The sequence below is a fragment of the Sphingomonas sp. Ant20 genome, from assembly GCF_000783375.1.
Classification (GTDB): domain Bacteria; phylum Pseudomonadota; class Alphaproteobacteria; order Sphingomonadales; family Sphingomonadaceae; genus Sphingomonas; species Sphingomonas aerolata.
This window is the reverse complement of record NZ_JRVI01000042.1, coordinates 1-41319: the sequence shown is the minus strand read 5'-3', so window position 1 is coordinate 41319 and position 41319 is coordinate 1. Positions and strand designations below refer to the sequence as shown.

The 41319-nt window shown below is 67.5% G+C and carries 36 protein-coding genes and 4 pseudogenes; 20 read left to right on the top strand and 20 right to left on the bottom strand.

Features of this window, described 5'->3' with window-relative positions:
• From NI18_RS07540 to NI18_RS07510, 7 genes and pseudogenes are all read right to left on the bottom strand, one after another.
• A pseudogene (locus NI18_RS07540) lies at window positions 1–754 on the bottom strand (TolC family protein); the annotation flags it as partial.
• A 47-nt stretch (window positions 755–801) separates the two neighbouring features.
• Entirely contained in the window at window positions 802–1704 is a 903-nt protein-coding gene (locus tag NI18_RS07535; protein WP_031440419.1) for an efflux RND transporter periplasmic adaptor subunit, read from the bottom strand.
• A complete protein-coding gene (locus NI18_RS07530) occupies window positions 1701–1907 on the bottom strand; it encodes a DUF1656 domain-containing protein (protein ID WP_031440418.1) in 207 nt (68 codons plus the stop codon). The genes NI18_RS07535 and NI18_RS07530 overlap by 4 nt, the downstream gene beginning before the upstream one ends.
• On the bottom strand, window positions 1904–3958 hold the full coding sequence (locus tag NI18_RS07525) for an FUSC family protein (RefSeq protein ID WP_037529139.1): 2055 nt from the start codon (window positions 3956–3958) through the stop codon (window positions 1904–1906). The genes NI18_RS07530 and NI18_RS07525 overlap by 4 nt, the downstream gene beginning before the upstream one ends.
• Window positions 3955–4407 carry a MarR family transcriptional regulator gene (locus NI18_RS07520; protein WP_031440416.1) on the bottom strand — a complete coding sequence of 151 codons (453 nt, stop codon included), beginning with the start codon at window positions 4405–4407 and terminating at the stop codon, window positions 3955–3957. The genes NI18_RS07525 and NI18_RS07520 overlap by 4 nt, the downstream gene beginning before the upstream one ends.
• A gap of 113 nt (window positions 4408–4520) precedes the next feature.
• A complete protein-coding gene (locus NI18_RS07515) occupies window positions 4521–6311 on the bottom strand; it encodes an IlvD/Edd family dehydratase (RefSeq protein WP_037529138.1) in 1791 nt (596 codons plus the stop codon).
• A gap of 31 nt (window positions 6312–6342) precedes the next feature.
• Window positions 6343–7487: pseudogene (locus NI18_RS07510) on the bottom strand (aldose epimerase family protein).
• Between the two features lie 136 nt (window positions 7488–7623).
• Here NI18_RS07510 and NI18_RS07505 point away from each other — a divergent pair.
• A complete protein-coding gene (locus tag NI18_RS07505) occupies window positions 7624–8955 on the top strand; it encodes a sugar MFS transporter (protein ID WP_031440413.1) in 1332 nt (443 codons plus the stop codon).
• A 25-nt stretch (window positions 8956–8980) separates the two neighbouring features.
• On the opposite strand, the gene NI18_RS07500 is transcribed toward NI18_RS07505, so the two are convergent.
• Window positions 8981–9742, bottom strand: a complete 762-nt coding sequence (locus NI18_RS07500; protein WP_056407587.1) for an FCD domain-containing protein — start codon at window positions 9740–9742, stop codon at window positions 8981–8983.
• A 111-nt stretch (window positions 9743–9853) separates the two neighbouring features.
• Between NI18_RS07500 and NI18_RS07495 the strand changes: the two genes are divergently transcribed.
• The 3 genes from NI18_RS07495 to NI18_RS07485 all read left to right on the top strand — a co-directional run bounded on the left by NI18_RS07495 (window position 9854) and on the right by NI18_RS07485 (window position 13396).
• Window positions 9854–11407: an aldehyde dehydrogenase (NADP(+)) gene (locus NI18_RS07495; RefSeq protein WP_084215087.1), complete on the top strand. Its 1554-nt coding sequence runs from the start codon at window positions 9854–9856 to the stop codon at window positions 11405–11407.
• Window positions 11408–11474: 67 nt separating this feature from the next.
• On the top strand, window positions 11475–12467 hold the full coding sequence (araD1, locus tag NI18_RS07490) for an AraD1 family protein (protein WP_031440410.1): 993 nt from the start codon (window positions 11475–11477) through the stop codon (window positions 12465–12467).
• A gap of 2 nt (window positions 12468–12469) precedes the next feature.
• A complete protein-coding gene (locus NI18_RS07485; RefSeq protein ID WP_128082123.1) occupies window positions 12470–13396 on the top strand; it encodes a Gfo/Idh/MocA family oxidoreductase in 927 nt (308 codons plus the stop codon).
• 42 nt (window positions 13397–13438) lie between these two features.
• Here NI18_RS07485 and NI18_RS07480 read toward each other — a convergent pair whose 3' ends face one another.
• Window positions 13439–14128 (bottom strand): OmpW family outer membrane protein, encoded by a 690-nt coding sequence (locus NI18_RS07480; RefSeq protein WP_031440407.1) that lies wholly within the window; start codon window positions 14126–14128, stop codon window positions 13439–13441.
• 126 nt (window positions 14129–14254) lie between these two features.
• Here NI18_RS07480 and NI18_RS07475 point away from each other — a divergent pair, with 126 nt between their 5' ends.
• Together NI18_RS07475 and NI18_RS07470 are read left to right on the top strand one after the other, a co-directional pair.
• The gene (locus tag NI18_RS07475; protein ID WP_037529136.1) at window positions 14255–15574 is read left to right on the top strand and encodes a radical SAM protein; all 1320 of its coding nucleotides are present in this window, start codon (window positions 14255–14257) and stop codon (window positions 15572–15574) included.
• Window positions 15575–15593: 19 nt separating this feature from the next.
• Window positions 15594–16280: a Crp/Fnr family transcriptional regulator gene (locus NI18_RS07470; protein WP_037529153.1), complete on the top strand. Its 687-nt coding sequence runs from the start codon at window positions 15594–15596 to the stop codon at window positions 16278–16280.
• A 57-nt stretch (window positions 16281–16337) separates the two neighbouring features.
• Here NI18_RS07470 and NI18_RS26640 read toward each other — a convergent pair whose 3' ends face one another.
• The 4 genes from NI18_RS26640 to NI18_RS27895 are packed head-to-tail and all read right to left on the bottom strand — an operon-like array spanning window position 16338 to window position 19679.
• Complete coding sequence (locus NI18_RS26640) at window positions 16338–17105, bottom strand: ATP-binding cassette domain-containing protein (protein WP_306286275.1); 768 nt, start codon at window positions 17103–17105, stop codon at window positions 16338–16340.
• Window positions 17102–17959 (bottom strand): hypothetical protein, encoded by an 858-nt coding sequence (locus NI18_RS26635; RefSeq protein ID WP_306286274.1) that lies wholly within the window; start codon window positions 17957–17959, stop codon window positions 17102–17104. The genes NI18_RS26640 and NI18_RS26635 overlap by 4 nt, the downstream gene beginning before the upstream one ends.
• Window positions 17956–19122, bottom strand: a complete 1167-nt coding sequence (locus NI18_RS07460) for an ATP-binding cassette domain-containing protein (protein WP_347574819.1) — start codon at window positions 19120–19122, stop codon at window positions 17956–17958. Before NI18_RS07460 ends, NI18_RS26635 begins: the two co-directional genes overlap by 4 nt.
• Entirely contained in the window at window positions 19062–19679 is a 618-nt protein-coding gene (locus NI18_RS27895; protein ID WP_347574818.1) for a hypothetical protein, read from the bottom strand. Before NI18_RS27895 ends, NI18_RS07460 begins: the two co-directional genes overlap by 61 nt.
• Window positions 19680–19798: 119 nt before the next feature.
• Between NI18_RS27895 and NI18_RS07455 the strand changes: the two genes are divergently transcribed.
• From NI18_RS07455 to NI18_RS07440, 4 genes are all read left to right on the top strand, one after another.
• Window positions 19799–21400, top strand: a complete 1602-nt coding sequence (locus tag NI18_RS07455) for a cytochrome ubiquinol oxidase subunit I (RefSeq protein WP_037529134.1) — start codon at window positions 19799–19801, stop codon at window positions 21398–21400.
• A gap of 33 nt (window positions 21401–21433) precedes the next feature.
• The gene (gene cydB, locus NI18_RS07450; RefSeq protein WP_037529132.1) at window positions 21434–22573 is read left to right on the top strand and encodes a cytochrome d ubiquinol oxidase subunit II; all 1140 of its coding nucleotides are present in this window, start codon (window positions 21434–21436) and stop codon (window positions 22571–22573) included.
• A gap of 28 nt (window positions 22574–22601) precedes the next feature.
• On the top strand, window positions 22602–22724 hold the full coding sequence (gene cydX, locus NI18_RS23125) for a cytochrome bd-I oxidase subunit CydX (protein ID WP_031440400.1): 123 nt from the start codon (window positions 22602–22604) through the stop codon (window positions 22722–22724).
• A gap of 103 nt (window positions 22725–22827) precedes the next feature.
• Window positions 22828–23538: a Crp/Fnr family transcriptional regulator gene (locus NI18_RS07440; protein WP_037529129.1), complete on the top strand. Its 711-nt coding sequence runs from the start codon at window positions 22828–22830 to the stop codon at window positions 23536–23538.
• A gap of 28 nt (window positions 23539–23566) precedes the next feature.
• Here the strand turns inward: NI18_RS07440 and NI18_RS07435 are convergent, their stop codons facing one another.
• Both NI18_RS07435 and NI18_RS25535 read right to left on the bottom strand, forming a co-directional pair.
• The gene (locus NI18_RS07435; RefSeq protein ID WP_052149058.1) at window positions 23567–24163 is read right to left on the bottom strand and encodes a hypothetical protein; all 597 of its coding nucleotides are present in this window, start codon (window positions 24161–24163) and stop codon (window positions 23567–23569) included.
• 242 nt (window positions 24164–24405) lie between these two features.
• Complete coding sequence (locus NI18_RS25535; protein WP_159510654.1) at window positions 24406–24741, bottom strand: hypothetical protein; 336 nt, start codon at window positions 24739–24741, stop codon at window positions 24406–24408.
• On the opposite strand from NI18_RS25535, the gene NI18_RS23120 reads away from it, so the two are divergent.
• The 3 genes from NI18_RS23120 (at window position 24713) to NI18_RS07420 (ending at window position 29533) form a co-directional block, all read left to right on the top strand.
• Window positions 24713–27181: a PAS domain S-box protein gene (locus tag NI18_RS23120; RefSeq protein WP_198526954.1), complete on the top strand. Its 2469-nt coding sequence runs from the start codon at window positions 24713–24715 to the stop codon at window positions 27179–27181. The two genes, NI18_RS25535 and NI18_RS23120, sit on opposite strands and share 29 nt — an antisense overlap.
• Before the next feature lie 19 nt (window positions 27182–27200).
• The gene (locus NI18_RS07425) at window positions 27201–27815 is read left to right on the top strand and encodes a response regulator (RefSeq protein ID WP_037529128.1); all 615 of its coding nucleotides are present in this window, start codon (window positions 27201–27203) and stop codon (window positions 27813–27815) included.
• 77 nt (window positions 27816–27892) lie between these two features.
• Entirely contained in the window at window positions 27893–29533 is a 1641-nt protein-coding gene (locus tag NI18_RS07420; RefSeq protein WP_192008583.1) for a Na+/H+ antiporter, read from the top strand.
• Between the two features lie 15 nt (window positions 29534–29548).
• On the opposite strand, the gene NI18_RS07415 is transcribed toward NI18_RS07420, so the two are convergent.
• Window positions 29549–30535 carry an alpha/beta fold hydrolase gene (locus NI18_RS07415; protein WP_249403322.1) on the bottom strand — a complete coding sequence of 329 codons (987 nt, stop codon included), beginning with the start codon at window positions 30533–30535 and terminating at the stop codon, window positions 29549–29551.
• A 234-nt stretch (window positions 30536–30769) separates the two neighbouring features.
• On the opposite strand from NI18_RS07415, the gene NI18_RS07410 reads away from it, so the two are divergent.
• Complete coding sequence (locus NI18_RS07410; RefSeq protein ID WP_037529143.1) at window positions 30770–32185, top strand: coniferyl aldehyde dehydrogenase; 1416 nt, start codon at window positions 30770–30772, stop codon at window positions 32183–32185.
• 37 nt (window positions 32186–32222) lie between these two features.
• Here the strand turns inward: NI18_RS07410 and NI18_RS07405 are convergent, their stop codons facing one another.
• The 4 genes and pseudogenes from NI18_RS07405 to NI18_RS07390 all read right to left on the bottom strand — a co-directional run bounded on the left by NI18_RS07405 (window position 32223) and on the right by NI18_RS07390 (window position 37956).
• A complete protein-coding gene (locus NI18_RS07405) occupies window positions 32223–34589 on the bottom strand; it encodes a TonB-dependent receptor (RefSeq protein WP_052149057.1) in 2367 nt (788 codons plus the stop codon).
• A gap of 47 nt (window positions 34590–34636) precedes the next feature.
• Complete coding sequence (locus NI18_RS07400; protein WP_157840498.1) at window positions 34637–35881, bottom strand: MFS transporter; 1245 nt, start codon at window positions 35879–35881, stop codon at window positions 34637–34639.
• A gap of 106 nt (window positions 35882–35987) precedes the next feature.
• A pseudogene (locus NI18_RS07395) lies at window positions 35988–37066 on the bottom strand (LLM class flavin-dependent oxidoreductase).
• Complete coding sequence (locus NI18_RS07390) at window positions 37063–37956, bottom strand: aldo/keto reductase (protein ID WP_037529124.1); 894 nt, start codon at window positions 37954–37956, stop codon at window positions 37063–37065. The pseudogene NI18_RS07395 and the gene NI18_RS07390 overlap by 4 nt, the downstream one beginning before the upstream one ends.
• A gap of 43 nt (window positions 37957–37999) precedes the next feature.
• Here NI18_RS07390 and NI18_RS07385 point away from each other — a divergent pair, with 43 nt between their 5' ends.
• The 6 genes and pseudogenes from NI18_RS07385 to NI18_RS26630 form a co-directional block, all read left to right on the top strand.
• Window positions 38000–39076 (top strand): Gfo/Idh/MocA family oxidoreductase, encoded by a 1077-nt coding sequence (locus NI18_RS07385; RefSeq protein ID WP_037529140.1) that lies wholly within the window; start codon window positions 38000–38002, stop codon window positions 39074–39076.
• Between the two features lie 72 nt (window positions 39077–39148).
• Window positions 39149–39448, top strand: a complete 300-nt coding sequence (locus tag NI18_RS07380; protein ID WP_031394383.1) for a putative quinol monooxygenase — start codon at window positions 39149–39151, stop codon at window positions 39446–39448.
• 108 nt (window positions 39449–39556) lie between these two features.
• Window positions 39557–40072, top strand: a complete 516-nt coding sequence (locus tag NI18_RS07375) for an RNA polymerase sigma factor (RefSeq protein ID WP_031440388.1) — start codon at window positions 39557–39559, stop codon at window positions 40070–40072.
• A gap of 36 nt (window positions 40073–40108) precedes the next feature.
• Window positions 40109–40351, top strand: coding sequence for a hypothetical protein (locus tag NI18_RS22180; protein ID WP_128082122.1), 243 nt, complete (start codon window positions 40109–40111; stop codon window positions 40349–40351).
• Entirely contained in the window at window positions 40303–41043 is a 741-nt protein-coding gene (locus tag NI18_RS07370; protein ID WP_052149055.1) for a FecR domain-containing protein, read from the top strand. Before NI18_RS22180 ends, NI18_RS07370 begins: the two co-directional genes overlap by 49 nt.
• A pseudogene (locus NI18_RS26630) lies at window positions 41040–41319 on the top strand (hypothetical protein); the annotation flags it as partial. The gene NI18_RS07370 and the pseudogene NI18_RS26630, both read left to right, overlap by 4 nt.

Here is a 41319-nt window from a genome sequence, read left to right as displayed (position 1 = left end):
CCGGTAGAGCGCGGCGGTGCGCGTCGCGACCTGCGACGGGATCACGCCTCGCTCTGGTCGACCGCGGTCCTTGCCCGCGTGACGTCGAACGCCGTGCCGCGCCCACCACGTTGCAGGCGGCGCGTGCGTCGAGCGTCTGGCGCTGGAGGGCAAGTACCCGGCTGTTGGCGGCGAGCACCATGTTCGCCGTGCACACCGCGGCATAGCTGCGCGCGGTTCGGCAGCGACGGTCACGCGGACGTCGTCGCGCGCGGCGGCGACCGCCTGCGCATCGCCCTGCGCGGCTTCGATCGCGCGCCGGATGCGCCCCGACAGGTCGAGCGGATAGGCGAGGGTGATGCCGAGATTGGCGTCAAGCGTTCCGGGCAGGTTGCCGCGGCTCGCATAGGGCCGGTCGATCGACGTACCGCCGCCGATCGTGGTCGACAGCGTCCGCCCGGCGGCAACCTCCGCAACGACCGCGTCGGCACGGCGGAGATTGGCATCGGCAGCGCGCAGATCGGTGTTCGCCGCCAGCGCCTCGGCGACGAACGCGTCGAGGCGGGGATCGCCATAGAGTTGCCACCAGTGATCGGGGGAGGGGGGCATCGACGAACGCGGCCTCGTGACCGCTGTCGAACGCGCCCTGCGCGGCGGGCATCGCGGCGACGGCGCGATCGGGACGTACATAGTCCGGGCCGGCGGTGGTGCAGGCGGCGAGGCCGAGCGCGAGGATACTCGCGGCAAGACCCCGGCGGGTGGGGGAGGCGGCGATCCCGCCCCGTCCAGGAGAAGGGGCGATCTGCGAGAGACGCGTGCGCATCACGCCGGCGCTCCCGACTGAAGTTTGGGCTCCACCGTCACCGTCGCCGTCCGCCCGACGATAAGCGGGACACCCTTCGGCACCTGCACGAGCTTCACACGCACGGGGATGCGCTGTGCGAGGCGGACCCAGTTGAACGTCGGGTTCACATTGGGCAGCAGGTTGGTCGTGTTCGTCCGTTCGCTGTCGTTGATGCCCGCGGCGATGCTGTCGACTCGACCGTGCAACGCCTGCGCTTCGCCCATCAGATGCACGGTCACCGGGTCGCCGAGATGGATGCTGCCGAGCTTGGTTTCCTCGAAATACCCCTCGACCCGAAGCGAGTCCGTGTCGATCAGCGCCATCGCCTGCGCGCCCGCGGCAATATAATCGCCGGGGTGCAGGTCGAGATTTGTGACGATGCCGTGCACGGTCGCCCGCACCGTCGTCCGCGCGAGATTCAGCGCCGCGGTCGATCGCGCGCTCCGGGCCTGCGCGAGCGTCGCCGAGGCAGTGGCGACGCGCGCGACATTCTGTTCGTGCGTTTCCTTGGCGACCAGGTCGCCCAGTGCGAGGTCGCGCTGTGCCTCGCGCCGCGCCTGCAGCAGCGTCGCGCGCGCGCTCGCGATCGAGGCGTCAGATTGCGCAAGCGTCAGTTCGAAGCGCGGACGATCGACCACGAACAGCACGTCGCCGGGCTTGACCCTCTGGTTGTCCCGCACGGCGACGCGCGTGACGAGACCCGCGACATCGGGGGTGACGCGAACGATGTCGGCCCGGATATGCCCGTCGCGCGTCCACGGATCGCTCTCATAGCGCTTCCACAGCCACAGCGCGACGACCACCGCGAGGGCGACGATGACCAGAGTGGCGGCGGAACGGCCGAGCGGGGCCAGCAGGGACTTGAGACGGGGCGAGGTCATGCGGAGGGTCCGGTGAGCAGGGCAAGTAGCCCGAGGATGAGGATGAACAGCGCCAGGTCGACCAGCGGACGATAGGTCACCGCGCGGTACACCCCGGCAAAGGCGAGCAGGCGGGTGGCGACGCCGGTGAGCACGACCGCGGCGCCGGCAAGCAGGAGAAGGGTCGGCAGATAGACACCGCCGATCGAGATCTCGCCGGTCATGCGGGCATCTCCGGTAAGCCCGCATAGGCGGGGGCCGAGGGAAAGAGGTTGCGGCGCAACGAGGTGAGCGCGAGCACGCTCGTGCGGTGGCGGTCGGGCATGCTCGATGCGAAGCCGGCCAGCGCCCGGTCGATCCCCGCGAGCAGATCGGGTTCGGGGGGCGCGGGCTGGTTGGGGCGCAGCGCGCGGTAATGCGAGCCGACCCCACGCAGCACCGGCGTGATCATCGCCGCCTCGTCGACCGGACCGTCGATGCGGAGCTGGCGGAGTTCGCCGACCGCCACACCGACGCGCAGGTCGGTCAGCGCATCGAGCAGCGGCTTGCCGGGATCCTCGCCCTGCAGCGCCAGCCGCGGTGCGAGCAGGCCAATCCGGTCGAGCATCCGCGCGATCCAGCCCGCCGTATCGGGCCGGCCGGTCGAATCCGCGCGCGTCGCCAGTTCGCGCCAGCCGGCGCGGAGCAACCGCCGCGCGCTGGTCTGCGCGCCGATCGTCTGAAACAGGCCGACCGTGACGACCGCGAACAACGTCCCGATCAATTGCGCGATCGCGCCGTTCATAAACTGATCGAAGCCGCCGCCGAACCGGTCGTTCAGCCCGACCGTGTTAAGTCCGCCAAGCAACGCGCCGAGCGTGACGAGCAAGGTTGCCGGCCGCGCGAGGAACATTCCTCCGATCAGCATCGGCGGCGCGAGCACCGCGGCGAGCGTCACGAAGTCGGTCACGCGCGGCAGGATCGCAAACGCATAGACGGCCGACACGACCAGGCCGAGGATCGTGCCATAGAAGAACGCCTTGATCGCCGGTGCCGGGTTGTCGCTGTTGCCGAACAAGGCGCAGCACACCCCCGCAATCAGCACCGCGCCCGCACCGTCGGGCCATGCTGTCCCGATCCAGAAGGCGCAGCCCAGCAGGATCGTCATCACCGTGCCGGCGGCTGCACGCAACGCGATGCCGCGATCCCGGTGGAGCGGTCGCCGGGCGGAGCGTGCCAGCAGCCGCGCGACGGCGGGGGTGACGGGCGCGCGCGACGGCGATCGCATCTGATCGCGTAGGTCGCGTACGTTGCGATGCGCGTCGACCAGTTCCCCGAGCCGCGCCACCAGGCTCAGCCGCAACGCGTCACGCCAGATCAGCGCGCTGCCGGGCGCGGGTTCGAGCGCGCGGGCCCGGGCAATCAGCTCATCGGCGTGCGCGCCGCGCTCCGATGCCGAAGAGGGATCGCGCAGCCATTCGCGAACGTCCTCGATCAGCGCGAGCGCCTCGGGGCGCGGCCTGTCGGCGCCCCGCTTGAGTTCGACGATCCGGTCGTCGATCGCGCTCGCCAGCGGCAACAGCATCGACAGCTCCGCCTGGAGTGCGCGAAGCGTCCGGACGCGCGGGAGCAGCCGGGCGGTGTCGAATGGCAAGTGAATGGAAAGCTGGTGCAACTCGTTGATATCGAGCGCCAGCCGCCGCCGGTCGCGGTCGAGCGCGGCATCGCTTTCCCCCGCAAGCGAATCGCGCGACCAGCGTTCCGCGTCGGCGAGGATCGCGTCGATCCGACCGAGCAGCACGGCGGTGACGGTCTGCGGGAAGACGAGGCCGTGGATCAGACTGCCACACAGGATACCGATCGTGATCTCCTGCACCCGCAGCGCAGCGATGGTGAAGACCGCGCCCGGCGCCGCAACCGACGGAAACCCTATGATGCTGGCGGTATAGCCCGCGAGCAGGAACACATAGGCCCGCGGCGTCCGGTCGAGCAGCGAGATGTAGAGGCACAGCCCGAGCCACAGCGCGAGGCCGAGTGACAGGAGTTCGGGCGCGTTGACGAGGTTCGGCACGAGCACGACCGCGGCAATCGCGCCGAGCACGGTGCCCGCGACCCGGAACACCGCCTTGGACAACACCGCGCCGGCCAGCGGCTGCGCGACGATATAGGACGTCGTCACCGCCCAATAGGGCCGCGTCAGACCGATCCGCAGCGCGATGTAATAAGCGAGGATCGCGGCGACGAAGCATTTGACCGAGAAGAGCGCCTCCTTCCCCCCGAACCGGGACAGCGTCATCGTCCACGATCTGCCACAAACCGCGCGCCGAGCCGTTCCGCAACGCGTAGCGCGGTGGCCAGATCGTCGTCCGGCACACCCTCGAGCATCGCATGGCGTAGCGTCGCGAACTTCGCCTCGATCGTGGTGACGAGCGTTCGCCCGTGCGGCGTCAGGCGGATCCGGCTGACCCGCGCATCGGCGGGATCGCGGTGGCGCTCGACAAGCCCGGCGGCGGTCATCTGGTCGATCGAGCGCACCAGCGATGCCTGTGTCACGTCGAGTTCACAGGCGAGATCGATCTGCCGCACATCGTCGCCCAGCCGCCCGACCTGAACGAGTGCCCAGCCGGTCGATGCCGACACCCCCATGTCGCGGAGCGCGTGGTCGGCCGCCTGCCGCCAGCTGCGCGCGAGCGGCAGGAGGGTGCGGGCATAGGAGGATTCGAGCACGGCGCGGGGGGAAGTCATTAGCGTGCTAAGTAATCATGTCAGCCCATGCTGCAATGTAAAATAGTAAGTTATGCAAGGAATTTGTTCGCGCCCGCCGGGCCGCGCGGCGTGCGCGACCCGGCGGCTCAGACCTAGTGGTTGTCGCGCGGCAGGCCCATCGTCTGGGCGATGCGCTGGTATTTCTCGGCACCTTCTAGGATGGCACCGGTTTCCATCTGGCCGACCGTGGCGCGCTGAATTTCCTGCCACGGCGTCTGCGAGCGCGGGAAGGCGTATCCGCCCGCCGCAGTCAGCGTGCGGCGTCGCTCGGCGAGTTCCTCATCGGAGATCAGGACATCGGCGCTGCCCTTGCCGAGATCGATGCGAACCCGGTCGCCGGTGCGGATCAGCGCGAGGCCGCCCATTGCCGCCGCCTCGGGGCTGGCGTTGAGGATCGAGGGCGAGCCTGACGTGCCCGACTGGCGACCGTCGCCGATGCAGGGAAGCGCGTGAACGCCTTCGCGGATGAGATAAGCGGGCGGACGCATGTTGACGACCTCGGCGGCACCCGGATAGCCGATCGGCCCGGCGCCACGCATGAACAGCAGCGTATCGGTGGTGATGCCGAGCGACGGATCGTCAATCCGGTGATGATAGTCCTCGGGGCCGTCGAACACGACCGCGGGGCCTTCGAACGCCTCGGGATCGTCCGGATTGCTGAGATAGCGTTCGCGGAATTCCGGCGAGATGACGCTCGTCTTCATGATCGCGCTGTCGAACAGGTTACCGCGCAGGACGATGAAGCCGGCATCCTGCAGCAGCGGGGTCGCGAACGGACGGATGACGCGCTCGTCCTCGATCGTCGCGGTGCGGCAATTGTCGCCGATGCTCTTGCCGTTGGCGGTGATCGCGTCTTCGTGGATCAGGCCCTGCTTCATCAGCTCGGCGACGACGGCGGGCACGCCCCCGGCATGGTAATAATCCTCGCCGAGATACTCCCCGGCGGGCTGAAGGTTGACCATCAGCGGGACCTTGTGACCGTGCTTCTGCCAGTCGTCGATCGGCAGGTCGACGCCGATATGGCGCGCGATCGCGGCGAGGTGGATCGGCGCGTTGGTCGATCCGCCGATCGCCGAATTGACGACGATCGCGTTGTAGAACGCCTCCTTGGTCAGGATGTCGGAGGGCTTCAGATCCTCGGCGACCATGTCGACGATCCGCTTGCCGGTCTTGTACGCGACCTCCTGGCGGTCGCGGTAGGGCGCGGGGATCGCGGCCGAGCCGGGCAGTTGCATGCCGAGCGCCTCGGCCAGGCTGTTCATCGTCGTCGCGGTGCCCATCGTGTTGCAATAGCCGGTCGAGGGCGCGGACGAGGCGACAAGCTTGATGAAGCCCTCATCGTCGATCGCGCCGGTCGCGAGCAGCTCGCGCGCCTTCCACACGATCGTGCCCGAGCCGGTCCGCTCGCCCTTGTGCCAGCCGTTGAGCATCGGCCCGACCGACAGCGCGATGGCGGGAATGTTGACCGTCGCCGCCGCCATCAGGCAGGCGGGCGTCGTCTTGTCGCAGCCGATCGTCAGCACGACTCCGTCGAGCGGATAGCCGTAGAGCACCTCGACCAGCGCCAGATAAGCGAGGTTGCGGTCGAGCCCGGCGGTCGGGCGCTTGCCGGTCTCCTGGATCGGATGGACCGGGAATTCGAGCGCGATCCCGCCCGCCTCGCGAATGCCTTCGCGCAGCCGTTCGGCGAGCACGAGGTGGTGACGGTTGCAGGGGCTGAGGTCGCTGCCGGTTTGCGCGATGCCGATGATCGGCTTGCCCGAACGCAGTTCCTCAAGGCTCAATCCGAAGTTCAGATAGCGCTCCAGATAAAGCGCGGTCATGTCGATATTCTCGGGATTGTCGAACCACGCGCGGCTGCGGAGTTTGGGCAAGTCGGTCATGAGAGGCTTTCCGGGGTAAGCAGGTCGAATATCAGCGAGCGACGGAGACGCGGTAGATCATGGCGTGATGATAGGGCTTGCCCGGATCGACACGCGCAGAGACGAAATTCGGCTTGTTCGGTGCGTCCGGAAATTTCTGCGGTTCCAGCGCGATACCGTCACCCATCCGGTAGAGATGGCCGTGCTTGCCGATGAACGTCCCGTCAAGAAAATTGCCGGTGTAGAACTGACGCCGGGCTCGGTCGACAGGACTTCAAGCACGCGTCCCGAGGCAGGATCCTCAAGCCGCGCGGCCAGCTCGGGCTTGGCGGTGACGCCCTTGTCGAGCGCGAAGTTGTGGTCGTAGCCGTGGCCGTAGCGGATCTGCTGGTCGCGACCGTCGCGAAGCCCTTCGCCGACGATCCGGCCGTTGCGGAAGTCGAACACGGTCCCCTGGACGGGCTGCAACGCACCGGTCGGGATCAGCTTGTCGTCGACGGGCGTGATCGCCTTGGCGGGGATCGTCAGCCGGTGGCCGTTCGCGCCCATCGCCGATCCCTCGCCACCAAGGTCGAAGATCGCGTGATTGGTCATGTTCACGATCGTCGGCTTGTCGGTCCTGGCATCATAGGCGATGCCGAGATTGCCCGCTTCGTCGAGCGTGTAGGTAACGGTGACGTCGAGATTGCCCGGATAGCCGGATTCGCCATCCGCGCTGCGGTGGCCGAGCACGAGCGTCGCGGTCGGGCCGTCCTTGATCGACAGGACTTTCCACGCGACCTTGTCGAAACCCTTGCCGCCGCCGTGCAGCGAATTGACCTTGTCGTTGAGCGGAAGCTGATAGGCCTTGCCGTCGAGCGTGAAGCGGCCGCCGGCGATGCGGTTGGCGAAGCGCCCGACCGTCACGCCGAAGAAATTGGGATGGTCGACATAGGAGGCGAGGTCATCATAGCCGAGCACGACGTCGGCGACCTTGCCGGCCTGGTCGGGCGCCATCAGCGATTGCAGCGTCGCGCCGTAGGACAGGATGCGCGCCGAGACGCCGTGCGCGTTGCTGAGCGTGATCGCCTCGATCGCCGTGCCGTCGCGCAGCGTACCCGCGGGGGTGCGCCTGGCCTCGGCCGCGTTCGCCGCCGGCGCTGCCAGGGCGGCTAAGAGAGTTGCCAAGATGATCCCCGTTTTTCCGATTCCGCTCATTCCGGTTCCTATCCTGATCCTCTGACGCCGTTGACGCGCCTTATGGGGGTATATAGTCGGACAATATATTTCTGAGCAAGCCATGCGGGAAAAGACTGATGTTCAGTCGCCGACATGGCACGGAGGATGGACGATTATGGCGATGCCGATACAGACGCACGGGACGATCGCAGGCGCTGCACCGGGGACGGGGGGCAGTGCGGAGGGGCCGAGCTACCGATCCGCGCTGACCTTGCTGGCCAGCCTGTTCTTCATGTGGGGCTTCATCACGGTCATCAACAACACGCTGCTGCCGCATCTGCGCAGCGTGTTCGATCTCAGCTACACACAGACCACGCTGATCGAGAGCGTCTGGTTCATCGCCTATTTCTTCGCGTCGATCCCGTCCGCCAAGCTGATCGAGCGTGTCGGCTATCAGCGCGCGATGGTGTTCGGGCTCGCGATGATGGCCGCCGGCGCGCTGATGATGGTGCCCGCCGCGCGGCTGCCGTCTTATGGTGTGACGCTGTTCGCCCTGTTCGTGATCGCCAGCGGCATCACGCTGCTTCAGGTCGCGGCGAACCCCTATGTCGCGGTCGTCGGCCCGCCCGAGACCGCCTCGTCACGGCTCAACCTGGTCCAGGCATTCAATTCGGCGGGTGCGACGCTCGCGCCCTTGTTCGGCGGCTATCTGATCCTCGGCCGCTCGACCTCGGGTACGGCGGTCGCCGGATCCACCGCGGTATTGACCCCCGCCGAGCGGCTTGCCGACGCGCAGTCAGTCGTGCTGCCCTATCTCATCGTCGCGGGCGTGCTGGTCGTGCTCGCGGTCGTCATCGCACGCTTCCCGCTGCCGGCAATGGGGGCGGCGACGCAGCGTTCGGCAAAGGCCGATCGCAAGGGCCTGTCGCTCTGGTCGCATCGCAACCTCGTGCTCGGCATCCCGGCAATCTTCATCTATCTGATCGCCGAGATCGGCGTCGCCAACCTCTTTATCAACTTCGTCAGCCAGCCGCAGATCGGCAATCTGACGCATGAGCAGGCCTCGCACTATCTGTTCATCCTGTGGGGCGGGATGATGGTCGGGCGGCTGGTCGGCAGCGTCATCATGCGTAGCGTTCCGGCGGAGCACGTCCTGGCGCTGGCCAGCATCGGCGCGTTCGTCGTGATGCTGGTCGCCACCTTCACCACCGGGCACGTCGCGATGTGGGCGCTGATCTCGGTCGGGCTGTTCCATTCGATCATGTTCCCGACGATCTTCACGCTCGGCATCCGCGGGCTCGGACCGCTGACGGAAGAGGGGTCGGGGCTGCTGATCATGGCAATCGCGGGTGGTGCACTGGTAATCGTGCAGGGCTGGCTCGCGGACCGTTATGGCCTGCAGATCTCGTTCCTGCTGACCGCGGCGTGTGAACTCTACATCCTGTTCTACGCGCTCTGGGGATCGCGCGTGACGCATGCGCTGCCCGAGCCGGTCGCGGTTGGATGATCCGGATGGCGGCGGTGCGGCGCGTTCAGCGCTGCATCGCCGCCTTCGTATCTTCCAGTGCCAGGTCGACCAGCGTGCGCATCGCGGCACTTGCCGCCGCGGCATCGCCAGCCGCGATCGCGTCATAGACGAGCACATGATCGGGGATCGGGTTGCGGGGCAGCGCGCGGGCGCGTTGCTTGTACTGGGTGGTCCAGTTGACCGCCGCGCCGATGCTGGCGCTCAGCACGATCAGCGCATCGTTCCGCGTCGCGGTCAGCACGGCGTCGTGGAATTCGCGATCCGCCGCGCGGCCCGCCTCGGTCGCGAGCGTGTGGCGACGCATCGCGGTGAGCGCGTCCTTCATGATCTTCAGATCGGCGCGGTCGCGGCGCTCGGCCGCGAGCGCGGCGGCGGCCGGTTCGACGATCGCGCGCAGTTCGAACAGGTCGCGCACGAACATGATGTCGGGCTCGGCCGCGAATGCCCAGGCGAGCACGTCGGGATCGAGCAGATTCCATCGGCTGCGGGGCAGGACGCGCGTGCCGATCTTGGGCCGGCTCTCGACCAGCCCCTTGGCGGTCAGCACCTGGACGGCCTCCCGGTACGCGCTTCGGGACACGTCGAGCGTCTTGGAGAAATCGACTTCCCCGGCCAGCGTGTCGCCGGGCGCATATTCGCCCGACAGGATCGCGGTGCCCAGCTTGTGCGCCACCGCGCCGTGCAGGCGGCGGCCGGTCCCCCGGGGGCTGCGTGCTGTTCCGGCGTCGGTCACAATCTCCTGTGGATCGTCGTCGTTGATCGTCATAGCGCCTGCTCCATCATCACGGCGTAACAGTCCGCGTGCCATCAAGGAACGCCAAAAGATTGCTAAATCGGGCCATTGCGCATAAGTCTGAGTATAAGGGAGCTACTATCCATGACTGATATCCAGACGGCCAAGACGGCCGGCCACGACGCGTTCCGTTCGATCGACGCGACGACCGGGCTCGCAATCGGTGAGGCCTTTGCGGTGCACGGCGCCGATGACGTCGCCGCGGCCTGCGCTGCCGCCGACGCGGCGTTTGATGCGTATCGCGCGACCGACAATGCGGCCCGCGCGGACTTTCTCGAACGGATCGGCGAAGAGATCGTCGCGCTCGGTGACACGCTGATCGTCACTGCGATGCGCGAGAGCGGCTTGCCGCGCGCGCGGCTCGAGGGCGAGCGGGGTCGTACCGTTGGCCAGCTGAAGCTGTTTGCAGGCGTCGTGCGCCGCGGCGGCTGGATGGGTGTCCGCATCGACTCGGCGCTGCCCGACCGCGCACCCTTGCCGCGTCCCGACCTGCGCCTGCGGATGATCCCGCTCGGCCCGGTCGCGGTGTTCGGCGCGAGCAATTTCCCGCTCGCCTTCTCGACCGCGGGTGGTGATACCGCCTCGGCGCTCGCTGCCGGCTGCCCCGTCGTCGTCAAGGGTCATCCGGCGCACCCCGCTACCGGCGCGATGGTCGCTGGCGCAATCGAGGCGGCGGTTGCTGCCTGCGGCCTGCCAAAGGGCGTGTTCTCGCATCTGGTCGGCCCCGGCAATGATCTGGGCAGCACGCTGGTCCAGGATCCGCGGATCGCTGCGGTCGGCTTCACCGGGTCGCGCGCTGGCGGCCTGGCACTCGTCAAGCTGGCGCAGGCGCGCGACGTGCCGATCCCGGTCTATGCCGAGATGTCGAGCATCAATCCCGTCGTGCTGCTGCCCGAGGCGCTGAAAGCGCGCGGCGCGGCGCTGGGTACGGCGTTCGTCGGGTCGCTGACGATGGGCGCGGGGCAGTTCTGCACCAATCCCGGTCTGGTCCTCGCCATCGAGGGCGACGGGCTCGATGCGTTTGTCGCCGCAGCGGCGACCGCGCTTCCCGACGCACCGGCGGCGACCATGCTCACCGGCGGCATCCATGCCGCGTACCAGAAGGGCGTCGAGGCGCTTGCGGGCCATGACGCGGTCAAGACGATCGCACAGGGCAAGGTCGGCGAAGGTGTCGCACAGGGGCAGGCGGCGTTCTTCGAAACCACAGCTGCACAGTTCCTGAGCGACGCGGCACTGGGACATGAGGTGTTCGGGGCGTCGTCGCTGCTGGTGCGCTGCGCAGACGAGAACGAGCTCCATGCCGTGCTGCGCGCCGCGGAAGGTCAGCTGACCGCGACGATCCAGATGGATGCGGGCGATGCCGGGATGGCGTCGCACCTGATCCCACTGCTCGAGCGCAAGGCGGGGCGGATCCTGGCCAATGGCTGGCCGACGGGTGTCGAGGTCGCGCATGCGATGGTCCATGGCGGACCGTTCCCGGCGACGTCGGACGGTCGCACGACCTCGGTCGGCAGCCTGGCGATCGACCGCTTCCTGCGGCCGGTATCCTACCAGAACCTGCTGCCGGAATTGCTGCCCGCCTGCGTGCGTGACGACACGGACGCGCCGCGGCTGATCGACGGCGTCGTCGCCGGCTGACCCGCCAATTCCCTGCATGATGACGTCCGGGCGAACCGTAACAGCGGCACCCGAAAAGGAGAGGAAGATGAGCTTGCGCCTGTTGCAGCATGTTGGCGTCGACGGCACGCGATCCGTGATCGCGGCCACCAGCGCGGGGGCGGCTTTCGTTCCCGGCATCGACAGCGTTCGCGCGCTCGCCGAACGGGCGATCGCGGAGGGTCTTGATCTTGCCGCCACGGTCGCGGCCTGCGGTACGGGCGCCAGCGTCGACATCGCGGCCGAACTGACGGCCGGTCGTCTGATGTCGCCGATCGATCATGTCGACCCGGCGCACGTCGTCATGACGGGTACCGGGCTGACGCATCTCGGCTCGGCCGAGGGGCGCGACAAGATGCACCGTGCCGCGGCGGATGCCGAAAAGCAGACCGATTCGATGCGGATGTTCCTGGAAGGGGTCGAGCGCGGCAAGCCGGGGCCGGGCGAGTGCGGCCAGCAGCCCGAATGGTTCTACAAGGGTGACGGTTCGGGCCTCGTCGCGCCGGGGGCAGCGCTGGAGATGCCCGATTTTGCCGAGGATGGTGGCGAAGAGCCCGAGCTTGCCGGGATCTACCTGATCGGGGCTGACGGCACGCCGTTCCGGCTCGGCCTGTGTCTGGCCAACGAGTTCAGCGATCACGTGACCGAGCGGCACAATTATCTGTGGCTCGCGCATTCCAAGCTGCGCCAGGCGTCGCTCGGCCCGGAGCTGCTCGTCGGCCCACCGCCCGAGCATGTCGAGGGGATGAGCCGGATCCACCGCGACGGCGCCGTCCTGTGGGAGAAGCCGTTCCTGTCGGGCGAGGCGAACATGTCGCACAGCATCGCCAATCTCGAGGCGCATCATTTCAAATATGATCTGTTCCGCCGCCCGGGCGACATCCATGTCCATTTCTTTGGGACTGCGACGCTGTCGTTCGCCGAGGGCGTGACGACGCGTGAAGGCGACGTGTTCGAGATCGAGGCTGCGCCCTTCACGCTGCCGCTGCGCAACACGCTGACCAGGGCCGCACCGCGGTCGGTCTCGGTAAAGGCGCTTTGAGCGTGGCGGGTATCCGCATCGCCGTTGTCGGCATGGGCAAGATCGCACGCGACCAGCATCTCCCGTCGATCGCGGGCAACGCCGAATTCGAGCTCGTCGCCAGCGTCAGCCCGCGGGATCCGGGCGTCGAGGGCGTCGTCAACTTCAGGTCGCTGGAGGCGCTGCTCGCCGAAGGTCCGGCGATCGACGCGATCGCTCTCTGCACGCCGCCGCAGGTGCGCTATTCGCTCGCCACGATGGCGCTCGAAAAGCGCCTGCACGTGTTCCTCGAAAAGCCGCCGGGCGCGACACTCGCGGAGGTCGACGCGCTCGAGGCTCAGGCAGCACAGACCGGCGCGACGCTGTTCGCCGGCTGGCATTCGCGGTTCGCGGCGGGTGTCGCGCCCGCCAAGGCCTGGCTTGCCGACCGTCGCATCGACCGCGTGTCGATCGTCTGGCGCGAAGACGTCCGCGTCTGGCATCCCGGTCAGGCGTGGATCTGGGAGCCGGGCGGGCTCGGCGTATTCGATCCGGGCATCAATGCCCTGTCGATCGCGACCGAGATCCTGCCCGAGCCGTTCTTCCTGGCGTCCGCGACACTGTCGACACCGGCCAATCGTGCCGCGCCGATCGCCGCCGATCTCGCTTTCCGCAGTGCGTCGGGCACACCGATCACGATGGATCTCGACTGGCGCCAGACCGGCCCGCAAAGCTGGGACATCGTCGTCGACACCGACGCCGGCACGCTCCGTCTTGCCAAAGGCGGCGCGGTGCTGACCCTGCCCGAGGGCAGCAGCGAGCATGACGATGCGGAATATGCCGGGCTCTATGCGCGTTTCGCCGCCCTGGTCCGCGACGGGCGCAGCGAGGTCGACACGACCCCCTTCACGCTCGTTGCCGACGCGTTCCTGCGCGGCACCCGCGTCTCGGTCGCGGCGTTCGACGACTAGGACCGCGGGCGCGGTGGCCCGCGGTCCTGTTCGGCCGTGGGGTTAAAGCCTCAGGCCGAGACCGACGCCGAAGACGAGCGGATCGAGATTGATCTTCACGTTCTGCGTACCGATTGCCGTCGTGCGCAGGCGGGCGCTCGTGTCGATGTCGATATATTTGACGTCGAGGTTGAGAAAGACCTTCGGCGTGATGTCGACGTCGACCCCGGCCTGCGCCGCCCAGCCGAAGCTGTCCTTCATACGTACCCGCGTCCGTCCGACCGCCTTTTCGAGACCCGCCGAGGCATCCTCGTTCCAGAACATCGTGTAGTTCAGTCCGGCCCCGACATAGGGACGGATCGAGCCGCGTGGGTTGAGGTGATATTGCGCGGTCAGCGTCGGGGGCAGCACCCAGGTCGAGGCCAGCTTGCCGATCGATCCGGTCGTCCCGCTACGCCCGCTGGCGCTGTGTTTGGTCGTCGCGGCGATCAGTTCGAAGCCGATCTGGTCGGTGGCCATATAGGTGACGTCGATCTCGGGCATCGCGCTGTTGTCGACGCTGACGCGCTCGCCGGGAAAGGTCGGGAGGATCCCGCCCGAGCGTTCGTTCGGGGCGACGAGGATCGCGCGCAGGCGGACGAGCACGTCGCCGGCTTGGATACCGGTGCGCGGTGCCGGGTCCTGCGCCATGGCCGGCGTGGCGATGCCGAGGCCGGCGGCGGCTAGAACTACGCCGATGGTAAGATGCTTCATTGCCCGACTCCTGATTGGGATGCGTTCGGGCTAGGCGTGTGGCCAGGCGGGGGCGTTGATCACGGCCAAACGCGGATTTGATGCCGATCAAAGACCCGCCGAAGGGGACATCGCACCCATCATCGCATGTGGACCTATCACCCCGAACTGCTCGCGACACCCGTGCCGCGCTACACCAGCTATCCGACGGCTGCCGAATTCGGCGACGATGTCGGTCCGGTCGATATGGAGGAGGCGCTGGCGGCCATCGCGCCGGGCATGGTCGTCTCGCTGTATCTGCACATCCCCTATTGCCGGGACATCTGCTGGTATTGCGGCTGCAACACGGGGGCGGCGAACCGCGCCGCGCGGCTCGCCGCCTATGTCGAACGGCTCGAACGCGAGATCGCACTCGTCGCGCAGCGGGTGACTGGCGTCCGCGTGGGACGGATCGCGTTCGGCGGCGGCAGTCCGAATGCGATTCCGCCGGCGGCGTTTCTCCGGCTCGTCGAAAGCGTCAGGACGGCGTTCGACTGCACCGATGCGATACTATCGGTCGAGGTCGATCCGCGTGGCTTCGACCGCGACTGGGCGGGGGCGATCGGGCGAGCAGGGGTGTCGCGGGTCAGCCTCGGCGTCCAGACGCTCGACCCGCAGGTCCAGGCGGCGATCGGGCGTGTGCAGCCGTCGGAGGATATCCGTCGCACGACAGCGCTATTGCGCGATGCCGGTGTCGGGTCGATCAATTTCGATCTCATGTATGGCCTGCCGCAACAGTCCGAGCAGAGCCTGCGGGCCAGCATCGCCGAGAGCATCGCGATGGGCCCCGACCGGCTTGCGGTGTTCGGCTATGCGCACGTCCCGCACCTCGTACCGCGCCAGCGACGCATCGTCGCGGACGGGCTGGCGGGAACGGCGGAGCGCTTTGCGCAGGCGGCCTTGGCGCATCGCATGCTGGTCGATGCCGGCTATGACCCGGTCGGGTTCGACCATTTCGCCCGACCGGGCGATGCGCTGGCGCAGGCGGCGGCGAGCGGCGGCCTGCGCCGCAACTTCCAGGGATTCACCGAAGACCCGGCGGAGATCCTGATCGGTCTTGGGGCCAGCGCGATCAGCGATTTCCCCGACCGGATCCTGCAGACCGAGAAGAATACGGGACGCTACGGCATGCGGATCGATGCCGGAGCCCTGGCAACCTGTCGTGGGCTGCGGCGCAGCCCCGAAGACAGGCTGCGCGGCCGGGCGATCGAGACGATCCTGACCCGGGGCACGGCCGACCCGACCGCGCTGGACGGCGGGGCGGACATCCGCAGTCGGCTGACGCCGTTCGAACGGTACGGGCTGATCGCCTGGGAGGGGAATGTGCTCCGCCTGAGCGAAGACGCGCTTCCCTATGCGCGCGTCATTGCGAGCAGACTGGACGCGTACCGGCAGACCGCGTCGGCACGGTTCAGCCATGCGGTCTAGCGCGGTTGGCGGGGCGATCGTGACGCTGCCGCCGCGCTGTGCCGCCTGCAGCGTGCGCAACGATGCGCTGTGTGCGACGCTTGAAGACGCGGGCCTAGTCGCGTTGCACGGGATCGGCCGACGGCGGACGATGCCAGCAGGGCAGGTGCTGGTCTGGAGCGGGGATCCGAACGCGATCTGCGCCACCGTCGTGTCGGGCGTGCTCAAGGCGATGCGCACGGGGCCCCAGGGTCGCGAACACATTGTCGGCCTCGCCTTTGCCGGTGATTTCGTCGGCGACCTGTTTGCCGACACCGCGAACGAGACGATCCGGGTGATCACCGATGCGGAGCTGTGCGTGTACCCGCGCGCGGCGCTGCAAAACATGCTCGACGCGCATCCGGCGATGGAACGCCTGTTGCTGCACCGCACGCTCGGTGCGCTCGACGATGCGCGGATGTGGATGCTGATGCTGGGACGCAAGGCCGCAGGCGCGCGGATCGCCACGTTCCTGCTGGAAATGGCACGGCGGATGGGTCAGCCGGGCCCGGCCCGCTTCGACCTGCCGATGAGCCGGTCGGAGGTCGGCGCACTGCTGGGGATGACGATCGAGACCGTCAGCCGGCAGATGACGTCCCTGAAACGCCGCGAGGTCCTTGCCCTGCCGGGCGGGCGCGGCGTCATCATCCTCGATCGGGCGCAGCTCGCGCGGGCCGCGGCGGGCTGAGCGACAGCGTCCGGCGCCGGTGCTAGGCGGCGCTGCGCTGGTCCGATCCCGCCTGTGTCAGGTCGAACGCCGGGGGCAGAGGGCGACGAGCGCCGGGCGGTGGCTCACAAGGATCAGCCCCTGTCCGGTCGTGTCGAGGCGCTGCGCCAGTCGGACGGCAAGCAGCTTTTCGGTCGTGCCGTCCAGCCCCTCGCTCGGCTCGTCGAGCACGAGCCACGGCGCGAGCGAGCAATAGGCACGCGCGACCGCGAGACGGCGCCGCTCCCCGCCCGACAGGCGTGCGCCGTTTTCACCGACCCACGCGTCGAGTCCGTGATCGAGCGCGCGGACCCGATCGTCGAGCACCGCGTCGTACAGCGCCCGCCACAGCGTGGCATCGTCGGCATCCGGGTTGGCCAGCATCAGATTGTCGCGCACCGTGCCCGACAGCAGCGCGGCATCCTGTGGTGCCCAGGCGAAGCTGCGCCGCGATATCTCTGCCGGGATCAGGCCGATATCATCTCCGTCCAGCCATATCTCGCCAAGCGTGCTCGGCCGCAACGACAGCATCTTTTCGACGAGCGTCGTCTTGCCGATTCCCGAGGGGCCGGTCAGCGCGACCCGATCGCCCCGCCGCACGTGACACGTCCCCGCCGGCAGGACGAAGTGCAGTGCGCTATGGGCTGGACCGGTCGTGTTCGGCAAGGCGCGCGGAGATGCATCCTGCAGGTAAGGCTCCGCGCTCTCGTGCGTTTCCAGAATATCGTCGAGCCGGTCGCGTGCCGCGTGCATGCGACCTCGCTCGATCATTGCGCGCAACACCGGCGTTCCCGCGTCGATCGTCATCGCCGCTGCCAGCGCCGCCAGTGCAGCCCGTGGCGCCCCCGATCCCGCCGACAGGATCGCGGCGCCGGCGGCGGCGATACCGACGGCCGTCGCGTGCAGCAGATCCAGCCATCCGGCGGCTTCTGCCTGCGCACGCTGCGCGGCGGCGAGCGCACGGCTTCGATCGTCGACCTGCGCGGTGGCCCAGGCTCGAGCCCGAAGCATCGCAGTTCGGGGGCGGCATCGGCAAGGCCTGCGAACGTCTCGCGAAGTGCCCCGGCAGCATATTGCACCGCCTGGCCAAGTGGCGCGCTACGACGGGCAAGCCGGTCGGCAACGATCAGGAGCACCGCCATGCAGCACGCGGTGGCGATCGAGGCTCCGACGCTGCCGAGCGATACGAGCCCGAGCCCCGCGATCAGCGCGGCGGCGACGCCCCAAGGCGCGGACTGGCGTACGAACTGCATCTCCATCGCATCGACGTCGCCGATCAGCCGGGCGGTCGCCTCGCCCGTCCCGAAGGCGAGCGCGGTACCAGCGGGCTGTGCTGCGAGCACGCGGAAGATGGCCGGGCGGATCCGCGCGAGCGCGCCGAACGCCGCCTCGTGGCTGGCGAGGCGCTCGCCGTAGCGTGCGCCGGTCCGCAGGATGGCAAGAAGCCGGATTCCCGCGCTGGGCAGCATGTAGTTGAACGCGAGCGCTGCCGCCGGGCCCGCCAGACCGGCGATCGCGGCGGCGGTGATGAACCAGCCCGACAGCCCGAGCAGCAGGACGGATGCCGCCGCAACGAGCGCGGCGAGCAGCGCGGCGCGTGCGAGAAGTGGGCGCTGCGCACGTCGCTCCTGCGCGAGCAACCTGTCGAGTGGACCGGTCATGCGGGGTCTCCAAGCCGGACCACGTGATCGGCAATGCCGGCCAGGCGGTCGCTATGCGTCGCGATCAGCGTCGTCCGGCCGCGACAGGCCGCCGCGATCGTCGTCACCAGCGCGATCTCCGACAGCGCATCGAGATGCGCCGTCGGCTCGTCGAGCAGCAAGATCGGTGCAGGCTTGAGCATGGCGCGCGCCAGGGCAAGCAGCCGCCGTTCGCCACCGGACAGCCCGCCGCCGCGCGCATCGAGCCGGGTGTCGAGACCGGCGGCCATCCGACCGCCGCCGCGTGCCATCAGCATCGGCCGAAGACCGGCCTGCACCACCGCGCGGTCGATCGCATCGTCGGTGGCGTCGGGGCAGGCAAGGCGCAGGTTTTCGCGGATCGTTCCGGCGATGATCAACGGATGCTGGCCAGCCCAGGATGCGCGCGGCGCGAGCGAACCGCCGGGTGGGAGCCGCTGGTCGTCGATCAGGACATCGCCCGCGACCAGCGGCGCGAGGCCGAGCAGCAGGTGCAGCGCGCTGGTCTTGCCGCTGCCTGATGGTCCGATCAGCACGACGATGCGGCCGGACGGAACGTCGAACGACAGGTCGGACACAGCGTCCCGTTCCGCGTCGGGATAGCGGATCGCGACCGACTGGAACGCCAGTGCGGGAAGAGCGGGCATTTCGAGCCGCAGTGCGTGCGGCGTCGATGGCAGCGACGCCGGCATGGGACAGGCGGGCGCGGGGAGGGCGATCAGGCGATCCGCCGCGGTCTCGGCCGCCTGCTTGTCGTGATAGGCGGCGGCGAGACGGCGCATCGGCGCGTAGAATTCGGGCGCGAGTGCCAGGACGAAGAAGGCGCGGCCGAGATCGAGCTGCTCGGGCACCGGGAAGGGCAGGAGGTGGAGCAGGTTGAACCCGCAATAGACCGCGACCAGCGCGACCGAGAGTGCGGCGAAGAACTCCAACGCCCCCGAGGACAGGAAGGCGACGCGCAGCACGCCCATCGTCCGCGCCGCGAGTTCGTCCGCGGCGACCCCGAGCGCGCGCGCCTCGCGGCCCTCGGCGCCGAACGCAAGGACGACCGGCAGCGCCCGCACCCGATCCGCGAACCGCCCGGTCAGCCGGGCCAGCGCGGTAAACTGGCGCCGGGATTTGTCCGCGGCCGCACCCCCCCGCAAGCGCCATCGCGACGATGAACGGTATGAGCGTCACGACCAGGATGCCCGCGGCGACGGGGGCTGGCCAACGCGGTCGCGAGCAGGATCAGGAAGGGTGCGATGGCGCCTGCTTTGCGCGCGGGCAGGAATCGCGCGATATAGCCGTCGAGCGCGTCCACCTCGTCCACCACCGCGGCCATCAGGACGCCCGTGGTCGTCGGCGCACCGAGGTGGCGATGCAGCGCCGACGCGACGATCCGGCGACGCAGCGTCACCTTGGCGTCTTCAGCCTGGCGGGCGCCCCTGCGCGTCGCGAGCATGACGACGAGACCGCGAAGGCCGCCGGACAGAACGACGAGCATTGCCCAGGGCAGGACCGCTGCGGCACCGGCCGGAACCGCGACGATCGCCCCCGCCAGGCCGCCGGCAAAGCCGATCGCGGCAACGCTGTCGAGCATGAGCCACGCCGCCGCCGCATCGCCGCGTCGACCGCCCTGGGCGATGGTCTTGAGCCACTGGCGACGCGCGCGGGGCGTCGGGTCGGTGGATGGGAGGTCGCTCGAAGAAAGTGCCGTCATGGACAGGCTTGTCGCGTATTGCCGTTCGTCTGGTCTTTGACCGCGGTCAATGTTCTGGTCGGCCGCGCCACTTACGCCCCGACCAAAGCGGCATGTTCGCCGGGGGGGGAGACCGTTCCATGGACCTCGGGGTCATCGACCTGTCGCGGCTGCAGTTTGCGCTCACCGCGCTCTATCATTTTCTCTTCGTGCCGCTGACGCTGGGCCTGTCGATGATGCTCGTCATCATGGAATCGGTCTATGTCATGACGAACCGGCCGATCTGGCGCGTGATCACGCGCTTCTGGGGGCGGATCTTTGCGATCAACTTCGTGCTGGGGGTGGCCACCGGGCTGACGATGGAATTCCAGTTCGGCACGAACTGGTCGTATTTCTCGCATTATGTCGGGGACATATTCGGCGCGCCGCTCGCGATCGAGGGGCTGATGGCGTTCTTCCTCGAAGCGACGTTCGTCGGCATCATGTTCTTCGGCTGGGGGCGGCTGTCGAAGCTCGGGCATCTGCTCGTCACGGCCATGGTGGCGCTCGGCACCAACCTGTCCGCGCTGTGGATCCTGATCGCGAACGGCTGGATGCAGAATCCGGTCGGTGCAAAGTTCAATCCGGAAACGATGCGGATGGAGGTCACCGATTTCGGCGCCGTCCTGTTCAACCCGATCGCGCAGGCCAAGTTCGTCCACACGGTCAGCGCCGGTTATGTCTGCGCGGCGGTGGTCGTGCTCGGGATCAGCGCCTTCTGGTTGCTGACCGACCGCTACAAGGGCGTGGCACGGCGATCGATGACGGTGGCGGCAGCCTTTGGCCTGGCCGCGTCGCTGTCGGTGGTCGTGCTGGGTGACGAGAGCGGCTATGCCCTGACCGACAACCAGAAGATGAAGCTCGCCGCGATCGAGGCGGCCTGGCACACGGCACCGGCGCCGGCCGGTCTGACACTGTTCGGGGTACCCGACGTCGCCGCCCGGGAAACCCGGTACGAGGTCCAGATCCCCTGGGTCCTCGGGCTGATCGCGACGCGCAGCCTCGACGGCACCGTCACCGGCATGTCCGAACTGGTGCTCAAGGCGCAGGAGCGGATCACGTCGGGCGTAGTCGCCTATGACGCGGTCGAACGGCTCAAGACCGACCCTGCCAACGTCGTACAACGCGCACGGTTCGAGGCGCACAAGCGTGACCTGGGCTACGCCCTGTTGCTCAAGCGGCATGTCGCGGATCCGCGCACTGCCAGCCCCGCACTGATCGCTTCCACGGCATGGGACGTGGTGCCGAACGTGCCGCTGATGTTCTGGAGCTTCCGGATCATGGCTGCGATCGGGGTCCTGATGATCGCGCTGTTCGGTGCGGCGTTCGTCCTGACGTCGCTCCGCCTGCACACGCAGACGCGGTGGTTCCTGAAACTCGCGGCGATCGCGATCCCCTTGCCCTGGATTGCGATCGAGCTGGGCTGGATGCTCGCCGAGATCGGCCGCCAGCCCTGGGCGATCGAGGGCGTGCTGCCGACCTTCCTCGCCGCATCCTCGCTGACGCGCGGGGTCCTGTGGACGACGATCATCGGTTTCACTGCAATCTACGGGACGCTCGCGGTCATCGAGGTCCGCCTGATCCTCGCGACGATCCGCAAGGGGCCGTTCGAGCATGACGAGGATGCCTATCCGGTGCCCGATGCCGGACCGGCAGGGCGCGGCGCCACGCGCCCCGTTGCTGCTGACCCGATCCCCGCCTGACCCCTTCTCGCCTGATCCGAAAGGCACGATCCGATGTTTGACTATGAGACGCTGCGCATATTGTGGTGGGGGCTGATGGGGGTGTTGCTCATCGCCTTTGCGCTGACCGACGGGTTCGACCTCGGGGTCGCCACGCTTCTGCCGTTCGTCGCACGGACCGATTCCGAGCGCCGGATGGTGATCAACTCGGTCGGTCCGACCTGGGAGGGGAACCAGGTCTGGTTCATCCTGGGTGGCGGCGCGATCTTTGCCGCCTGGCCGTTCGTCTATGCGGTCAGCTTTTCCGGCTTCTACCTCGCGATGTTCCTCGTGCTCGCGGCGCTGATCCTGCGACCGGTCGGGTTCAAATACCGGTCGAAGCGGCCGGATCCGCGGTGGCGGTCCGGGTGGGACTGGGCGCTGTTCGTGGGCGGTGTCGTGCCTGCGCTCGTCTTCGGGGTCGCGGTCGGCAATGTCCTGTCGGGGGCGCCGTTCCGGCTGGACAGCGATCTGCGCGCCTTTTTCGACGGCAGTTTCCTCGGGCTGTTCACGCCCTTCACGCTGATCTGCGGCCTGTTGTCGGTCGCGATGCTGGTCCTGCACGGCAGCGCGTGGCTGGCGATCAAGGTCGAGCATGGCCCGGTCCATGACCGCGCGACGCGGTTCGGGACGCTGGCCGGCATGCTGTCACTGGTCCTGTTCGCGGCCGGCTGGGCGTTCGTCGCCTGGACCGATATCGGGTTCCGCATCGTCGGGACAATCGAGGCGGCGGGGCCGTCCAATCCGCTGCGCACGACGAGCGAAATCGCTGCGGGCGCATGGCTGGCGAACTATGCACTCCATCCCTGGATGATGATCGCTCCGCTGCTGGGATTCGGCGGCGTGGTGGTCGCGCTGATCGGGATACGCCGACGGATCGAGAGTGCGGCATTTGCGGGATCCTCGGCATCGGCGGTGGGGATCATCGCGACCGTCGGGCTGTCGATGTTCCCCTACATCCTGCCGTCCAGCATCGATGAGCATTCGAGCCTGACGGTCTGGAATGCGTCATCCTCCGAAAAGACACTCGGGATCATGCTGTTCGTCACCGCCGTCTTCCTGCCGATCGTCCTCGCCTACACCGCATGGGCCTTCAAGCTGATGTGGGGCCGCGTCACGGCGCACGAGGTCGCGACCAATCCCGATTTCTACTGATCACTCCGTGCGGCAAGGACGATAGATAATGTGGTATTTCAGTTGGGTATTGGGCCTCGGCCTTGCGCTGGGCTTCGGAGTGCTGAACGGCATGTGGCATGAATTCTCGTTGCCGGCCGATGACGAGATCGACGTACCGGACATGCCGTAGACAGTGTCGGGCAACATATCTTGCCCGGCCCGTCCGGCGATATTGACCAGTCGGCGCCGAATTGATGCGGTCAATTCGGCGACCGGGCGCTATATCTGCCGTCATGCTTGCTGCAACCATCTGCGTCGACTGTGCAGTTCGCGATCAGTCGCTCTGCGGAAGCCTGACCAATAGCGAACTGCATGCGCTCAATACCCTGGGTCGGCGGCGGATCGTGCGGCGTGGCGAGACGCTGATCTGGGCGGGTGAGGACAATATCCTGTGCGCCAATCTCCTGTCGGGCGTGCTCAAGCTCGTCGCATCGAGCGGTGACGGTCGCGAGCAGATCGTCGGGCTCCTATACCCCGCCGACTTTGTCGGGCAGCCCTATCCCGGGCAGGCCGATTTCAGCGTGTCGGCGCTGACCGACGCGGAAGTGTGCATCTTTCCGCGGGCGTCGTTCGAGCGCGTCCTGACCGATCATGCGCGGATGGAGCGGCTGTTGCTGCAACGCACGCTTGCCGCGCTCGACGAAGCACGATCGCGCATGCTGACGCTCGCGCGCAAATCGGCGAGCGAGAAGGTCGCAGGGTTTCTCGTCGATATGGCGACCCGTGCCGCGGCGACCGGTTGCAGGGGAACGCCCAGCGGGCCGGTCACGTTCGACCTCCCGCTTTCGCGGGGTCAGATCGCCGACATATTGGGTTTGACGATCGAAACCGTCAGCCGGCAGATGACGCAGCTGAAGACTCGCGGCGTCATCGGCTTGCCCGGCGGACGAGCCATCACCATTGTCGACCGCGACGCTCTCGCGGCGCGCGCCGATCCGGCATAGCGACGCCGGGACCGACAGCAGGCTGTGCTCAGGGTGAAGTGCTACGCGCCAGGCTGTCGGTCAGCCGCATCCTGGCGGCGCGCGTGAGGCGGGCATGCCCCAGGGTCAGGATCGACAGCTCGGTGAAGTCGGTGGCACGCCGGCAGCCGTCGAAGAAGCATCGCAACATATAGCCGAGCATGTCGGGCGCGAACCGGTCGGCTTCGATCGAACGCGGATCGAGTGCGACGATGAGATCCTGTGCGTAGACGGCGTCGGTCGCGCGGTGTGCGGCGACATGATCGAGCAACACGCCGATCAGCGGCTGGGACGGGGTTCGCCGGAACAGCGTGTCGAGCGTCGGCTCGAGGCCATCGTCGCACCGTTCGGTCACCAAGGCCAGTCGCGCACAGATCCAGTCCGCATCACGTGCCGAGGGCCTGACGGGCAAGCAGTCGGCGCAATGTTCCAGAATGCTGCACAGGCTGCGCAGGTCGGCATGCGCGGACAGCAGCTCCGCGAGATCGTCGTCGCGGATGACATGCCAGTGACGACACGCTGGAACCGGGGACGACTCGCCGTCGCGTGATGCCCGATCGACGCGCTGCGCCTTGCCGTCCTGCTTCGTGCCGTGCCCGTCCGTCATGCCGGCTCCTCCGGTTATCGCTCTGCCCGTTATGGCGAACCGTGGCATTGATCGTCGTCAAAGGGGCAGGGTGCCGGTTTGAGGCGACCGCGACGCCAGGGCGCGGACTGATATTTGGTGACGTTTACCGATGCTTAGGCGCGCCGGCCTATCTTTGGACGGGTCGCCCCGTCGTTCCGAAGTCGCGGGATGGACGCATTTTCACAGCTGACCATAATGGTGGAACTGGCCATCATTATGGGTCAATATATTTGCCAATAAGCTAGGTAATAATACAGTATTGGCATATACTTGCCGGATAGCATGGAGACTTCAACGCAAGACGATTCCGTTTCGACAATGAGCCAGCCGGGCCGTACTGTGGCCGGGTTGTGCATCGCGGCTGTCTTTGCGTGTGCGACGGTCCCGATGATCGGGTGGATGCTGCGGATTCCCGTGCTGACGACGTTCGGTTTGGTCGAGCCAATGCCGCCGTTCGGCTGCATTGCCTTTGCCTGCATGGCGGCGGCGACCCTGATATTGTCACGCGGACATTCCAGTCGCCGGGCCATGCCGCTGCTCGCCGTGCCGATCGCCATTGGTCTTGAGCGCCTGTTCGTCCAACTGGTCCTGCCGGCCGGGAGCCATGGAATCGATGGGTGGCTGTTTGCGGACGATGTCCGGACAGCCTTTGATCGCGCGATGACGGGGCCGGGCATTGTCGCCGATCTCATACTCGTCGCATTGCCCGTCGCGATCGGCGCAGCCGCGGCAAATACCCGCTCCTATGGACGGCTGGCGGCGGCACTCGCAGGCGGCAGTTTGGTGACTGCAAGCACAGCCTTATTGTTGATCCCGATGCTCCCGGCCCTGCATGCGACCGGGTGGCATCTGTCGTCGACGTCCCTGCCATCCGCGATCGGCGCGATGCTGCTGGCCCTGGGGGTACTTGCCTGGCGAAGTGATATTCTGGACGAGCCCGGTGCCTGGTCGCCCGAATGGCACATGTTGCGACTTGTTCTGCCGCTGCTGCTGGTCGTACCGGTGCTAGCGCCGCTCGTGGAAATGGCGAGCATCGAGCTTGCCGGGGTGTCTGCGGTCTGGGGCGAACTGCTGACCGTCACGCTGAATTTCGTGGTGGTCAGCGCGCTCGTCACCTGGACGGTGCGGAGCGCAGCGCGGCATCGCGCCGCGTTGTCCGAGCTGACCGAGGCATTGAACGCCGCACCGATGGCGCTGGTCGATACCGATGACCGGATCATCCACTGGTCGCGCGGGTGCGAGGAATTATACGGGTGGCGTGCGCACGAGGCGCTCGGCAGGCAGAAGCATGTACTGCTCGCGTCGCGCACCGCCGACGGCAGCTTGGCGACGGGCTGCCCGCATGCCGATGGCGAGCGTGAACTGATCGAGCGCCGACGCGACGGCAGCGCGGTGCACGTGATCGAGCAGGCGCGCAGGGTCGAGAAGCTGGCCCGTGCGCCGGCCCTCGTCCTGTCGATGACCGATATCAGCACCCGGCTCGAGATCGAGGCCGCGCTGCGCAAGAGCGAGGAGCGTCTCGCGCTCGCCAGCAGTGCGCACGAGATCGGGGTCTTCGAATGGGAAATCGCAACGGGGGCGCTGACCTGGACCGCAGGGTCCGAGCAGCGTCTGGGGCTGCCCGCGGGAAGCCTGCACGATTATCCGAGCTGGGCGGCGTTGATCGACCCGGACGACCTGGCGGAGGTCGAGCGCACGATCGCCGAAACCGTCGGCATGCGCGCACCGCGCATCAGTTTCACCTATCGATTGAGACTGCCCAACGGCACGCAGCGTTTCCTCGAAGGCTCTGCGCGCTGCTTCTACGATCAGGCAGGCGCGATGGTCCGGACCACGGGAATCACGCTGGACATAACGCGGCACGAGGAGCGCGAGGCGGCGCTTCGCGTGCGCGAGGCGCAGCTGCGGTCGATCCTCGAAACCGTGCCCGACGCGATGATCGTGATCGACCAGGCCGGCGCCATCCGCTCCTTCAGCGCCGCCGCCGAACTCATCTTCGGCTATAGCGCCGCCGAGGCGATCGGATTGAACGTGCAGACCCTGATCCCGGGCGAGCGCGAGGCGTGGCAGCAGGGGTATTTACGGCGTTATCCGGCCTCGGGCGATCGGCGTGGCGTTGGTCATGGCCGGCTCACCACCGCGCGGCGCGCGGACGGAAGCAGCTTCCCGGTAGAGCTGCATGTCGGCGAAGCGCTGGTCGACGGCGAACGCGTGCTGACGGGGTTCGTCCGTGACATTTCGGAACGGATCGCCGCGGAAGAGCGGCTGAGCCTCGTCCGGCGGGAATTGATGCAGGTCATCCGGTTGAACGCGGTCGGCGAAATGGCTGCGGCGCTCGCGCATGAACTCAACCAGCCGCTCGCTGCGATCGCGAACTTCGTCACGACCGCCGAATTGCTCCTCGACAGCGGCGCCGGCATGGATGGCGACCGGCTCAAGGCCACGTTAATATCGGCGAACGCGCAGGCCCTGCGGGCAGGCGACATCATCCACCGGCTTCGCGAGTTCATCGCCAAGCGCGAGTCCGAGATGCGGATCGAGCCCGTGGAGGCGACACTGCGTGAGGCCGTCACGTTGCTGACGTCCGGCGGACAGCATGCCGATATCGAGCTGAGCTTCGCGCTGTCCCCCGACGCCGACTTCATGCTCGCGGATCGGATCCAGGTGCAGCAGGTGGTCGTCAACCTGCTCCGCAACGCGTTCGAGGCGTTGGCGACATCGCCCGACGGCGCGCGCGGCGTCCTCATCGAGGCGCGGTTGAACAAAGCGGCGCTCGTCGAGATCAGCATCTGCGACAATGGTCCCGGCTTGCCCGATGCGATCCTGTCGCGGATGTTCACGCCCTTCACGTCATCGAAGGGGGAGGGGGGCATGGGCTTCGGCCTGTCGATCTGCCGCCGGATCGTCGAAGCGCATGGCGGGGAGCTGGTCGGCTTCAATGCCCCGGGCGGTGGCGCCTGCTTTCGCTTCACCGTGCCGCATGTCTGTTTGGAATAAGCCGTGAAAGGATGTCTGGATGCGTACCGTCTATGTCGTCGACGATGACGACGCCGTCAGTGCATCGGTGCAGGGGCTGCTGTCGACCCGTCCGAACCTGCTGATCCGCGGCTTTCGCTCCGGGGATGCGTTTCTGGCCGAGCTCAGCAGCCTCGACCCGGGTATCGTGCTGCTCGACCATCATATGCCCGGAACCACCGGGCTCGAGGTGTTGCGAAAGCTCGTGCCGTTCGCACCGCATTTTGCGCCGATCATCCTGACCGGGCAGGGCGACGTGCAGCTCGCGGTCGAGGCGATGAAGGCGGGCGCACTCGAGTTTCTGGAAAAGCCGTGCGATCCGCACATCCTGCTGCGCACGGTCGATGAAGGTTTTGCGCGGCTCGAAACCGAAACCGCGGCGGCGGACCGGACCCAGGCGGCGCGTCAGCGGATCGCGCGGCTCTCGATGCGCGAGACCGACGTGCTGATGGGACTGATCGACGGCCAGCCGAACAAGGTGATCGCGCATGCGCTGAGCCTCAGCCCGCGGACCGTCGAGATCTACCGCGCCAATCTGATGGACAAGCTCGGCGTGCGCAGCCTGTCCGAGGCGCTTCGGATCGCCTTTGCCGCCGGCCTCGTGACGGTCGACTGACGATCGTTCGGTCCAAGGGGGTGTCGTTTGTGGCGTGTGCCGGTTAGGAAGGACCTGACGCCAAGCGGGAGTATCTTTTGGAAGCTGTATCGATCGTTCTGTTCCTCCTGCTCGCGGTAGTCCTGAGCGGGTCCATTTCGCGAATGCTCCCCGTGCCGGTGCCGACGCCTCTGGTGCAGATCATGCTCGGTGCGGTCATCGGTATGTCGACGTCGTACCGGGTCGCGCTCGATCCCGAACTCTTCCTGCTGCTGTTCCTGCCACCGTTGTTGTTCCTCGATGGCTGGCGGATCCCCAAAGACGAGCTGCTCAAGGACATTTCGACCGTGGTCGAACTGGCGCTGGGGCTGGTCCTGATCACGGTGATCGGCATGGGGCTGTTCATTCACTGGATGATCCCGGCGATGCCGCTTGCCGTCGCGTTCGCGCTGGCCGCGGTCGTCTCGCCGACCGACCCGATCGCGGTCTCGGCGATCGCCGCACGCGTGCCGATCCCGAAGCGGATGATGCACATCCTTGAAGGGGAATCGCTGCTGAACGATGCGTCGGGCCTCGTCTGTCTGCGCTTCGCGATCGCCGCGGCGCTGACCGGATCGTTCTCGCCGTCCTCCGCCGCAATCAACTTCGTCTGGGTGGCCGGCGCAGGGATCGTCGTGGGCGTCGGCCTGACGCTCGCGGTCACGCGCGCCAAAGCCTGGGTATCGCGGCGGTTCGGCGAAGAATCGGGGTCGCAGATCCTTGTCAGCCTGCTGATCCCGTTCGGTTCCTATCTCCTCGCCGAACATCTTCACGCGTCGGGGATTCTCGCGGCCGTCGCGGCGGGCGTGACGATGACCTATGCCGAGATATCGCGTCAGGCGCTGCCCAATACACGGATGCGGCGCAACTCGGTGTGGGACACGATCCAGTTCGCGCTCAACGGCATCATCTTCGTGCTGCTCGGCGAACAGCTGCCGGCGATCCTTGCGGGTGCCAGGACGACGGTCAAGATGACGGGGCATGACAGCACCGGCTGGCTTGCCGCTTATGTCCTCGCGATCGTCGCCGGACTCGCCGCCCTGCGGTTCGTCTGGGTCTGGGTGTCGTTGCGGCTGACACTGCTGCGCCGACGCTATCGCGACGGGGTGACCGTTCACAGCCCGGACTGGCGGGTGGTCGCGGCGATGTCGCTGGCGGGTGTCCGCGGGGCGATCACGCTGGCGGGCGTCCTGACGATTCCGCTCGTGCTCGACGACGGCACCGCGTTTCCGGCGCGCGACCTCGCCATATTCCTGGCCGCTGGGGTGATCATCGTGTCGCTGGTGCTGGCGAGCGTCGGCTTGCCGATCCTCCTCAACGGCCTGACGATGCCGCCCGAGCCGTCGCTGCTCGCGGAAGAGGACGCGGCGCGGGTCGCGGCGGCGGAAGCGGCGATCCGCGCGGTCGAGCGGTCGCAGCATGAGCTGGCCGAACGGATGGGCGACGGCGATTTCTATGCGGCGGCGGGCGGCCGGGTGATGGACATCTATCGCGACCGGATCGACAGCCGCAGCGGTTCTGCCAAGGCGTCCGCGGCCGCGCGTGTGCAGGACCGGATCGAGCGGGACTTCAAGCTCGTCGCGCTCCAGGCGGAACGCAGCACGATCGTCGATCTCGCGCGCGATCGCCGGATCGGCAGTGCGACGATCCGCAAGCTGGTCCGTGAACTCGACCTCGTAGAGGCCCGGTATCGCAGCTGACGGTCTGCGAGGGCCTCAGACGGGAGCGCCGGGCTTTCTCAGCGTGGAAAGCCATGCGACCACGTCATCGGGTCGTGTCACGGGGATCATGTGGCCGCCTGCGACCAGCGTGAGCGCTGCGGCGGGACAGGCGTTGGCGAGACCCTGGCCGTGGGCCAGCGGATCGAGCACAGCGTCGTCGCGTCCGAACAGGATCGCGGTCGGGACAGACAGCGAAGGATAGCGGTCGACCATCGCGGGCAGATCGGCATTTGCCGCTGCGAGATCTGCCGCCGCTCCGGCAAAGGCCGATGGACGACCGATCAGCGCGCCGCCGCCGCGTGTCGCGAAATCGTCGGGTACCGGATCGGGTGCGAAGACCATGCGCGCGCCGCTGGGTCGCGCGAGCAACGCCGCGGGCGTGGCGACCGTCCATGCCAGCGCGCTGCGCATCGCTCGCGTAGCGATGGCGCGCGTTGCGACGATCTGCGGCACGGTGGCGAGTGGCTGGGTCAGGGGTGCGATCAGCGCGAGCCCGCCAACCTGCCGCGGATGATCGAGCGCCAGCGCGAGCGCGATCGAGCCGCCCAGCGAGTGGCCGACGACGAGCGGCCGGTCGAGCCCCATCGCGGTGATGAACGCCGCGACATGCGCGGCTTGTGCACGGATATTGGCCTGCGCGATCGGCGCCGAATAGCCCGAGCCCGGGCGGTCGATCAGGATCACGCGGTGATCCGCACTCAGTCGGTCGAGCAACGCATAGCCGAAGTTGCGCATCTGCCCGCCAAGCCCGTGGATCATCACGATCGCCGGGCCCGTTCCACGTTCGAGGTAATGCACGCGTCGCCCGTCGATATCGATGAACCTGCCGTCGGCGGGCACGCGGCGTTCCACGCGGTTCGCCGCTAGCCTGGCAAACAGCGCAAGACCGGCCACCACACTGAGCGCGAGACCGGCTGCACGCGCGGCCGGATGGCGAGGCGGCGTGGGCGCCGCGCGGTTGTTCTCTTTCATATGCGTCATCCGCCGACACATAGATTGCGCCGACAAGTCCCGCCAAGCCTCCGGCACGTTTGGAATAACCGCCCGCGAGCGCCAGTTCGCGCGGACCCCATTTCAGGAAGGGGGGTGAGCCGCTCTATCATCTCGTCGATGTTGCATGGGCGGTATGCAACCCGCTTGCGAAGCGGCAGGCGCAGGCGGCATGACGCTAATATTGGAACCGGGCCGGGCGGGTGCGCCGGATGGGAGATGGTGATGACCGACATGATGGCGATCCTGGCGGCGCAGCGGGCGGCGTCGATGGCGGCGATGCCCGAGCCGCTGTCGGTCCGTAAGGACCGACTGAAACGGGCCGCGGCGATGATCCGCGAGTCCGCCACACGGTTCTGCGATGCACTGTCGGAGGATTTCGGTCACCGGAGCCGCGAGCAGTCGATGATCACCGACATCGCCGGATCGATTGCGCCGATCACCCATGCGATCAAGCATCTCGACCGCTGGGCGAAACCGGAGCGGCGCGCGGTGCAGTTTCCGCTAGGGCTGCTCGGCGCGAAGGCCTGGGTCGAATATCAGCCCAAGGGCGTGGTCGGGGTGATCGCGCCGTGGAATTTCCCGGTCAACCTCATCATGGCGCCGCTTGCGGGCATCTTCGCGGCCGGCAACCGCGCGATCGTCAAGACCAGCGAATATACCCCGGTCACGGGTGCGCTGTTCGAGGAGCTCGTCGGGCGGTATTTCGCGGCGGACGAGCTCGCCTTTGTCGGTGGCGGGCCGGAGGTCGGGAAGGCGTTCGCCAGCCTGCCGTTCGACCATCTGCTCTTCACCGGCGCGACAGGGATCGGGCGCCATATCCTCCACGCTGCCGCTGACAATCTCGTCCCCGTGACATTGGAGCTGGGCGGCAAGTCGCCAGTGGTGATCGGTGACGGGACGGATATCGCACGCGCGACGGAGCGGGTGGCGCTTGGCAAGATGCTGAATGCCGGCCAGATCTGTCTCGCGCCCGATTACATGCTGGTCCGCGACGCGGACGAGCCTGCGGTGGTGGCCGGGCTGACCGCAGCGGCGAGCGCGATGTATCCGACATTGCTCGACAACCCGGACTATACGTCGCTGGTCAGCGACCGTCACATGGCGCGGTTGAACGACTGGCTCGACGATGCCCGAACCAAGGGCGCGCGGGTCGAGATCGTCAATCCGGCGGGCGAGGACCTCAGCGGTGCGAACACGCGCAAGATGCCGCTCCACATCGTCCGCGACGCGACCGATGACATGATCGTGATGCAGGAAGAGATCTTCGGCCCGGTCCTGCCGATCCGTCGTTATGACGATATCGACGACGCGATCGGCCAGATCAACCGGCGCGACCGGCCGCTTGCCCTTTATCACTTCGGCAGCGATGCGGGCGAGCGTCGCCGGTTGCTCAATCGAACCGTGTCGGGCGGCGTCAGCCTCGACGACGTGATCCTCCATGTCTCGATGGAGGATCTGCCGTTCGGCGGCATCGGCCCGTCGGGCATGGGCGCCTATCACGGCGCAGACGGGTTCCGTACGTTCAGCCATGCCCGCGCGGTCTTCCGGCAGGCGCGGTTCGACGTCGCCAAACTGGCTGGCCTGAAGCCCCCCTATGGTGCAACCGCGCGCAAGGCCGCCGCGCGGCTGATCGGATGAACCGCGCGTCCAACCGGTCCGCCGCGGCCAGCGGCGGTCAGAAGTCCTTGCGCAGCAGCAGCCCGGCGTAGCGCTGGTCGTCACGCGGGACGAACCGGACCGTCCCTGCGAACGTCCCTGCGGTGAGGAACGACGAATAGGAGGTGTTCGTCAGGTTCTTCACATAGGCGCGCAACTGCCAGCCCGACTGGTCGCTGAGCAGGGCGACGCTCGCATTCCAGATCGCATAGGCGGGCTGCACGGTGCTCGGCGTCTGCGCCAGCGCATATTGCACCTTGCTGCTGAACGTCACGTCGCTCTGCAGTTCGAGTGCTAGGCTGTCGCTGAGCCCGAAGCGGTACGCCGCATTCTCATAGAGCTTGATATTGGGGGCATAGGGAAGCGGCTGGCCGTCGATGTTGCAGCTCGTCGGCGCGCCGGGCGGGCAGAGGAAATTGCGCACCGTTGCGTCGGTATAGGCGGCCGAGATGTCGAGCGTCAGCCCCTTGGTCGGGCGCAGCGTCACGTCCGCCTCGGCACCGCGCGACCGCACCGAGCCCGCGTTGATCAGGCGGCTGACCTGCGCGCCGGCGACGACGTCGTTGAAGCTTGCCTGATACCCGTCGAAGTTCGTCGTGAACGCGGCAAGGCTGTAGCTCAATGCACGGTCCGCGGTGCTGCCCTTCAACCCGACTTCGTAGGAGTTCGACGTCTCGGGGCTCAGCGGGACCTCGTCGAGCGGCGTCGTGGCGTTGAGCGACCGCATGTTGAAATACACGTTATAGGCCGGCCCCTTATAACCGCGCGAATAGGTGAAATAGGTCTGCGCATGATCGCCGAGATCATATTGGAGACCGAGCCGGTAGCTGTCGCCACGCCGATCGAGCCCGTCGCTGGCATTGTGATAGGCGCGCACGCCGGGGCGATCGAGCGCCGCTGCCCCGGTATTAAGGGGATCTGCGGTCGACGTGCGGACATGGTAGAAGTCCAGGCTGTCCCAGGTTGAACGATAGCCCGCGATACCACGGAAGCGCGGGGTGAAATTGACGTTGGCCTCGCCGAACAGCGCGAAATTGTCGTTGGTGATGCCGTAGTTCGCGACACCCGTCGTCGTGCTGCGCGCGCCACCAGCGGCGAGCGACGTCAGCGTCCGCTGATAGGTCTCGTCGGTGGTGGCGTGGAGATAATAGGCGCCAAGCACGTAATCGATCAGCCCGCCCTTGGGCGACGTGAGCCTCAGTTCCTCCGAAAACTGCTTGGTGTTGACGTGGCCAGTATCCTGACCCGACGGGAAGGCGGTCGATAGCGCGGCGACGCTGTCATAATCCTGACGTTGCGTGTTCAGCCACTGCCGCCAGCCGGTGATCGAGGTGAGGTGATAGTCGCCGAGCGTGAGGTCGCCCGTGAACGAGCCGCCGTAATTCTCGTCGCGCACGTCGGTGATCGTATCGTTGTTCGTGCGGCGGTTGCTGGCGTTCGCGCGGATGCCGCTTGCCGTGAGCGCGGCGGCCAGGTCGGGCGAATTGGTGACAGTGCCGGTGGGGTAGGCGGTCCGGCTGGTGCTGGCATAGACGCTGGTCGGGGTGGTATCGTGCGAATTGAGATAGTCGCCGATGATCGTGAACTTCAGTGCGTCCGACGGCGTGATCACCAGCTTGCCGCGCGCACCGTAGCGCCGATAGCCGTTGACGTCGTCGTTGCGGGCGACGTTGCGGACATTGCCCTTGAAGTCGTCGTAAAGGCCGCCGATCAGCGCCTGGACCTTGCCGGGCACGATCGCACCCGAGATGCCGGCCTTGATCCGGTATTCCTCGTCCGACGTGACGCCGGCTTCGCCGAACATCCGGAATTCGTCGGTCGGATTGCGCGTGACGATGTTGACGACGCCCGCGGACGCGTTCTTGCCGAACAGCGTGCCCTGTGGGCCACGCAGCACCTCGATCCGCTCGACTTCGCCCAGATCGAGCGTCGACTGGCCGGGGCGGGTGAGGACGACGCCGTCGAGCACGGTCGACACCGACGGCTCGACGCCTGGCGAGGTGGTGATCGTGCCGACGCCGCGAATGAAGATCGTCCGGTCCTTGTTCGACGCACCGCTGCGAAAGCCGACCGCGGGGATCGTCGCGGCGATGTTCTCGACGGTGTTCAACTGGCGTTCGGCGAGGGACTGTCCGCTGACGGCGGTGATCGCGATCGGTACGGACTGAAGGCTTTCGTTGCGAAAGCGCGCGGTGACGACAACGTCTTCGCCGGTGTCGGCGGCAGGCGTCGCCGCCTTGGGCGTCGCGGTTGTCGGCGCCGGGGCCGTGTCCTGAGCGAATGCGGCGTGGCGAAGGTCGCAAGCGCGGTGCCGGCCAGCAGCGCCACATGGCGTGGATCGATCATGATATCCCTCCCGAAGATGATGTCGTCTTTTAAATCCCATTCAGCCGATGGGTATATAGATCTGGATGCAGACGCATCGTATCAGCTTTAGTGCCCCTCGACCGGGCGCAACCGCGGCAGCAGCAGCTGGATCCAGCCGACCGCGAGCAGATAGGAGACGCTGGCGAACAGGAACAGCGGCAGGTAGCCGAGCCCGGCGGTCAGGACGAGGCCGGCGACCTTGGCGATCACCATACCACCGACATTGCCGCTGAACGAGCCGAACGCGGTGACCCGGCCAAGCTTGTCCTGCGGGACGACGTCGGCGATCAGCGCGAACAGGTTGGTCGAGAACGCCTGGTGCGCGGCGAGCGTCAGCGCCATCAGCGCGATCGTGACGGGATAGCTGCCGACGTAAAGCACGAGTGGAACGGGCAGGACGCAGAGTGCGGCGGCGAGCAGGATGCCCTTGCGGACCGCGTTGACGCTGTAGCCGAGGCTGAGCAACCGGGTCGCCACGCCGCCGCCGAGCAGCGAGCCGACCGCCGCGCCACCATAGGCAATCGCGAGCGGGACACCGAGCGCGACCCCGCTCAGCCCATATTGGCGGTGGAAGAAATCGGGCAACCAGAAGAGCATCAGCCACCAGGTAGCGTCGGACAGGATCTTGGCGATCGCGATCGCCCAGGTCTGGCGGTTGCGCAAGATCGGGCCGTATTCGCCGACCGGTGCCGCGGCATCTGCGGCGCCCACGGGCTGCGAGGTGAAGTGCAGGCGACGGGTCGCGATCAGCCAGACCGCCGCCCAGACGAGCCCGAGCGCACCTGCGACGACGAACGTCCCCCGCCAGCCGACGAGCAGCGCGACGCCCGGAATGGCCAGCGGCGCCAGAATCGCACCGATGCTGTTGGCCGCATTGGTCGCGCCGAACCCGCTCGACCGCCAGTTCTTCGGCAGCACCGACGCGATCGTCTTGATTCCGGTCGGCGTGCCCATCGCCTCGGTCGCGCCCAGGCTCACGCGGATCATCACGAACTCGGTCATCGATCGCGCCCAGCCATGCGCCATCGCGGCGATGCTCCACGCCGCGACACCGATCGGGTTCGCCCATTTCACCCCGAGCTTGTCGACGATCCAGCCAGTGAACAGGAATGCGAACGCCGCGCCGCCCTGGAACCAGGCGGCGAGCGTCCCGTAATCATCGTCGCTCCAGCCGAGATCGGCGGCGATCGTCGGCTTCAGCACGGCGATGATCTGACGGTCGACGAGGTTGAGGATGCCGGCGGTGACGACCAGCGCGAACAGCAATGTGCGGCCACGGGTGCTGAGTTGCGCGACGGTCTTGATGGGCAAAGTCATAGCGGGCCAGCATGGACGAGAGGACGATGGATGCGAGCCATTTTCTCTTGTCCGCGTCGGTTATTTGATTTCAATCGGTCTCAGCGGGCAGGTCTGCGTCCTAGACGACCAAGGGACCATGCTCGATCCGCGGCAGCACGTGGCGGGCGAACAGGTCGGCCTCAGCGGCGTGCGGATAGCCCGACAGGATGAACGCATCGATCCCCTCGGCCCGGTAGGCGTTGAGCTTGGCGAGCACCTGGTCCGGATCGCCGACGATCGCGGCACCGCATCCCGACCGTGCGCGGCCGATCCCGGTCCACAGATTGGCCTCGGCATAGCCATCGTCGGATCCCTCGCGCAGTTCGGCCTGGCGACGGACGCCGGCGGACTGAGAATCGAGCGAACGCGCGCGGATCGCCTGGCCTTCGGCATCGTCGAGCTTGGACAGCAGACGATCGGCCGCGGCGCGGGCTTCCGCCTCGGTGTCGCGAACGACGACATGGACACGGTAGCCGAAGCGCAGCGTGCGGCCGTGACGTGCGGCGCGCGCGCGCAGGTCGGCGATGATCGCACGGACGCCGTCCATCGTGTCGGGCCACATCAGATAGACGTCGCATTGGTCGCCGCGGCCTCCCGCGCCGCCTCGGACAGGCCACCGAAATAGAGCGCGGGACAGCGCCCGGACACGGTGGTGGTCCGCGGAGGATCGAGCTTCAGCTTCCAGAAGTCGCCGTCATGGTCGAGCGGCTTGCCGTCGAGCAGCGTACGCAGGATGTGCATCGCCTCGACGGTGCGCGCATAGCGCGGCGCGCTTGCGAGCGTCTCGCCGGGCAGGTCGCTGGAGATGATGTTGATCGCCAGCCGACCGCCGAGCATCTGGTCGATCGTCGCGATCTGGCGGGCGAGCTGCGGTGGCCAGCTTTCGCCGATCCGTACCGCCATCAGCAGTCGCAATCTCTTGAGCATCGGTGCGATCCCCGCGGCAAACGCGGTCGTGTCGATGCCGAGCGTATAGCCCGAGGGCAGCAGGATATTGTCATATCCGGCCGTCTCGGCCTGCATCACGATGTCGCGACAATGCTCCCAGCTCGATTTCAGCGCGGGGTCGGGGACGCCGAGAAATTCGTAATCATCGTCGCACAGCGCGGAAAACCAGCTGATCTCGCAGGGCGGGAGGCTTGCCGACGGATCGATCATGGCAGCGAGACACCCATGCCGGCCTGCAGCACCGCATACCATTCGCTGCGGGTCCATTCGACCTTGTACGCATCGGCCGAGGCTGCGATCCGCGCGGGGGTCTGCGAGCCGACAATCGGGATGATCCGCGCCGGATGTGCCATGATCCACGCCAGGGTCGCGGTCGCGGCGTCGACGCCGTAGCGCGCGCCATGCTCGGCAAGCAGCGTTGCCGCCGGGTGATCGCCCTGCGCCAGCCGACCGCCGCCAAGCGGCGACCATGCCATCACCGCGACGTCGTGCGCCATCGCCTGATCGAGCGTGCCATCGAACAGGGGCGCGGTCTGGAGCGGCGAAAACTCGGGCTGGGTGCTGACGATCGGCAGGCCGAAAAACGCCTGCAACGCGGCGAATTCGTGGACGCTGTAGTTCGAGACGCCGATGCTGCGCACCTTGCCCGCGTCGATCATGCGCGTCAGCGCTGCGGCGACCTCCTGCGGATGGGTCATGAAATCACGGCGGTGGATCTGGTACAGGTCGACCTGCTCGATCGCCATGCGCGTCAGCGACGCGTCGAGGGCGTCGGCCAGATACTCTGCACTGGAATTATACGGAATGCCGGGACGGATGCCCGCCTTGGTCGCGATCACCATCTTCGCGCGCAGGCTGCGGTCCTCGGCCAGCGCGCGCCCGAACAGCGCCTCTGCCGAGCCGAAGCCCGCCGGGACGTCGCAGCCATAGATGTCGGCGGTGTCGAAGAAGTTGATTCCCGCACCCAGCGCCGCATCGATCATCGCGCGGACCGGCGCGGTTTCTCCGGCCAGCCGCCACATGCCCCAGGCTATCGGCGAAACAAGGATTTCGCTCTTGCCGAGCGGGCGAAGGTCGTTGGAAAGGCGGATCGTCGTCATGCCGACGGCTCATGGCATAGGGATAGACAGCTTGGTAGCCACGATCAGATACGGTGTCGTCGGAACGGGCATGATGGGCGTCGAACACATCCGCAACCTGGCGATCCTGCCCGGTGCGGAGATCGTCGCGATCGCGGATCCGGTCGCGACCTCGATCGACTGGGCGACCGAGGCGCTCGGCGACCGGGCCGATGACGTCGCGCGGTTCGACTCGGTCGAGTCGTTTGCGAAGCGCGCCGATGTCGATGCGATCGTCATCGCGTCGCCGAACAATACGCACCGCGACGTGCTCGAGCAGCTGTTCGCGATGGACGCCGCGATCCTGTGCGAGAAGCCGCTGGCGACGACGATCGACGATGCGCGGTGGATCGTCGAGCGTGCCGCCGCACACGCCAAGCCGTTCTGGACCGGGATGGAGTACCGTTTCATGCCGCCCGCAGCCGCCTTTATCGAGCAGGTCCAGGCGGGCCGGGTCGGCCGGTTGCAGATGCTGTCGATCCGCGAGCACCGCTTTCCCTTCCTGCCCAAGGTCGGCGACTGGAACCGGTTTGCCCGGAACACCGGCGGGACGATGGTGGAGAAATGCTGTCACTTCTTCGATCTGATGCGGCTGATCGTCGGGTCGGAAGCGGTGCGAGTCCATTGCTCGGGCGCGATGGACGTGAACCATCTCGACGAACTTTATGACGGCGAGCGCCCGGACATCATCGACAACAGCTATACGACGGTCGATTTCGCGAACGGCGTGCGGGCGATGCTCGATCTCAGCATGTTCGCCGATGGTGCGGAGAATCAGGAGGAGATGTCGGCGACGGGCGATGCGGCGCGGCTTGACGTGCTAATTCCTGCAGGCGAGCTCGTCTATTCGCCACGGGTCGGATTTCTCAACCCCAAGGCGGTCGAGCGCAGTCATGTCTCGGTCGATCCGGCGGCCCGGGCAGCGGGCTCGCACGAAGGTGCAACCTATTATCAGCACGCCGCTTTTGCCGCCGCCGTGCGCGGCGAGGGACCGGTACAGGTCACCGCGGAGGATGGCCTGCGCGCGGTCGCGATCGGTACCGCCGCGGAGATCAGCGCGCGCGAGCACCGGGTCGTGACGATGGCGGAACTGGGCGTCTGACACGGCCGCGGGGTTGCGCGCCATCCGCCGGGCGCGCACAGGCTGTGGCGAAATCACGCCCAGGAGGTCGATATGCCCGTTAAGGTCATTGCGTTCGTTTCCGTCAAGCCCGGCCATGAGGAGGCGTTCATCGACGCCGCCCGCATCTGCGCCGCGGCGTCGCGGAATGAACCGGGGGTGCTCCACTACGATCTGTGGCGCGAGGCCGATGGCGACCGGCGTTTCGTGTTCAACGAGCTGTATGTCGACGATGCCGCGGTTCAGGCGCACATGGCGTCCGACCATTTCAAGGCGCTGGGCGTGGCCTCGCGCGACCTCGCCGCCGCGCGACCGACGATCATCGCGACGCATCCGGTCGACGTTGCAGGCTGAGGCAGCACCGCGGCAAGGGCGCGCGCATCCGTGAGGGGCTAAAGCGCGCCGTCTGCGGCCGCGCATCCGCCATGGTCGTGACGTTTTCTCTTACGGTATAGGCGACGGATGGACACGCAGGGTCTGGAGGCCGTCTTCCTCGCCAATCGCGATACGCTGCTCCGCTTTCTGTCGGCGCATGGCGCGGGGGATGCGGCGGAAGACCTTTTGCACGAGCTCTGGATCCGCGTGCGGACGCCGCGCGGCGGGCCGATCGCGGCGCCGCTGGCCTATCTGTACCGCGCGGCGCACAATCTCATGCTCGACCGTCATCGCGCGGTCCGGCAGGCCGCCCGACGCGACAATGACTGGAGCGACGCGGTCGGCGCCACGGTCGCGGGCCAGTCCGATGCGCCATCGGGTGAGCGCGTGCTGATCGCGCGCGAAGAGGCGCGGATGGCGGCGCGCGCGCTGGAGGCGGTCGGTGAACGCGCCGCGGCGGTGTTTCGCCGCCACCGGATCGACGGGGTCGCGCAACGTGCGATCGCGGACGAGATGGGCGTGAGCCTCAGCACCGTCGAAAGTGATCTGCGGCGAGCCTATCGTGCGATGATCGCGTTGAAAGGGCGGCTCGATGAGGTTTGAGGCGAACGTCTCCGTCAAGCCAGTCAGGAGGCCATGATGGCGCAGGACGACACCGCATTGGACGCACAGGCGCTCGACTGGATCGTGCGGACGGGCGATCCCGCATTCGACGACTGGCCCGGCTTCATGGCGTGGATGGAGGCGGACCCGACGCATGCCCCGCGCTATCATGCGCTGAACGCCGCAATCGATGATGGCGTCGCACTGGCGCGCGCACCGCAGGGGGGGCGGTGGCGCCGCCGATGGCCAGCCCGTCACGACGCGCGCCGCAGCGGATAGGACGGTGGGCCGGCGGGGCGATCGCCGCATCGCTGGCGGTCGTCGCCGGCCTTTCGGTCTATGAGCGCCGCCCCCAACCCTATGCCGTCGAGGCGGCGCCGGGGGCCGCGCGGACGATCCTCCTCGCTGAGGGAAGCCGGATCATGCTCGCCGGCGGGTCCCTCGTGACGATCGATCGACGTGATGCGCGCATCGCGACGCTTGATCGTGGCGAGGCGATGTTCGTCGTCGCGCATGATGCGGCGGATCCGTTCGAGGTCCGGGTCGGCGAGACGCGCCTGGTCGATGTCGGCACGGCCTTCGACGTCAAGCGGACCAGCGACGGCATGCGCGTTGCCGTGTCCGAAGGTGCGGTCGACTACGATCCGGGTCCGAACGCGATCCGGATGACGGCGGGGCAGGGTGTGGTGGCCACGCGCGGCGGTGTGATGCGGATCACGGTCGATGCCACGGCGGTCGGATCGTGGCGCGAGGGGCGGCTGGCGTTCGAAAATGCGCCGATGACCGAAGTCGCGGACGATCTGTCGCGAACGCTGGGCATCACGATCGCGGTGGCACCGGAGATCGCCGATCGCCGCGTCCGTGCGACGATCGCCACGGCCGGGCTCGCGCGTGACCCCATGCCGCTCGCCGCACTGCTCGACGTGACGATGCGGCGGTCCGCACAGGGTTGGACGATGTCGGCACGGTGATTCGGGGGGGCGTGGTCTTCGTCGTCGCGGTGGCGATCGCCGGGCTGACCGCTGCGTCGGCTGCGGCGGGGCCGGTATCGCTCGACCTGCGCGCGGGCCGTCTGGGCGATTCCGTCATGGCACTGGGGCGGCAGGCGGGGGTCAGCATCGCCGTCGACGACCCGGTTCTGTGGGCACGACCCGTCCCCGCGATCCGGGCCGCTTTACGGCCCGGCAGGCGCTCGCAAAGCTCGCACGGTCGACGGGGTCGACGATACGGTCCGCAGGGGCCGGGGG

Excerpts from the sequence above, each read along its gene's own strand:
- NI18_RS07535 (WP_031440419.1), bottom strand. The coding sequence starts at position 1,704 with ATGACCTCGCCCCGTCTCAAGTCCCTGCTGGCCCCGCTCGGCCGTTCC.
- NI18_RS07530 (WP_031440418.1), bottom strand. The coding sequence starts at position 1,907 with ATGACCGGCGAGATCTCGATCGGCGGTGTCTATCTGCCGACCCTTCTC.
- NI18_RS07525 (WP_037529139.1), bottom strand. The coding sequence starts at position 3,958 with ATGACGCTGTCCCGGTTCGGGGGGAAGGAGGCGCTCTTCTCGGTCAAA.
- NI18_RS07520 (WP_031440416.1), bottom strand. The coding sequence starts at position 4,407 with ATGACTTCCCCCCGCGCCGTGCTCGAATCCTCCTATGCCCGCACCCTC.
- NI18_RS07515 (WP_037529138.1), bottom strand. The coding sequence starts at position 6,311 with ATGACCGACTTGCCCAAACTCCGCAGCCGCGCGTGGTTCGACAATCCC.
- NI18_RS07505 (WP_031440413.1), top strand. The coding sequence starts at position 7,624 with ATGGCGATGCCGATACAGACGCACGGGACGATCGCAGGCGCTGCACCG.
- NI18_RS07500 (WP_056407587.1), bottom strand. The coding sequence starts at position 9,742 with ATGACGATCAACGACGACGATCCACAGGAGATTGTGACCGACGCCGGA.
- NI18_RS07495 (WP_084215087.1), top strand. The coding sequence starts at position 9,854 with ATGACTGATATCCAGACGGCCAAGACGGCCGGCCACGACGCGTTCCGT.
- araD1 (WP_031440410.1), top strand. The coding sequence starts at position 11,475 with ATGAGCTTGCGCCTGTTGCAGCATGTTGGCGTCGACGGCACGCGATCC.
- NI18_RS07480 (WP_031440407.1), bottom strand. The coding sequence starts at position 14,128 with ATGAAGCATCTTACCATCGGCGTAGTTCTAGCCGCCGCCGGCCTCGGC.
- NI18_RS07475 (WP_037529136.1), top strand. The coding sequence starts at position 14,255 with ATGTGGACCTATCACCCCGAACTGCTCGCGACACCCGTGCCGCGCTAC.
- NI18_RS26640 (WP_306286275.1), bottom strand. The coding sequence starts at position 17,105 with ATGACGATCGACGCGGGAACGCCGGTGTTGCGCGCAATGATCGAGCGA.
- NI18_RS26635 (WP_306286274.1), bottom strand. The coding sequence starts at position 17,959 with ATGACCGGTCCACTCGACAGGTTGCTCGCGCAGGAGCGACGTGCGCAG.
- NI18_RS27895 (WP_347574818.1), bottom strand. The coding sequence starts at position 19,679 with ATGACGGCACTTTCTTCGAGCGACCTCCCATCCACCGACCCGACGCCC.
- NI18_RS07455 (WP_037529134.1), top strand. The coding sequence starts at position 19,799 with ATGGACCTCGGGGTCATCGACCTGTCGCGGCTGCAGTTTGCGCTCACC.
- cydB (WP_037529132.1), top strand. The coding sequence starts at position 21,434 with ATGTTTGACTATGAGACGCTGCGCATATTGTGGTGGGGGCTGATGGGG.
- cydX (WP_031440400.1), top strand. The coding sequence starts at position 22,602 with ATGTGGTATTTCAGTTGGGTATTGGGCCTCGGCCTTGCGCTGGGCTTC.
- NI18_RS07440 (WP_037529129.1), top strand. The coding sequence starts at position 22,828 with ATGCTTGCTGCAACCATCTGCGTCGACTGTGCAGTTCGCGATCAGTCG.
- NI18_RS07435 (WP_052149058.1), bottom strand. The coding sequence starts at position 24,163 with ATGACGGACGGGCACGGCACGAAGCAGGACGGCAAGGCGCAGCGCGTC.
- NI18_RS23120 (WP_198526954.1), top strand. The coding sequence starts at position 24,713 with ATGCCGCTGCTCGCCGTGCCGATCGCCATTGGTCTTGAGCGCCTGTTC.
- NI18_RS25535 (WP_159510654.1), bottom strand. The coding sequence starts at position 24,741 with ATGGCGATCGGCACGGCGAGCAGCGGCATGGCCCGGCGACTGGAATGT.
- NI18_RS07425 (WP_037529128.1), top strand. The coding sequence starts at position 27,201 with ATGCGTACCGTCTATGTCGTCGACGATGACGACGCCGTCAGTGCATCG.
- NI18_RS07415 (WP_249403322.1), bottom strand. The coding sequence starts at position 30,535 with ATGACGCATATGAAAGAGAACAACCGCGCGGCGCCCACGCCGCCTCGC.
- NI18_RS07410 (WP_037529143.1), top strand. The coding sequence starts at position 30,770 with ATGACCGACATGATGGCGATCCTGGCGGCGCAGCGGGCGGCGTCGATG.
- NI18_RS07405 (WP_052149057.1), bottom strand. The coding sequence starts at position 34,589 with ATGGGATTTAAAAGACGACATCATCTTCGGGAGGGATATCATGATCGA.
- NI18_RS07390 (WP_037529124.1), bottom strand. The coding sequence starts at position 37,956 with ATGACGACGATCCGCCTTTCCAACGACCTTCGCCCGCTCGGCAAGAGC.
- NI18_RS07380 (WP_031394383.1), top strand. The coding sequence starts at position 39,149 with ATGCCCGTTAAGGTCATTGCGTTCGTTTCCGTCAAGCCCGGCCATGAG.
- NI18_RS07375 (WP_031440388.1), top strand. The coding sequence starts at position 39,557 with ATGGACACGCAGGGTCTGGAGGCCGTCTTCCTCGCCAATCGCGATACG.
- NI18_RS22180 (WP_128082122.1), top strand. The coding sequence starts at position 40,109 with ATGGCGCAGGACGACACCGCATTGGACGCACAGGCGCTCGACTGGATC.